Source organism: Cohnella faecalis, assembly GCF_003570905.1.
Classification (GTDB): Bacteria; Bacillota; Bacilli; order Paenibacillales; family Paenibacillaceae; genus Cohnella; species Cohnella faecalis.
In genome coordinates, this window is record NZ_QXJM01000049.1 from 1 (window position 1) to 57,671 (window position 57,671).

Sequence of the window (57,671 nt, forward strand, 5' to 3'; positions counted from 1 at the left end):
TTGGAGCGTTCAGCCTCTTTTGGACGGTGGCACCTCTCCGATTGGCGGATGACTTCGGAATGAGCCAGCAAGGCATTGCGTGGTTTGCTTTAGCGGGAGTGGGAGGCGCAATAGCGGCGCCGATTGCCGGAAGATTAGCGGATAAAGGCTGGAGCGGGTTTTTGACCGGGCTGGCTATGATTGTTGCCGTCTTGTCCTTTTTGTTGACCTATCTTTTCAAGGTCATTCGACAACGTCTCTCGCGCTGCTCGTTATTGCCGCTATTACGCTGGATATGGCCGTATCGGAAATCTGGTGCTCGGACAGCGTGCGATTTACTCTTTGGGAGTGAAGCAAGAGGTCGTCTGAACGGGCTTTTCATGTCCATCTTTTTCATTGGCGGAGCCATCGGGTCGTCTTTGGGCGGTTGGTCCTATGCCCATGGCGGCTGGAGTCTCGCTTCTCTAATTGGAATTGTTATGCCGCTTGCAGCTTTGCTTTATTTTTTCACCGAAAAAAAGAAGGTTTGATTTTTCGAACTTTGGGAGGCAGCGTTAAGCAGGCGTGTTTTGTGCTGAGGTAATGATTTAATTTCTTTTATGGGGATGTGCCGGCAATAATTAGCATTAATGTGAGGGAGCGCTCGATTGCACTTTTGGCCGAATGTACGGTACCTCGTCCCACTGTTGCGCGCTCGACTGCACTTCCCGCCGAATGTACGTTACCTCGTCCTACTGTTGCGCGCTCGACTACACTTCCCGCCGAATGTACGGTACCTCATCCCACTGTTGCGCGCTCGACCGTACTTCCCGCCGAATGTACGGTACCTCGTCCCACTGATGCGCGCTCGACCGCACTTCTCGCCGAATGTACGGTACCTCATCCCACTGATGCGCGCTCGACCGCACTTTTGGCCGAATGTACGGTACCTCATCCCACTGATGCGCGTTCGATCACACTTTCGGCCGAATGTACGGTACCTCGTCCCACTGATGCGCTCTCGACCACACATCCCGCCGAATGTATGGTACCTCGTCCCACTGTTGCGCGCTCGATCGCACTTTTGGCCGAATGTACGGTACCTCGTCCCACTGTTGCGCTCTCGACCGCACTTCTCGCCGAATATATGGTACCTCGTCCCACTGTTGCGCTCTCGACTACACTTCCGCCGAATGTACGGTACCTCGTCCCACTGCTGCACTCTCGATTGCACTTTTGGCCGAATGTACGGTACCTCGTCCCACTGTTGCGCTCTCGATTGCACTTTTGGTCGAATGTACGGTACCTCATCCCACTGTTGTGCTCTCGATCGCACTTTTGGCCGAATGTACGGTACCTCGTCCCACTGTTGTGCTCTCGATCGGACTTCCCGCCGAATGTATGGTACCTCGTCCCACTATTGCGCTCTCGACCGTACTTCCCGCCGAATGTACGTTACCTCGTCCCACTGTGTGTGCTCTCGATTGGACTTCCCGCCGAATGTATGGTACCTCGTCCCACTGTTGCGCGCTCGACTGCACTTCCCGCCGAATGTACGGTACCTCATCCCACTGTTGCGCGCTCGACTGCACTTCCCGCCGAATGTATGGTACCTCGTCCCACTGTTGCGCGCTTGACCGCACTATAAAGGGTCTTTACAGACCTTCCGGGACGGGGACAGCCTCGGCTCTGACCCCCCTCCATTTTCCAAACCCATACTTTAGTATCTTTATGCCATCCATGAACTGCACATATACTAATTGCAAACGAAGACACGGAGGAAGCTTATGAGAGCAATGGTATGCACCAAATACGGATCGCCCGAAGTTCTTCAGCTCAAAGAGGTGGAAAAACCGACGCCCAAGGACAAGGAAGTATCCATCCGAATATACGCGACAACGGTGACGGCGGGCGACTGCCGAATTCGCGGCATGAATCCGCCTCCGATGTTCAAGCTCCCTATGAGAATCGTGCTGGGCTTCAGAAAACCCAAAAAAGAAATTCTCGGAATTGAATTGGCCGGTGAAGTCGAAGAGGTTGGCAAAGAGGTGACCCGATTTCGCAAAGGCGACCTGATTTTCGGATCAACCGGATTTGGATTCGGCACTTATGCCGAATACATTTGTCTGTCGGAAGATACGGCGCTGGCAATCAAACCGGCCAATATGACCTATGAGGAAGCCGCAGCCCTTCCTGTCGGGGGAGTCACGGCCTTGCATTTTCTTAGGAAAGCAAATATCCGAAGCGGACAAAAAGTGCTCATTTACGGCGCCTCCGGAAGCGTAGGTACTTATGCGGTACAGCTCGCCAAGCACTTCGGAGCGGAAGTGACCGGAATATGCAGCACCGCGAACGTAGAATTGGCAAGATCGCTGGGAGCCGACAAAGTCATCGATTACACGAAAGAGGACTTCTCTCGAAACGGCGAAACTTACGATATTATTTTTGACACTGTGGCAAAAGCTCATTTTCAGCTTGCAAAAAATCGTTGAAGAAGCAAGGCTTCTATCTCTTGGCCGTTATGGAGCTGTCGCACGTTGTTCGAGGGTTGTGGATGTCAATGACGAGCGGCAAAAAAGTCATATCCGGGGCGTCCAACGAGAGATCGGAAGATTTGGTTTTCCTCGCAGAGCTTATGGAGGCGGGAAAAATAAAGCCGGTTATCGATAGGCGCTATCCGCTGGAGCAAATTCCCGAGGCTCACAGCTACGTGGACAGAGGGCATAAGAAGGGGAATGTCGTCATCACGGTGGAGCATCGCAACAAAATTTAACCATTTTCAACTATACAATTGACACTGGATATTATTGTATAGTATATTCACTCCAATACTTATTGTAATAATTACGATTATGACAACGGTTATTGGAGGTTTTCGATGGCGCATCTTTTAATGATCGAAAGTTGGGTAGGAGCGAGCGGCAACCTGTTGCCGCCTCTCCTTCATTCGCTTGGACACACCTATACTTTCGTTACCCGCAAGCCCGAGCATTACCAAAGCGCGCACAGCACGGAGAAGCATCCGGTGGTACGGTATGCCGACTCGGTGCTCGTCGCGGAAACGAATGACAGCGCTGGCTTGATTAAGCTTCTGCAGCCGTATCGTTTTGACGGAGTCATTACGGTCTGCGATTACTACATCGAGATCGCGAGAGAGGTAGCCAAAGCCTTTAGCCTCCCTTGTCCTTTTCCGGATGAAGTGAAAACCGTACGGCAAAAGCATCTCATGCGCCAAGCGCTTGACCGGGCTGGTCTTGCCAACCCGAGCTATCGTCTCGCGCATAGCCTGCCCGAAGCGGAAGAAGCGGCTGCTGCGATCGGCTATCCGTTAGTGTTAAAGCCGGTTGATCTGGCATCCAGCGCATTTGTTAGCCTCATTCGCAATGAGAAGGAATTGCAAGACGGTTACGAGGCTCTGGAAGCTTTTCCGCTTAACTTCCGAGATCAGGAAAGAGACTGCACTTATCTCCTTGAGGAATATATGAGCGGAGAGGAGGTTAGCGTAGAGAGCGTCTCTTATTATGGCGAGACCGCCGTGCTGGGCGTTACGGACAAATCCGTTACGGGGACTCCTTATTTCATCGAAAACGGTCACATGTTCCCGGCAAAGCTGAGCGATGAAGCACGCACCGAGGTTACGCAATTTGTCCGGGACGCGCTGAAAGCCGTCGGCTTTGATCATGGCATTGCCATACGGAAGTGAAGCTTACCGCGGAGGGTCCCCGGATCGTCGAAATCAATCCAAGAACGGCCGGAAATTATATTGTGAGCTTATCCAACGAGTTACGTGTGTCGATTTGCTCCAAGCGTTTGTCGAACTTTCCTTAGGCAAAAAACCAACTATCGCAACAAAGGACGACGGTATGGCCAGCGCGGCGGTTATGTTTCTCGTTCCCCCCGCAAAGCGGTACCCTTGCCCGCATTCAGGGGCTTGAATCGCTCGAGTCATACGGGAGAAGCGCCGTGCTGACCCGGGGATGTTGGGGACGATCTTCGTCTTGATTCGCAACAAAAAAGGTGAGGGGACGTCGCTTCAAACCGATTTTTGCGAAAAGGACGACGCCGGTGAGAACGATTATTAACTAAGAGAGTTGTTCTTTTTGCCTTGCAATTTCGTTTGATCTCGGGGTTGTTTGTATTATATTGAACATAAGATAGCGCTATCTCATTCGCTATTCAGGAACCGAATCTGGGAGGTTATTGAATAATGGCTAAATTCACTTATGTAGATAAAGACACCTGTATCGCATGCGGCGCTTGCGGCGCGACCGCTCCCGACATTTACGACTATGACGACGAAGGTTGGCCGAGGTCATTTTCGGATCCGACGGCAATCACGGCAACACCGAAATTCCGGAAGATCTCTACGACGATTTGCAAGATGCATCGGACGGCTGCCCGACGGATTCGATCCAAATCGCGGACGCGCCTTTCAATAAGTAAGTAAGATCGGATTCGGAGAACCCTTTCGTAGGCCACAAGGCCTATGGAAGGGTTCTTTTTTGTCATCCTTTATGACTCCCGTCATTTTTCGTCATTTTTTTCCTATAATGCAACAAAATTTACGGGTCGTGCGGTATAATGTAAGGGGTCTGGAATGATTTTCATAGGGCGGGATAACCATTGCGGGATCGAATAAAAAGGATAGCCATTTTACTTAACGTCGTATTGCTGCTTGCTGTCGGCATCGTCTATGCGAACGGCCTCTTGAAGCCGATCGATTATCTCTTTTTCGATTACAACATGAAGAAAGCCGCGGATCACAACCCTCACGAAAGCATTATCGTAGTCGGAATAGACGAAGACTCTCTCGCTGAGCTTGGTCGATTTCCATGGGATCGAGCGGTATATCCGCCATTCCTCGATGCGATGAACCAGCCGGAGAACGAGCCGAAGGCTATCGTGTTCGATATTTTGTTCAACGAGGCTTCGGAGGACGAAGCCAGCGATGACGCCTTGGCGGAATCTTTCTCTCAGTATTCGAACATCGTTTTGCCGGTCATTGGAATTACGGAAGGCGACGTATTCGGTACGACCGTCGTTCGCCGGCACGAGCTGCTAACGGCTTATCAGCTGTCCAAGCCACTGAAAAAGTTCGCCGACCATACGCATCTGGCGAACATTAACCGCGTCATCAGCGACGACGGCGTCATCCGCCAGACTTGGCTGAAGATCAAGACGGAGGACGGCACCGTCATTCCATCGCTCGGCTATGAAGCCGCCAAGATGTACGGGGCGGATTTGAGCAAATACGACGACATGACCGATCCGGGCAAAAAAATCGCCAAAAACACGATCACCATCGACTATCAGCTGTCAACAGCAGATTTTATGACGATTCCCTTCATCAGCGTGTTGAACGGGGAAATCGATCCGACCGTCTTCAAGGACGCCATCGTGCTCGTCGGATTCACTTCTGTCGGCGTTGGCGACGAGAGCGGTCAAGATAGCGGCATTACACCAATCGAGAAAAATATGAAGCTCGTCTACACACACGCCAACATCGTCAACCAATTGTTGAAGGGATCCGAAGTTAACTACACTCCCAAATGGATCGAAATGCTGCTTGCCTTCACGCTTTTCTTGTTTTTCATCTGGCTGCCGTGGAGAACGAAAAACGTCGTCTCCTTCCTCGTCTTCGCAGCGTCATTAACCGCTGTCTACTTCGCGCAATTCGTTCTTTACGAATCCCAAGCAACTTCCATGAGCATCGCCAACATCGCTCTAGCCGCCATTTTGGCTTATTTGGCCAACCTGTCGCTGAAAGCTTATTCCGAGAGCGTTCAGAAGAGCTTCGTAACCCGCCAATTCGGACGATACATATCGAAGGACCTGGTCAAGCAAATCGTCGACCAGAATATCGACATCGAACTCGGCGGCGATTTGAAGGAAATTACGATTCTATTCCTTGATATTCGCGGGTTTACGCCGCTGTCGGAGAAGCTGACGCCTCCGGAGTTAGTCGATACGCTCAACACGATGTTCAACATGATCACGGAAACGACGCTGCGCAACGAAGGCACAATAGACAAATTCATCGGCGATGCCGCCATGATTTTGTTCGGAGCGCCTTTGGAGTTGAAAAACCACGAGCGGATGGCAGTCAAAACTGCCTACGAGATTCAGCAAGGCATGAACAAAATCCGCGACAACATTATAGAGAAGTACGGCGTGGAAGTGAACGTCGGAATTGGCATTCACACGGGCAAAGTCGTCGTCGGCAATATCGGTTCTTATCTTCGGGTGGATTACACGGCCATCGGAGACAATGTCAATATCGCGGCGAGGATCGAATCGCAGACGAAGAAGGGACAGGTTCACGTCTCGGAGCAAGTCTATGAAAAGGTGAAAGAGCATTTCCTTTTCGACGAAGGCGAGGACCGGATGTTCAAAGGCAAATCCCACCCGATCAGGGTCTATGAAGTGCTTGGCGTAACGGATTAACACGAACGAAAGGAGCGGTGATTCGTGTCGAAAAAAAGCAGTTTGACGTTCATGGCGTTCTTGCTTGTCGCGATTCCTTTTTTAGGAGTATTTGCCCGCGATACTTACGCTGCGACATCGAGAGTCGGCATTATTAAAGAGCTGACCGGAACCGTCGAGGTGAAAAAGTCGGGCGGCACGAAGCAGTTCAAAGCTTACAAGAAGATGAGTCTGAACGAAGGAGATGTTCTGACCGTCGGTCCGAAGAGCTCGGCCGTTCTGCAGTTTTCGAACGGTTCGTCCGAGGACGATCGGGTTACGGCCGGCGCAGGTTCCACGCTGACGTTCTCGAAGCTGACCGATCGAGGCGGCACAACGACCAAGATCAGCCTGCTGAGCGGAACGACCTGGTCCGAAATCAAATCGATCAAGAGCAAGGACGACGCCTTCACGATCGAGACGCCGACGGCGATCATGGGCGTCCGCGGCACGCATTTGTTTGCGACCGTCGACCCGCTGTCGGGAAGCACGCTGACGATGGTGGCATCGGGGTTCGCTAACGTCGCCAAAAAGACGAACGGTTCCGCCCGGCCAAACGGCGGAAATCCGACGACAACGATCTATCCGACGCAGCAAATTATCGTCGACGTTCAAGGATCTTCGCAGGAAATGGACGACTCGGTTACTTTTCTGGATGTCGATGAAATTATCAACCATGCGTCTCCAGAAGTGATCGAGCAATTTATCAGAAATAAAGCCCAGATCGATAAGGAAAACGAAGAGCTCATCAAGAAGAAAAAAGCGGATCTGGAAAGCTTGCTCAATCGGACGCCGGGCTTGAATGTAGGCTCTCCCGAAGAGCTCGACAAGCTCATGAAAAATGTGAGCAACCTGATCGGCGCGCTTGCCAAGGATGCCATCGATAAAGGCAAGTTGACAGCTGCGGATATCGAACGTCTTGCCAAGGAAGCCGGCACATCGATCGATTTACGGAATACGGAGCTGGAGCTTTCCAAGCTGGAGCAGGACAAGCTTAACAAAGAGAAAGAAAAGCTCGCCGAGCTTCAGAAGAAGAAGCAGGAAGAAGCCAAAAAAGAGAAAGAAAAGCTGAACGAACAAGTTCAAGCGGCGCTGGAAGCGCAGCGGCGGGCGCAGGAAGCGGCGAATAAAGCCGCCGAAAGCGAAATAAAAAAGAAAGCGCTGGAGGAGTACGAGCGCCAGCTTTCGGAGCTTGAGAAGAAGCGGCTGGAGCAAGACAGGCAAACGAACGGGGAAGTCGTGCCTTCTCCGACGACAGGAACGGGCAGCGGTACGGGGAACGGCGGTTCATCGGCTTTCTACGGGATCAAGTACAATATTATAGGCAGCGGAACGGCCAACGAGTGGGTCAAAGCTCTTCCTTTCGGAGCGCTGCAGTCCGACTATTCGCTTGAAGTGCCTTTCGGTGCCATTTACGCAGTCGTATCGCCGCGTTTGAACGCGACGACGACCGTGTCGACCGTTCGTTACTCGGAAGACGGCGGCGAAAGCGAAATGTCTTACTATGCGACTTTTGACGAGACGATGGGCGGCTACATTGTTCCTCTTATATTCGAACATACCTATATTGCCATTTCGGGGATAAAAGCGGACAATTCGTCCGTCTTCGTCGGAGTAGCCCTTACGAAACGCGATCAGCCGGAGGGGCTGGCATCGTCTAGTCAACAATACAATGAGCTCAGCGGATCGGGAATCACTTGGAACCCGTTCGAGTGGGAATACGGGTACGGAGGCATTTTCGGAGCAAGGGTGCCGTCGGAGAGCACCGACTTGAAGTGGACCTTGCAGCTCACCGGAGGCGCGGTCAAGGCGGTCGTTAAACAAATTACGTATTCCGGTTCGGAAACGGAAGTGCTTTCTCCGGTAACGATGATGTCAAACGTTGAGACACTTTTCACGATTTCAAGCAAATACGATTATTTCCTGGTCGAATTATTCGACGCGAATAATCACCAAGTCGGACATCCGATCATCTATTGGCTCATTGACGACGATATCGTATTCGGGGAGGATGACCATCCTTTCGATTTGAAGGACAGCTCCGGGAATGCGGTAGACTATCGACTCGGCAATTCGGAAAGCCGGGGTTTCCAAGCTAGAGTGGATGCATCCGTCAACGAGCTTCGATTCTATTCGGCGGAAGGCACCGATTTAACGCTGGAGAAGGCCATCGTGTTCGAAGAATCCGACTACAATTCGGACGAGTATTACCCGAATAATGCGGGAGTCATTACGGTCCCGCTGACGAACGAATCGACGAGCCTAATGGTCGAGATGAAAGATATTGGCGGCGGCTCTCATTATTATGATCTGATCGTACATCGCTACGATCTTCCTCAAGGAGTTGCCGATTGGCATTTGATAGACGATCTGGACGAGGAAATGATCTGGGAACAGGCCCGAAATCTTCCGTCAGGATCGCCGAAGCGCTTCGTCGCATCGGTAAGCGGCGACTCTAGCTGGACAGATCTTCATTTCGATCCGACGAGTGGAAGCGAGCTGAAGCTTTACGACTCTTACGGCGAGCTTGTCAAGACGTTCACGGCAGAGGAACCGGAGTACAGGGTTGAATTCAACGGCAACGGCTATTATCGGTTCAAGCTAATGAATGGAACGAAGGCAACGGAATTCGTTATCGAAAGAGGATTCGTTTCTTCTCAGTTGGACGAGAATGAATTTTTGATAAACCAGGCTGGCAATGAGCGGGTTACCATTCCTACCTATAATTACGAAGGAGACGATTTCGAGAAAGGTTTTGCCGTTGTAACGGACGATATCGCAAATCCGATCATGTTCGCGCTCGACTCCGACTTCGGCGATATCGAGCTTCGAACGGATAACTCTGCGGTTCACATTTCGGAACCGGACGGAGACGGCTATCGAACCTTGAATTTCTCCGAGCCTGGCACTTACGATGTGTCGGTAGAGGTACACAGTCCGCTCGACTATTCGGACGCAACAAAATATTTGCTAACCGTTTATTATGGCAGCGTACCGGCCGCTATCGATCTGACGCCGTCCCAGATTGCCTATGCGGGCGGCACCGTGAATTCGGTAACCTATCTTGGAAGCTACACCTACCAGATCAACATGACGCAGGGACTAACCCAGAACCCGTTCGTTGACTTGACTCTTTCATTTAGCGGGACGATTAAAGGCTTTTCTTCCGATGACGGGATGACGGCATCGCAAGCGGGAGCTGCCTATATTTTGTATGGCGTACAAGCCGGCGCCTCCAAATCTATTTACCTTACGGTAGAGAATGGAACCGGACATCGAATTACCTATGTACTCATTTTCCAAGTCGGCTTCCCGTTGTAGAAAAAAAGTAGGAGAAGGAGAATTGATTCCATGAGCAGCAGAAACAAACGCAATTTGCTAACCGTGTTGGGACTCACGCTGTCACTGTCGCTTCCCTCCGTCGTTTCGGCCGCTCCGGCCGACGGCTGGCTCAAGTCCGCTTCCTTGTTCGAGATTCGTACCCTTGCCGGCCAATCCGAATGGGGGCACGCCAACGGAGCGGCTTCCGCCTCGACGTTTTTCCACCCGCGTTCTTTGCTGGAGCTGAGCGATGGGCGAGTTGTCGTCAGCGATTCCGGCAACAACATGATCCGGGTTGTCAAAGCGGGTCAAGTATCGACCTTGACGGGGTTATACATCGGAGACGATTCGGCGGGGCTTCCGCTCGGTTCGAATAAGGACGGCCAATCGTCCGAAGCGGGATTTAATTTGCCGATGGGAGTTGCGGCGGACGGTCAAGGTGCGATCTACGTCGCCGATTCAGGCAACCATTCGATCCGCAAGATCGCCAAAGACGGCACGGTGACGACGCTGGCCGGCAACGGCAATATCGGCCAGACGGACGGCAAAGGCGCGAACGCTGCCTTTTACAGCCCATCCGATGTCGCGGTCGATGCCCAAGGCAACGTTTATGTCGCGGACACGCTTAACAACGTTATTCGAAAAATTTCGCCCGACGGAACGGTATCCACAGTCACGGCCACGTTCACTCGTCCGATCGAATATTTTCCCGGAGCCGTCGAATATGCGGGAGACTTTGCGGACGGTCCGATCGCGACGGCTCGGTTCAACGAGCCGAGCGGTCTTGCCATCGACGCCAAAGGCAACTTGTACGTCAGCGACCGAGGCAATCAACGCATCCGATATATCGATTTTGGAACCGGTAAGGTTACGACGGTGGCCGGGGGCGGAAGCTATGCGGCTCAAGCTCCTTATATCGAGGGCGATTACGTGGACGGAGCGGCAGGCACCGCACGGTTCAACGCACCCGAAGGCATCGCGATCGCTCAGGACGGCACTCTGATCGTCGCAGACAGCTTGAATCATGCCGTTCGGCTCATCCGCAACGGTCAAGTTACGACACTGACCGGCGTAGCGACCGAGTTCGGTCAAGCGGACGGCGTGCCAGGCTCCGCGCAATTCAATCATCCGACGGACGTAGCCGTCTTATCGGACGGTCGTCTCGCTATTTCCGACGAATACGGCAACAAGCTGCGCGTTCTTCAGCCTTACTCGAAGCCGGCGAACTTTGCTGCAGGCAAGACGGTCCAACTATTGCTCGACGGCAAGCTGCTGAAGCCGGAGGTCGCGCCTCGGTTGAAGGACGGCTCGGTTCTTATCCCTCTGCGCAGCTTGGGAGAGTCATTGGGCTATACGTTCACATGGGATCCGAAGACTTCAACGGCGGTCATGTCCAAGGGCAGCGTATCCTACAGCATCACGAAAGGCTCCAAGAACGTAACGAAAACGACGGTTGGAACGGCATCGACCGACAATCAGAAGCTGGTGCTGAACGGAACGCCGATTACGGCTAACGACCGGTTTCTCGTTCCGGTTCGCTTCTTTGCAACCGAGAGCGGCTACGATATTCAGTGGGACGCACAAGCCAACGCAGTCATTATCCGCAGCAAATCTCTATAAGTTCCCGTTTTAACATTTTGCCCCGTTTATACCTTATCTACTATACAGATCGGGAGAGCGGGGCTTTTCCATGAAGGAGCCCTAATATGAAAATACGAAAATTGCTGATGTTAAGCTTAGCTTCACTGCTGCTTGCTTTGCCGGTTCTGGGGTTGTTCGCGGACGATACCTTCGCGGCCACTTCCCGCGTAGCGATCATCAAGGAACTGAAAGGAACCGTTCAGGTAAAAAAATCAGGCGGCTCCAAGCAATTCAAAGCGTTCGCGAAGATGAGCCTGAACGAAGGGGACATCCTGAGTACGGGCAGCGGCGGCTCAGCCGTGCTTCAATTCGCGAACGGCACGTCCGAGGACGATAAAATGACGGTGTCCGCCAATACGACTCTGACGTTCTCCAAGCTGTCGGATCGCAAAGGAACCCGCACCAAAGTGAGCATGCTGAGCGGTTCGGCATGGGTCGACGTCAAATCGATTTCTTCGAAGAACGACGAATTTACGCTTGAGACGCCAACCGCGATCATGGGCGTACGCGGTACGCACTTGTACACGTACGTAGATCCGGTAACCGGCAACTCCCGACTCGCGGTAGGAGCCGGCGTCGTTCGCGTATCGACGCCCGACAATTCCTCCGAGTACCGGGACATCGTTCCGACCCAGGACGTTCTGGCTACTCAGGACGATGACGGCAACGGCAAAATTACGATCGCTCCTATCGATTTGCAGAGATTGCTGTCTCAGTCCGACAGCGCTGTCGTCGATGCGATTCTCCAATCGGCAGCCGAGATTGCCAAAGAAAATGAACAATTGATGCAAAAGTATTTGGAAGAAATCAATTCCGGTTCTGCTACAGAAGAAGAGCGCCATAAGCGCAATATCGAAAACTTGCTCGGAGCAATCGTCGATCAGGCGTTGACGTCCGGTCTTATTTCGAAAGAAAGGGTCGATAAGCTTATTTCCGACGCTCAGCAAGGCTCGGGCGTTACGATAGACTTGTCGAAGAAGGAATTGGATTTTTCGGAACAAGAGAAGCGCGAGCAGGAATTATTCCGTCAGAAGCAAGCTCAGGCATTAGCAGAGGCGGAAAAGAAAAAGCAGCAAGAGCTTGCTGAATTGCAGAAGAAGATGCAGGACGAACTAAAGAAGCTTCAAGAGCAGCGGAAAGCGGCCGAAGAAGCGAATAAAAAAGCGGAAGAAGCGAAGCGGAAGCAAGCCGAGGAGCTTTATAAGAAGCAGCTTGACGAAGCCGCGAAAAAGAAATTCGAAGAGGAGCAAGCTAAAAACGAGGGCAATACAGGCTCAACGTCCTCCGGCAGCGGAAGCTCGGGCGGAAGCTCGCAAGCGCCTAAATCCCAAAATGCCGATTTGAGCGGGCTGTCTCTATCGAATGGCGCCAATATAAGTTTTGCAGCAAGCACGACCAACTATGAGGCAAATGTGCTTAAAAACGTCGTATCCGTATCCGTTACGCCGACGACCGCACATAGTAAAGCGACTATCAAAGTTAACGGCACCAACGTAACGTCGGGCGCATCTGCCGCGATTGCATTGGGAGCATCCGGAACGACCAAATCGATTGACGTGGTCGTAACCGCCGAAGATGGAACGACGACGCGCACTTATCATATTTCCGTCTATCGAAGCTTGATCAGCGCGGTAACTCTTCCTACCAATCTAGGAATCCAGTTCGATCCGGCAAAATCCAGCTATTACATCCCTGCCGTGTCCGAAACGACCGCGAGTATTCCGATGACCTTCGGCAGTCTCACCGATTCGGTGAAAGTACAGTTGTGGGTATGGGAGAACGGCGGCTATGTTCTAAAAGAAGAGTATATGCCCGGACAGTCCTTTAACGTTACATTGAATCCGGGAAATAACGATATCGAGATTCGAATCGTTCCTTACGGTTCTTTGGGTGGAGCGGCGTACACTCAAGTTGCTTCCCTCAGCTTGAATTCGCTGTTGGGAGTGGTTGAGACTGCTCCTGTCGGATCGTCCCAGACGTACAAATTCCAAGTTTGGAAAAAGTCCGGTACGGAATCGGGATTGCTGTACGGCATCGATCTGTGGAAGGGAGCGGCTTCGTATCCCGTTGCGAAAACCGTCGGTTCGGCGACGGAATGGAATACGACCGTCCCTGGCGAGCTCTTCGCAGCGGAAGCGAAGTTCTTCCCTGCGGAGCCGACGGATATTATCGTCGTGAACAACGTTTCGTACAAGTACGGACAGTCGGTTCCTCTGTCGTTTCCGAACAGCACGACGGTTGCTTTTGTTTTGAAAAGCCAGTCGGGCGAAACTAAAGGAACGTTTAGTCTGGTCGTTAATAAAACTCCGATATTGAGCGGGGAGAATGCGATTACGGCGTTCAGCCTGCCCGGCCAAATCGGCACTTCGGTCATCGATTCGGCTGAACATACGGTAGCGGTCAAATTGCCGCACGGATCAAGCCTAATCGATCTGCAAGCGTCATTCACTCTGTCCGTAGGAGCGACGGCCAAGGTAAACGATTTGCTGCAAGCGAGCGGATCGACAGCAAACAATTTTTCAAGCTCGGTAACTTACGTTGTAACCGCAGCGAACGGAAATGTTCAAAACTGGACCGTCACGGTAACGGTAGCGCCGAGCGGGGAGAATGCGATCACGGCGTTCAGCTTGCCTGGCCAAATCGGGACTTCGGTCATCGATTCGGCTGAACATACGGTAGCGGTCAAATTGCCGCACGGATCAAGCCTAATCGATCTGCAAGCGTCATTCACTCTGTCCGTAGGAGCGAAGGCCAAGGTAAACGATTTGCTGCAAGCGAGCGGATCGACAGCAAACAATTTTTCAAGCTCGGTAACCTACGTTGTAACCGCAGCGAACGGAAATGTTCAAAACTGGACCGTTACGGTAACGGTAGCACCGAGCGGGGAGAATGCGATTACGGCGTTCAGCTTGCCCGGCCAAATCGGCACTTCGGTCATCGATTCGGCTGAACATACGGTAGCGGTCAAATTGCCGCACGGATCAAGCCTAATCGATCTGCAAGCGTCATTCACTCTGTCCGTAGGAGCGAAGGCCAAGGTAAACGATTTGCTGCAAGCGAGCGGATCGACAGCAAACAATTTTTCAAGCTCGGTAACCTACGTTGTAACCGCAGCGAACGGAAATGTTCAAAACTGGACCGTTACGGTAACGGTAGCGCCGAGCGGGGAGAACGCGATCATGGCGTTCAGCTTGCCTGAGCAAACGGGGCCTGCGGTCATCGATCCGGTCGCGCATACAGTAGCGATTCAAGTTGCGCATGGAACGAACGTGACCAACCTAAAAGCGACATTCGCTCTGTCGTCGGAAGCGACAGCCAAAGTCGGCAGTACGACGCAAGTGAGCGGGACGACGCTGAACAGCTTTACAAGTCCCGTTACTTACCAGGTAATTGCTGCTAACGGTAATGAACAGAACTGGACGGTTACGGTAACGGTAGCACCGAGCGGGGAGAACGCGATCACGGCGTTCAGCTTGACTGAGCAAACGGGGCCAGCGGTTATCGATCCGGTCGCGCATACGGTAGCGATTCAAGTGGCGCATGGAACAAACGTGACCAGCCTAAAGGCGACATTCGCCCTGTCGTCGGAAGCGACAGCCAAAGTCGGCAGTACGACGCAAGTGAGCGGGACGACGCTGAATAGCTTTACAAGTCCCGTTACTTACAAGGTAATTGCTGCTAACGGTAGCGAACAGAACTGGACGGTTACGGTAACGGTAGCGCCGAGCGGGGAGAATGCGATCACGGCGTTCAGCTTGACTGAGCAAACCGGACCTGCGGACATCGATCCGGTCGCACATACAGTAGCGATTCAAGTGGCGCATGGAACGAACGTGACCAACCTAAAGGCGACATTCGCCCTGTCTTCAGGAGCGACGGCCAAAGTAGGCGGTACGCTGCAAGAAAGCGGCTTGACGCTTAACAGCTTTACAAGTCCCGTTACTTACAAGGTAATTGCTGCTAACGGTAGCGAACAGAACTGGACGGTTACGGTAACGGTAGCGCCGAGCGGCGAGAATGCGATCACGGCGTTCAGCTTGTCTGAGCAAACGGGGCCAGCGGTTATCGATCCGGTCGCGCATACGGTAGCGATTCAAGTGGCGCATGGAACAAACGTGACCAGCCTAAAAGCGACATTCGCCCTGTCGTCGGAAGCGACAGCCAAAGTCGGCAGTACGACGCAAGTGAGCGGGACGACGCTGAACAGCTTTACAAGTCCCGTTACTTACAAGGTAACTGCTGCTAACGGTAGCGAACAGAACTGGACCGTCACGGTAACGGTAGCACCGAGCGGGGAGAACGCGATTACGGCGTTCAGCTTGTCTGAGCAAACCGGGCCAGCGGTTATCGACCCGATTGCGCATACGGTAACGATTCAAGTTGCGCAAGGAACAAGCCTGATCGGCCTAATTCCGACATTCACCCTGTCTACGGGAGCGACGGCCAAAGTAGGCGGTACGCTGCAAGAAAGCGGCTTGACGTCGAACAATTTTACAAATTCCGTTACATACACGGTAACCGCCGAGAATGAAACGGTTCAAAACTGGGTTGTTACGGTAACGAGCCAACTTTCCGACGGAATAACGCAGTTTACTTTGGAGAACGCTCAAGGAATTTTGCCGTTGAAATGGTTGTACTCGTCGTCCGAATGGGAAGACATCATTACAACCGAGTACTCGACCGTCGTGAATGAAACCGATACGTCCGTCCAGTTGGAGGTTGCGTTCAGCGGTGCCGTTACCTCGGCTTCTGTAAGCAACAGCAACGGGGAGGAGATTCATGACTACGACAACAGCGAAGGACCGATTTCCTTTAATCTGGAGCAGTTGCTTGATCAGGAATCGCCATACACCGAGCTATATATCGAGTACTCCTACGATGGTCTTTCCTATGAAGTCAAACTGACGGTGCTTCGCGGAGATGCGCCGGAGGAAGAACTGTCCATTTACGATCCGGGTATGAACTATTCGGAATTTACTCTCCTTCCTACTAACCGGACAGGAGATCGAGACTTTGTAGGATATGTACCGACGGAAACTGCCGGCTATTCGATTGCGTTCTCTCCGTTAACGGAGTCTGACGAAAACTACGTAACGATGTATAGGGTTGTTGGAGAGAGCCGTACGGAATTAAGCATGGAATCGTTCGGATTCGAGGGCATTCCTTATAATGAACAAGGATGGTTCGATTTCGTCATCGAGGTATGGGACAAATCCCGACAGCAGTCCAGGGAATATCGTTTGAGCGTCTATAGAGGCGCTGACATTCCTTCGGAATTCGCCGGCATCGCCTTCGAGGGTCCGGCCGGGAATACTCATCTTGGCGTTTACTACGCCAATCCGACCGTCTGGTTCGCGGAAACCGCTGCGGGAGATCAAGAGTATGCCATGTTCAAAGTCGGAACGCCGCTTCCGAACGGAGTTGCCGTTCAATCCGTTAAAATTTGGATCGACGGGGAAGCTTCGGAGCCGGGTACGGAGAGCGGATACTATAAGATCCCTATCGAAAACGGCGCAGTTGTCGTCTTTCAAGCAACCAACGGCCGTTCTTTCGCTTACCGGATCGAAGCGATTCCTTCCTTTGCGCCGGAGCTAATGAATGTGAAAGCGATGACCCCAAGCTTCGGAGATTTATCCACCGTCGAGTTTAATGTAGCCGGCGAAGGAACCCTAGTTGTACCTGAACAATACAGCTCCATTCGGTTGCGGCCGTATTTGGTCAATGATCTGAGTTCGGTTCAAGTCACCGTCGACGGTCAAACGGTAAAATACGGATATGGCTCCAGAAATAGCGTGCTGGTGTCGGTGGAAGATGGCAAAGAAATTGAAATCGTTCTTTATTCGCCTTCCGGTGCGCTCTCTCGGACTTACAAGCTCACTCTCAACCCGCCTCTAAGCGGGGAGAACGATTTTGAATCGTTCGGGTTTCTCGGAACGGCTGCTGACGGCGTAATCGATCCCGTTAACCATACGGTCAACGTAACGTTGCCGTACAATGCCGAAGTGACCGCGCTGGTTGCGAAGTTCGTATTGTCCGCGAACGCTGCGGCTACGATTGATGGAATTGCGCAAGCCAGCGGATCGACGTCCAATGATTTCACCGATCCGGTAGCCTATCGGATTACGGCGGAAAATGGAGACTTTCAAGTATGGACGGTAACGGTACAACGTGAGCAGTCAAGCAATGCGAACTTGGCAAGCTTGGCCTTCTCTAACGATCTTTCCATTCCACCGCCTTACTTTGAGGAAGTGATAAACCTTACCGCCAGAGTCGATTACGGAACGAAATATCTAACCATATACGCGACTACGGAAGATCCGTTATCGACGATTACGGCGTCGGGATATCCGTTTTCCGGCGGACAGGCTACGGTTCCGCTAACAGCAGTCGGCGCACCGGGCAATATCATCCCGATTACCGTAACGGCACAGTCGGGAGCGACCAAAACCTATCAAGTCAAATTCATTCGCGATAACACGGCTTTGCAAGGCGTGCAAGTGAATGGCTCCTCCGTGGAGGAGTTTAACAGCGACGTCACGACGAACTTCTTCCTGGGCAATATTCTCGCCCGTCCGGACGGTAAGCTGGAGGTTAAGTCAGTTTATGATACTTCTGCAGCAAAAATCGTGTATAAGGTGAAATCTTCGTCTTCCGAGGATTGGACGGAAATCGTTTCGACGTCCGGAACTTCGCTGCTTCCGGTAGCTCCGGGAATGAACGATTTGAAAATTATCGTAAAAGCTGCGGACGGCGCTGCCATTCAAACCGTCTACGAATTTTCGGTCAATATCACGACGGCTGAAGATGCTCTTCCCGAGGAATTCGACCAGCTGAACTTCGTAGTTAACGGAGTGGATGTGCCTTTGACGCCCGTATTCGACCATACGGTATACGGTTATCGAGTAGTTAGATTCGCTGCCGAAATCGCGGCGATTCCGTCAACTTTGGCTCTTCATGCCGTTACTAATGCCTCTCTCAGCGAAGTGAGTATCAATGACGAGAGTCTCTACTGGTCAGAGCCGGGCAGTCAAGAAGACTATTCTTTGTCGGCAAGCTCGGATGGCTACTACCTCTATCAGTTGAATTACGTTTCCAGTGAGACGAACACAATCGTCGAACTGGCTTTGCTGGTCGGAGATCACCCGTTGCCGGAAGACGAGCCGACGAACGTGTCGAACATCTGGATTAGAGCGATGGATAATTACTTTTACCCGGATGAGCAATCTGGCGAAATCGAGTTGCCTAACAGCGTAAGCTCCGGAGAACTGACCTTAGGTACCGAATTCGATTACAATTATGCCGAGGTCACGCTGAACGGCAACCTCGTCGAGGAGATTTACGGCAATACGTACGAGCTTAGCGGCCTGCTTCCCGGCTGGAACCAACTGACCGTTCGCGTATTCGTACCTACGGGAACGTTCTACGAAGACCATGTATACTGGATTTGGAGAAACCCTGTGTTAACGGTTAAAAATGCCAGCGACGAGGAAGTCGGTTCGTTCGAGTTGACCCGTTGGGGACAGGAATACAGCATCTTCGTTCCGAACGGATTGACAAATTATTCGATCGGAGCATTCAATCCCAACGTTTGGACCTTGAACGGCTCCCCGCTTGAAGGGGAGACAATTCCTGTAACGGTGTCGGACGGCAAGGGCGAATTGGAATTGGGGTACGAGGGCTACGGACGGGACGCTCTGCCGATTACGCTCAGGCTGCTGGAGCTTCCGGAGCATGTTGCCGGATGGACTTCGAGCGCGGGCTACGGATTTCAATCTCTTGCCTGGAATCGGAACGGCGTCGGATTTTTCGCCGTTTCTCAAGAATACAGCACCCGGATCAATTTGAGCCTGGAAAGCGGGTATTCGTGGACATTGGCTCCGACGGTCGATTATGCTGGCTATAGCAGCAATATATATGGACTGGATAACGGCGGATACCAGATTTACCTGCATCCCGGCATGCAGCAATACAATTTGACGATAACGGGACCCGATAATTACAGCGAGAGCTACACACTGTCGCTAGTATACTCCGATGAGCCGATCATTAGCTTTATTAACGGCAGCGAACCGACAACGGTATCGGGCATCAGCTTTGGAGACGCGACCTATTTCGTCTTGCCGGAATCCGCCAGCGATGTTTACTATCATGCTTTAGCTAATGACACGCACTCGGGAATCACCTCAGGACCGCTGGATACGTTCCCTGCATTTGTCGCCAACGATACTTCCTTCACGGATTCCGCCGGCAGGCACTTCTACAGGCATCCTACTTACGTATACCGAGGCTTGCCTGATGAACTGAAAATCCAGGTGACGGCTGCGGACGATGCGAATCACGAGCTTGAGACCTACTCTCACAATAGCGGTTACGGATCGGTCGTTAACGGTTATTGGAGAGAGAACGAGGAGATGCATCCCGTAAGCAACGTAATGACTTCGATTGCTTTCGACAGCGCCAGCACAATCGAGCTGTACAATGAAGACGGAAGTTCGGTGCTCGATATCGCCATTACAGAGATCGATGCCGAGACGAACGTCCTTCGTCTGGAACGCTTCGTATCCATGGGTGCGGAGTACAATTATTTCGTCAAAATTACCGACACCAACGGAAACAGCATGGTGTACAACCTGAAAATTTATCAATCCGGCCTGTAAGGATTGAACACGGAGCGTCCGACTCTTCAACCGTCAAAAGCGAAAGCTTGGTTGAGGATCGGGCGTTTTTTTGTCGTTCTTGACCTATTGCTCGGAAGCGAAAATGCCGAAATAAATAGGTAAGAGACAGGTAGAGCAATCGCAGGAGGCCGGAATGAACAAAGAAAAGCAAATTGAGCTGCAAATCCAGCAGTTTTACGATAACGTTCCGAATGTGGACGACGACATGCCTCTCAAAGAGTATTTGCTTAAGCACGAGGATAGCCGGATGGCTTGGTATTTGCTCGGGAAGCAGTATGAAGCGAAAGGAGAAGATGCGAAGGCGCTCTACTGCTTCGGGCAATCCGGCGATATTTACGAAGCGTTCGAAGGGAAGCCGAATCCGGGAATACGGGCCGAGGCACCGAAAAAGGACAAAGGGAACCGCGCAGGCTGGATCGTTGCCGCAGGCATTCTGCTGTTGCTCATAGGAGTCGGCATTCCTATTATGAAGGAAATTATGGCTCAGAAGCAGGAAGAAGCAAAATCGGCGAAGCCGACGATTGCCGATTCGGCATCCGGCGGGTTGCCGGAAAAGACGCCTGAAGCAAGCTTGCCACTTGAAGCAAGCGGCGGCTTGGGAGAAAAAGGAACCACTCCGACCGCCGGAGGAGGCTCCGACCCCGGATTGATCGCCGCAGCGGCGTACCCCGATGGTGACGGTCAGCAGGCGCTCGGACAGTTGCTCACTCATAATCCGGACGCAAGCCCGCTTCTGCTTGTGAGCTCTCCCACTCTCGGACGCTATTACGATTGGCTGAAGGGAGGCTCCCCGATCGCATCCGTCACGGGCAGCTCGCAATCCAAAGCCGCTGCCGTGAATTGGTACGATTCGAAGTGGTGCAATTGCCAGCCCGGCGAGGCGTCCGGCGCCCAAGCTTCCATCCCTGCGGCATGGAAGCCGCTGCAAGAGGAGAAGCTGGCGCTTGTATCCGCTCTGGCAAGCTATAAGCAGCAATACGGCAAGCTGCCCGGCTCCGCCGCCGCTTTGAACGGCGATTATCCGAACAACCGGATAGCCGGCTGGTCCGAAGAGATGTCCGGATGGCTGAAGGAGCTGACCGCGGAGAAGCCGATCGACGGGAAACGGGACGAAACGGTCGGCGTAGGTTGGCCCGTCTCGTTCTCTTCACCGGAGTCGGCTGCGGGACAAGCGACTCCGGCGGGAGCTTGGCGGCCTTTTACCGAGCAGCCTCTTGAAATTATAGTGGACAAAACCAGGCACCGCCTCGCGGTCGTCAGCGGAGACGTACTCATTCGCAACTACGAGGTCGGACTTGGAGGGAAGCGAACCCCGGAAGGGCCGTTCGTCATCTCGGAAAAGGTTCGCAATCCGAACGGTCGGACCGACGGCGCATTCGGAAGCCGGGGGATGACGTTGTCCGATACGAGATACGGCATTCACGGCACGGACGAGCCCGACAGTATCGGCAAGGACGAATCGCTCGGCTGCATCCGTATGAAAAAAGCCGATCTCGAGGAACTGTTCGATCTTGTCCCGCTTGGAACGAAGGTCACCATCTCGAAGGGTGGACTGCCCGTCGAGGTTCGCATTCCCGAGCAACGTTTCCGTCTCCCGCAAGAGAAGAACGAGACGAACCCGAACAAAGTATACGACTGGCTGGATTAACCATTCGGAAGCTCTCTTGTTGCCGGCAAGAGAGCTTTTTTATCGAAAAAAATCGGAAATTGTTGTAAGATGAAAGGAAATACATAAGAAGAATCAACGATTGAGCGGAGGAAAGCCCGTTGAAGTCCCGTCGCAAGCATCGAAGCTTCACGGCCGAGCTTTTGGGCTGGATTGTTCTGCTGGTCGTGCTGCCGGTCGGCTTGTTTTTAGCTTACTTTTATGTGAGTAGCACCGATAATACGAAGAGGATGGAAGAGGAGAAGGCCCGGCTAACGAATCGCTCGGCACAGAAGTCGATTGAAAGCTTGGGCGATTCGATATTGGGCGTGACGGTGACGAACGGTTATTGGGAGCAAAGCAGGCAAGCGCTGCTGAACGATGACAAGGAGTGGCTGCAGATCAACATCGGGGACATGCCCTCCATCGTACCGAATATCGACTTTGCCGCCGCAGCCGATCTCAATGGCGATGTTCTCGTTCAATCCGGCGATATCGCAGAGCTTAAGGTTCATATCGGCTTTCCTTTTTTACTGGACAAGCTTCGTTCCTCGCCTACCTTTACGGGGGTGTTGGATACTTCCAGGGGGCTTGCTCTAATTGCGGCGTCCATCGTGACGGACGAGACGGGCAAAGAGCCGACCGCCGGCTATCTCGTAACGGGAAGATTGCTGGAAGACGCCGATCTGCGAAAGGTGCAGGACACGCTTCAAGCGGACGTCTCCGTCTTGCTTAACTCCGGGCAATTTCTCACTTCCGACAGCAGCTCCGAACGAAGCGGCATGCAGGCAATGCCTGAGAAAGCTTCGATCCCAAAGACGACCTTTCAGCTTCAGCGGATCGAAGGCTCTTACCAATCGCTCATGACCGAGCCGTTCTTGGACATGGCCGGCCATGTCATCGGAGCTATTCGTACGCAGAGCGTGTCGGTTTCCTCCGCTCAAGCGGCCGATAACGTTCGCACGCTGTCGTTGTACGCAATCGGAATTTTGATGCTGCTGATCGTTCTCGTCGTCTACTTGCTCCGCCGGCGAATCGTTTTGCCGTTAAGGCATTTCACGGCTTCGTTGGAAGAAGTAGCGGCAGGACGCAAGCTGGAAAAAATGCCGAAGCAAGTGCTGCAGGCGGATGCGGAGATTGTGGAAGCGATCCAGCAAATCGCGGACTGGAATCAATTGCTGGAGCGAACCGTTCGCAACCGGACGGCCGATATTCGGACGCTGCTCGATCATACGCGTCACGGTATCTTGTCCGTCGGGCCCGAACTGAAGGTTAAGGAAGAATACAGCGTGGAATGCGTTCGTCTGTTTGAAGGCGAGCCCGGCGGTTTGCCTATTGCCGAGCTGTTGTATCCGCACGACGAACAGGAAGCTTCGCTCATGCAAGCGATACTGTCCGATTATTTCGCCGAGCGCGATGAGTTCAAGCGGGATATGATCTTTTCCTTGCTGCCGGACGAAATGAGAATCAACGGCCGCACGGTCAAAGCGGAATATATTCCTCTCAGCGAGGAAGAGAGCGCGGACGGATCCGGCGAATCCGTCATGCTTCTGTTAACGGATTTGACGGAAACCCGGGATCTCGAATCGAAGATGCAGCAAGAAAGGCGAGTGCTGGAGATGGTCGTCCAGTCGGTCACCCATCCGGAGGATTACGCCAACATCGTTCGGGATTTCGAAAGCTTCCGCCATACCGAAATAAGGGAGCTGATGGCCTCGGACGCGGAATCTCCTCAAGAGAAAGCGATGAGGATTTACCGAATGGTTCACACGTTCAAAGGAAGCTTCGGCTTCCTGCGATTCGTACATATTATTCCGAGGCTTCACGAGCTTGAGACGGATTTGCTCCGACTGATGGACAACGATAGCCTCAGCTTAATCGAGCTGACGAATTTTTTGCGCGGACAACGCCTGGAGGATTGGCTCCAAGACGATATGGAAGTGCTTCGTTCCGTGCTCGGTCCCGCCTACGAACAGCTTCTGCTTGAGCATGGCGTCAAGCTGGACAAGGAGCAATGGTCGGAAATAGAAAGCATGCTCGACCAAACGTTGCAGCAGCAAGATGACCGGATCTGGCTGGAGAAATTCCGGACGTGGCGGTACAAGAAAGCGGAGACGCTATTCCGGCCATACTCCTCTTATTTGCAAGAGATGGCGGAGCGGAATGGCATTTTGCTCCATCCCGTCGAGCTCAAAGGCGGAGAAATTCCCGTCGATCCCGAGCATCTGTACGGATTCGCAAGATCGTTCGTCCACGTTGTCCGCAACGCCGTCGTTCACGGTATCGAGCCTCCGGACGAACGGGCCGCGCAAGGCAAGGACGAGTACGGAACCGTCTCCTTTTCGGTGGAACGCGTGGACGGCAACCTCCTCATTACGTTTGAAGACGACGGCAGGGGGATCGACGCGGACGCGCTAATTCGCAAAGCCAGGCAGCAAGGGCTTGAAACCGAAGAACTGACGGAGGAGGAGGCTCTCGGTCTTATTTTCGAAGAGAAGCTTTCCACCTCCCAGCAGGTGACGGAGTGGAGCGGACGGGGCGTCGGATTGTCCGTCGTCAAGGAAGAGGTTGAGCAATTGGGCGGAACGATTGAGATTCGCACGAAAATCGGAGCCGGCACATCGTTCGTTTTTACGCTGCCGGAAGGTTCATGGGGAGGGGACGATCGGATTGGAGCCTAATTACGAAGCGGGTGACCCGGATTTATTCCCAGGCTTGCTTTCCTCGGCGGAACAATACCTGGGCACGCTCGGTATCGGCGAGTTAAAGCGGATTTCAACGGAGCAGGGAAGTGACGGCCTTCCATTGGAGGACGTCACCGCGTTCATACAAGTAAGCGGAAGCTTGCAAGGAGGCTTTCTGTTCTCCGCCGATCACAGCCTGTCGCGCGAGCTGGCCAGGAAGTTCATGATCGAAGAGATTACCGATCTCGAGGCCGCCCAATATGCGGTAGAGACGGTCGCGGAAGTGGCGAACGTCATTACGGCCGCATCCTTGAACTCTAGGGAGGAGACCGGAATTTATCTAGGCAATCCGCTTATGATTCTATCTCGCGATATGGGCGTAAGGGCAGGCCGCTACGAGACTCAAGCTTACGAGACGCCTAGCGGCCGCTGCCGTTTCTTCTACATTCCGAAGATGGAGAAGGCGGAGCTCGCGAGCATTGTCACCGTCTGAGACTATACTAGCTAGCTTTTGGAGGGAACTTGACCGTGGCAAAAATAATGATAGTAGACGACTCGGGCGTCATGCGGAAAAATATTCGCACGATATTGGAACGCGGTAATCACGATGTCGTCATGGAAGTGTCCGATGGACGCGAGGTGCTGCAAAATTATATTTACTACAACCCCGATATCGTAACGATGGATATCAGCATGCCCGGTATGGACGGAATCGAGGCGCTTCAAGGGTTGCTGAAGGTGTTCCCCGGAGCCAAAGTCATTATGATCAGCGCGATGGGGCAAAAAGCGCAAGTGTTGGAAGCGATTCGGTACGGCGCGAAATCGTATCTCGTCAAGCCGATCGAAGCGCAGAAGCTGCTCTCAACGGTAACGAACGTTATCAATTTGGACCATTAGACGGCGAAAAAGGGCTTGTCAGCCATAACGGCGCGACAAACCCTTTTATCTTAGCTTGCATGTTCGGTTGATTAGATGTTCAAGGCGAGAAGCGTCGCGAGAGCTCCGACGACAACGACGAATGCTGCCCCGATCCAGATGAGCGCCTTCTTGTTCACTTCTTCTTTGTGCGGGGCGCGGGACGTGATAGGCGGTTTCTTCTTGGCAGTGCTCATTCCAATCAACCTTTCCGTGAGATAGTCATTTTATATCCCAATTGTAATCGTTTTCGCAACAAAACGCCAGATGGCCAATCCCCTCGAAAACACAGTGAAAAGGTAGCTTTCCGGGCCGTTCGCCCTTTTCTTTTCGCTTCGAAAAGGCTACACTGATACGCGAGTGGTTTTCTACGAAAGGATGTCGTATTCATTGCTCTACAAAATAGCGAAGCCGTTCCTGTTTCGGATGGATCCCGAAGCGGCGCATCATCTCATTATAGACGGAATGGGAGGAGCGGCAAAAGTTCCCGGCATAAAGCCTTTGCTGTCCGCCGCATGGGGCGTGAAGGCGACGCCGGATCTGGAGGTCGATTTGTTCGGTCTTCATTTTTCCCACCCGATCGGTCTTGCGGCCGGACTGGACAAAAACGCGAAAGCGGTCGCCGGTTTGTCCAGCACAGGCTTATCGTTCCTCGAAGTCGGAACCGTAACGCCGAAGGGCCAGCAAGGCAACGAGCAGCCGCGTCTATTCCGTTTGCCGCCGGACGAGGCTCTTATTAACCGGATGGGCTTCAACAACGAGGGAGCGGACGCGATGGCGGACCGTCTTGGCAAGCTGGGGCGGCGCCGAATCCCGCTCGCGGTCAATATCGGCAAAAACAAGGCGACGCCGAACGAGAATGCCGCGGACGATTATCGAGCCTGCTTGCAGAAGCTCTATCCGCACGGCGACTTTTTTGTCGTTAACATCAGCTCGCCCAATACGCCGGATTTGCGCGCTCTTCAGCACGGCGACGAATTGAGAACGCTGCTCGACGCCGTTAACGACGAGATGGAGAAGCAGGCGCAACGGCATGGCGGTTTGCCGAAGCCGATTCTCGTCAAGATCGCGCCGGACAACACGGACGAACAGCTTGCCTACATGGCGGACGCCATCGTGCAGAGCGGAATGTCGGGGATTATAGCGACGAATACGACGATCGGACGAGACGGCTTGACGCACGGCAACAAAGCCGAAACCGGCGGCTTGAGCGGACGTCCGCTCACGAACCGTTCGACGGAGGTAATCCGCGCCGTTTATTCTCTTACGAAAGGCAAGCTGCCTATTATCGGCTCCGGGGGAATTTTTACGGCGGACGACGCGTACGATAAAATCCGCGCAGGCGCAAGCCTCGTGGAAGTGTATACCGCGCTCATCTACAAAGGCCCGGGTGTCGTGAAGGAGATTCATACAGGCTTGCGCGAAAGATTGAAGCGGGACGGCTTCTCCCGGATTACTCAAGCGGTAGGCGCAGACCACCGCGCTTAATCGCCGACGCCGTCCGGCGTTTCCGCGCGCAGATGCAGCCTTCCGAAAGCCATACGATAGTAAGGAGGTGGAGCAGGCATGGACGGAAGAGATTGGGGAAAGTTTCTGCTGCCGTATCAACAAGCGGTCGAGGAGCTGAAGGTCAAGCTGAAGTCGCTCCGCTCCGAGTTGAAAGCTCGCGATGAATACGCGCCGATCGAGTTCGTTACGGGCAGGGTGAAACGGATTTCGAGCATACTCGAAAAAGCGAGGAAGATGGCCGTACGCTCGACAAGCTGGAAACGGGCATCGAGGATATCGCGGGCATTCGGATCATGTGCCAGTTCGTAGACGACATTCACCGGGTCGCGGACCTTATCCGCAACCGGAAAGATATGCGGCTCGTCTATGAAAAAGATTATATAACGAATTACAAAGACAGCGGTTATCGCAGCTACCACCTCATCGTCGAATACCCGGTGCAGACTTCTCTTGGCTCCAAGCCGGTGCTGGCGGAAATCCAAATTCGGACTCTCGCGATGAACTTCTGGGCGACAATCGAGCATTCCTTGAATTACAAATACCGGGAGCAGCTTCCCGATCATGTCCGCGAGCGGCTGCGCAAGGCAGCCGAAGGGGCGTTCCAGCTAGATAACGAGATGTCCAGCATCCGGCAGGAGATCGTCGATTCGCAGCAGGAATTCGAGGAAAGCGCCGGAATCGTCCGCAAAGTGATGAATCATATTCAGGAGCTTTATTTTCATCGCAAAATCCGCGAGGCGGCTAACTTCCAGCTTCGGTTCAACGAGCTGTGGGAGCAGGAAGATATTCGCGGCTTGAAGGAATTGTCGGCCGAAATTCAAGCGGCTATCGACCGTGCGGGCAAAGGCGGAGCGTCTTAATATGGCGGGCGTTGGCCGAAATGCGAACGGCTTGGCGGGAATCCGAAGCGATTCCCGCTTTTTGGCGTTCATCGGACACTTCAACGGAGACCGCGATTACTTCGAATGCCATGAGGTCATGGAGGAATTATGGCTTGAGGAAGGAAGGCATCGTTTGCTCCAAGGACTGCTTCAAGCGGCCGTCGGCTTGCATCATTGGGATAACGGCAACTTATCCGGGGCGGCCAAGCTGATGATCGGCTCGCTGGGCAAGCTTGAATTCTACGAGACTGAAGTGCTTGGACTAGATCTGGGAGCTCTTCGCAGAGAGCTAGCCCAATCGCTGGAGGAGCTGTCCCGGAGTCCTTACGACGCTCCTTTTCGCGCATTCGAGTTGGTTTTGACCGAGGAAGGGCTCGCTCTTGCAGTCGAACGATGGTTGAAAGAGAACCGATCTTCGGACAAGGGGAACGACTAGCTTTCGAATCCTTCGATTCCATAAGATCGACCGGTAAGGTATGATGAAAGTATTTCGTATCGATGCGAAAGCAAGCTGGACATTGAGACGGTAAACGGAGAGACTATCGATGGCACTTAAGCTACCTGCTCTTTTCATTACGGAAATGAATCGTCTTCTGGAAGAAGAAGCGGACGAGTTTTTCGCTACATACAACGAGCCGAAGCATTCCGGACTAAGGGCCAACGGTCTTAAGCTAACCGGCGAAGCTTTGCGCGATCTGTCTCCGCTGGTAGGTCCCTCGGAAATTCCGTGGGCGGACGGAGGGTATTATACGTCGGAGGAAATTCGTCCGGGCAAGCACTTGTACTATCATTTGGGTCTTTATTACATTCAAGAGCCCAGCGCGATGCTTCCGGCGGAGCTGCTCGGCGTTCGTCCCGGCGATCGGGTTCTCGATCTTTGCGCGGCTCCCGGAGGCAAGACGACGCAGCTGGCGGCCAAGCTGCAAGGGCAAGGCGTTCTCGTGACGAACGATAATGCGGCGGAAAGGACGAAGGCGCTGGCGAAAAACGTCGAGCTGGCCGGTATCCGCAACGCCGTCGTCTTGAACGAAGAGCCCGGACGGATCGCCGACGCTTTCGGAGCCTGGTTCGATCGCGTGCTCGTGGACGCGCCGTGCTCGGGAGAAGGAATGTTCCGCAAGGATGAGGATATGATCGGTCAATGGGAACGGCATTCGGTGGAGCGCTGCTCGCGGATGCAGGATGCCATTTTGTTGGACGCAGCCCGCTTGGTTGCACCGGGAGGCAGGCTGGTGTACTCCACCTGCACATTTTCTCCCCGTGAAAACGAAGGGACGATTGCGAAGTTTCTTGCCGCGCGTCCGGACTTTTTCGTCGTTTCGACGGATTTGCCCGCTTCGTTCGGGTTCGCTCCCGGCCGACCCGATTGGTTGAACGACGAAGAGAAAGCGGGGCTGGACGAGCCGACGATCGCCTCTTTGGCCGGAACCGTCAGAGTCTGGCCTCACCGAAGCCGAGGCGAGGGGCATTTCGCCGCTCTCCTTGAGCGCAGGCCGGGAGATCAGGCGAACCAAGCATGCTCGGCAACTTTGGCAACGGACGGGGCCTCGATTGCTTCTGCAGCCTATACGGCTGCGGGCACTTTGCCACCCTCCGTCCTGAACGAAAGGGATAATGGGACGAAGGACCAAAAGGCATCTAACGGTTTCCTGAACGAAAGGGATAATGGGACGGACCGCCGAAAGAGAGGAGCGGCCCCTTACCAGGCAGCCCGCCAAAAGCCGGCCCCCAATCACCGCAAGGAAGCCAAGCATCCTGTCCGAGTCGACGAAACGGAGGACGTGCTGAACAAGTTCGAAGAATTCGTCAAAGTCCATTTGAACGAAGGACGTCAATTGCCAGTCTTTCAACAGTCTGGGCGATTGCTCGTTCGAGGGGCAAGCATCTATCTTGTTCCCGCGGAAGTCCCCGTTTTGTCCGGCATGAACGTCGTTCGTCCCGGATGGCTTCTCGGCTCCGCCACGAAGCACCGTTTCGAGCCTTCGCAGGCTTGGGCGATGGGGCTAACTAGCCGGGACGCGGTTCGTTCGCTTAGGCTCTCGTCCAGCCATCCCGACAGCCTGCGATATTTGAAGGGAGAGACGCTGCAGCCAGCGGAGGCGGACATCGTTGGACCGGATGGCATAACGCCAGTCGGAGGCAAAGGATGGACGCTTGTCTGCATCGACGGTTTTCCCGCCGGTTGGGGACGATACGACGGAACGCTACTGAAAAACGAAAGGCTCCCCGGCTGGCGCTGGGTATAGAGCGAACAGGGAAGAAGGCGGCATAAACCGATGAAATCGACGATTCGATTAGATAAAATGCTAGGCAATCTCGGATACGGCACAAGAAGCGGCATCAAGAGCCTCGTACGACAAGGAGCCGTATCCGTGAACGGTCTCATGGCGAAAGATCCGGGGATGCAGATCGATCCGCAAGCCGATACAGTCGTACTCGACGGAGAGACGATACGTTATCGGGACACCGTCTACGTCATGCTTCATAAGCCGGCAGGCGTCGTATCCGCCACCGAGGATAAGCGCGACCGGACGGTGCTCGATCTGATCGACGACGAGGATATAACGGTATTCGTCCCATTTCCCGTAGGCCGGCTCGACAAAGACACGGAAGGGCTATTGCTGCTTACGAACGACGGGAAGCTGTCGCACGAGCTGCTCTCTCCTCGCAAGCACGTACCGAAGACGTACCGGGCTCTCGTCGCGGGACAAGTCGCTGAAGCGGATGTCAAAGCTTTCGCCAAGGGGGTGACTCTGGACGACGAGTACGTCACCTTGCCCGCGCAGTTGTCCGTGCTCGAAGTCGTCGCCGGCGGAGCCGAGCCGACGCAGCCGTCTATGATCTACGCCTTTAGTCGGGCGGCTGACATACCGGAAGACGCAGCGAATTTAAGCTGGATAGAGCTCGTTATTCACGAAGGCAAATTTCATCAAGTGAAGCGAATGTTCGAAGCCGTCGGAAAAAAGGTGCTTTATTTGCGCAGAGAATCGATGGGCCCGCTGCATTTGGACGAGTCTCTCGCTCCGGGACAATGGCGGGAGCTTGCGGAAGACGAGCTTGAGAGCTTGCGTAATTTTAGGAAAGACGGGTAGAGAAATGGCATATTCCATCATTGCACTCGACATCGACGGTACTCTTCTGAACGACGATCACAAGCTGACGCCGCGAGTGATCGCAGCTGTTCGAAGCGCGGCCGAGCAAGGCGCTGAAATTGTTCTGTGTACGGGACGCGGCTCTTCCAGCGCGCTGCCCGTCTTGAACGAGCTCGGAATGCAAGGAACGATGATTACCCATAACGGTTCATCGATCGTCGACAGCGCGACTCGCTCCGTCATTTACGAAATGGCGATCGAGCCCGAATTGGCGAACCGTTACCAGAGCTATTTGCGGGAGCGCCAAATCCATTTTGATATGAATACTTCCTTCGAGCTATACGTCGACAGCCTTCCGGAAGACATCGCGGCTATGTACGAGAGATTCCACGTTCTTCCCGTCGTTCGTTCGCCGGAAGACGCGCTTCCCGCAGGCACGGTCAAATTATCCGTCTATGCGCCGTCTAGCGTGCTGGACGAGCTTGAACGCGACTGGACGGATTGGGCGCACGATTTGCAGACGATTCGAAGCGGGGATTTTTTCATCGATATTCAGCACCCCCATGCGACCAAGGGCAAAGCACTCGAACGGCTGGCAGCTATGAGAGGAGTTGCGCGCGAACGTATTTTGGCGATTGGGAATTATTATAACGATATCGGGATGCTTTCTTTTGCGGGCTTCGGAATCGCGATGGACAATTCCCCGGCGGAAGTGAAAGCGGAAGCCGACGAAGCGACCGCGTCGAACAACGAGGATGGCGTAGCGCTGGCGCTGGAGCGCCATGTTTTAAGCAACGGCTAGGTTTGACAGCTGCCGAACACAAAAAAAAAGCAAGCCGGCCGGCTGCCGGGCTTGCTTCGCGTTCTATCGGGGGTTCTGACGCCCCCGATCCCCTGTTACGAATTAATAAAAGCCAGTGCGCAGAATGATTACGAGCAGAATGAACAAGACCAGCACGAAGGCTGCGGAAGATCCATAACCGCCGACAACACCGGACATGCGAATTCCTCCTTCATGATTGAGGTGTGGGTTCCGAGACAGGTTCGCCGTCGCCTTCGCGATGCTGCGATCCGTGCTTCGGTCTACACTTATACTATGATGAATATCGCTAGCCGACTGGACATTTATCCCGATTCTGCGATTTTGGGTAGGAGCGGAATATAATAAATAAACGGCTCGTTAGGCCGGCGATCGACGTGCAGGATGCGAAATAGGCAAAAAGAAAAGCGTTCGCGTTATTTGCGAACGCCTTTGCCGCCGCTTGGCGAGGCGATTAGACTTTGCCCCGTGCGAGACGAAATGGTCGCGTAATCGGTCACCCGGTTTTTGCCGGACGTTTTGCTGTGGTACATCGCTTGGTCGGCTTGCTTCAAGAGTGTCTCGCCGTAACCGGGGACCGTCGAATCGTCGGGATCCGATAAGGAAAAGCCGACGCTGATCGTGACGATGCTTTCCTTCTCCGTCCGCAATCGGATCGACTCGGCCGTCTGGAAGACCGTTTGCGTCGGCCCGTTCACGAATGCGACCAGTTCCTCGCCGCCGTAGCGGCCGGAAAGACCGATTCCGTCCGTCTCTTCCATGAGTATAGCGGCAACCTGCTTAAGGACTCCGTCGGCTTTATGGTGCCCTTGCGTGTCGTTCAGACGCTTGAAGTTGTCGATGTCGCAGAAGATAACGCCGACCGGCTTGCCGGAACGGAGCGCTCGATCCAATTGCCCGGAGAAAAACCTCCGGTTATACAAATTCGTCAGCCCGTCCGTAATCGACGATCGGTAAGCCGTCTGCAGAAGCTCGACCACTCTTTCGAACAGGACCATGAACAACAATACGTAGTAAAAAACGGGAAGCAAGCCCGACAGCGTATCCAGCGCCGCGGAATCCGGCTCCCAGTAGCCGATTGCGATTTCGGAAAGCTGAGCGGCGAAGGCGACAATCAAGCTTGCCGCGTATTTGAATCGTTGACCGACATGGGGCGCCAACATGAGAGCGAACAGCGGGGAGAGAACCAACAGGTACCCGTCCAAAGCGGGGGTGCGGGACATGGCGGCTTCCAGCGTATAGTCCTGCGAGGAGCTTCCCGGCAGCAAGCCGGCAATCGCTATCATAACTCCGAAGACGAGAAGGCCGTAGAACCAAAGCTTCGTTCGGGAACGTTTTTTGTGATAGAGCTCGAAAACGGCAAAATTGATGACGATAAATGCGAACACTTGCAGCAGCTTCCCTACAAATGCGAGGATGGTTGATACCGGAACGAGTCCTACGGACAAGGCGAGTTGGAGCGAATGATGAACGAGTATGAAGCCGAGCGAGACGAGCAGCGAACGGAATGCGGCTCGGCGATTGCGGGCGTAAAGTCGAAAAGACATGAACAGCATCAGGCCGCGATGACGACCGAAGTGGAAGAGGAGAACAGGAGACCGGGATTTTGCAAGGCTAATGCATCGAAGTTCATACGCGGCTCCTTTGATTGAATTGAGCGCCGAAGAACGAATCGGCGATCGCTTCCGGCATAACCGTCTTGCGGCGGCTGTTTACAGAAACATACGTTCTACTATATCATAAATGTGTCAGGCCGAGAAGGTCGTGAGGCAGAGGAGGAATCGCCCGTGAACATTTTACAGGCGTTGTTTTTCCCCCGGAGCAACCGGGCGGAGTCTCTTCCATGGTGCCTTATATCGTAGAGCGGTTTCGCAAAATAGGCTGGGAGATGGAGATGTTCTCCTTGCCGAAGCGAATACGCAACAAAGGGCAGGAAGAAATTGAATTCGATACGTTCGATTGGCGGCCCTATGCGGGGAACCTCGTCGTGGAGCGATATATTCAGACTTACAAGGATTATTTGTGGTGGACCAAGCTTAGGCTCAAGGAGCAGAAATACGATCTGATCCATGCGCATCATCCGATCGCGGCGTTGGCGATGAGCCGGGTTTTCCCGGATATTCCGGTCGTTATGACGGTCCACTCCAGCTTCGAGAGAGAGCTCATGCTTAACGGTCGCATTGAAGCCGGCGGCGCCGAGGAGAAATTTTTAACTTCCATTTACAGAGAGCTTGAGCAACGAACGTCCCGGCTGACGACGGTTTCTCATTCTTTCGCGGCCTATATGGGAGCGTTCCTCGATCATCCCGAACGGATCCAGGTTATCCCTAACGGCTACGACGAAAAGCGCTTCAAACCGATTTCCCACGATAACGAGGTTGCGCAGCTCGTAACGGTATGCCGCCTCGTGCCGGCCAAAGGATTGGATATCTTGCTCCAAGGGTGTGCGGAGCTGCGCAAGCGTAACCGTCCGTTCGTGCTCCACATGATCGGGGATGGTCCGATCAGGGAAGAGCTGGAGACGATGGCTCAGAAGCTGGGCATCTATGACGATACGATTTTTTACGGCTACATGCTTCATCCGGAGGAACTGCTTCCGTTCTTCGACGTGTTCGTCCTTCCGTCACGGGCGGAATCGTTCGGCTCCGTGTTTGCGGAAGCCGCGTTATGCTTGCTTGCGCTTGTCGGAACCAATGTAGGAGGCATTGCCGAGCAAATCGAGAACGGAGTGAACGGACTGCTAGTCCCTCCGGAAGATCCGGTCGCTCTCGCCGACGCTCTGGAGACGTTCATCACGGATCCCCATTTTCGATACGAAATGGCTCGCGCGGCTTCGAACAAAGCAAAAAAGACGTACTCTCTTAACCGGGTCATCGGCGAGTTGAAGCGCAATTATCTTTCTCTGACCGAAGGCTTGGACGAAGGCGAGTCCGTAGAAGAAACCGAAGAAAGCTGACCGGATAGGGAGGACGCGAAAAATGGGAACTCCGGGAGTGTCCTTTACGTTCATTCATGCGGCGGACCTTCATCTCGACAGTCCTTTCCGGGGCTTGGACAGAGCGGACGGCGCCGTAAGAGATCGACTGCGGGAATCGACGTTCGCAGCGCTCCGACGGTTGACGGCTTTAGCCAAGCGGGAAAAAGCGGATTTCGTCGTGCTTGCGGGGGATCTCTACGACGCGTCGGACCGTTCCTTGAAAGCACAATTGCGGCTTCAACGGGAGCTTGAGGAGCTTACGAGAGAGGGAATCGGAATATTCGTCGTCCACGGCAACCACGATCCGGAGAGCGGCCGTCAGGCGAAGCTTGCTCTGCCTGAAGGCGTTCATGTCTTCGGATCGGATGAGGTGGAATGCTTTCCCGCTTTCAGAAGAGATGGGCGTCTTGCCGCCCATGTATATGGCATTTCTTATCCGACGCCGAGCGTGTCGGATAATTTGGCGCTCCGCTTTCGGAAACGGGAAGGAGCGCCGTTTCATTTGGCGCTGCTTCACGGCAACGTCGACGGCCAGCCCGGTCACGACAATTACGCGCCATGCAAGCTTAGCGAACTGACGGCCGCGGGATTCGACTACTGGGCGCTCGGACACGTACACGACCGCCGGACGGTTCATGAATATCCGCATGTTGTCTACCCCGGCAATCTGCAAGGACGCAGCATACGCGAGACAGGCCGAAAGGAGCCTATGTCGTCCGCGTGTCGGATGCGGGACGAATCGAAATGACGTTCGCCGACTTGGCTGACGTCGTCTGGCAGGAAGCGGACGTTTCTATTGCCGGAGCATACGGCGAGCAGGAGCTGAAGGATAGATTGGCGGAAGCGGCGGAGAAAGCTCGGGCGCAAGCGCGAGGCCGTCCGTCCGTCGTCAGGTTTCGATTGCTCGGAAGCGGTCCGCTGCACGAGGAGCTTTTGTCGGAATCGCTGGCGGACGATTGGGTTCGGGAGCTGAGGGAATGGCTCGGCTCTCCGGAAGACCGCGAGGATTGGATATGGGCGGAATCGATGAAGATTCGCACATCCGGAACGGGCGACGAGCTCGCCGATCTCCCGGAAGAGGATGGTTTTATCGGGGAGCTGGTGCGAACGGGGCGCTCGGCGGCAGAGTCGCCGGATGAGTCGAAGCGGCTTCTCGACGAAGCTATGGAAGCTCTTAGGCACCAGCCGAAGATTCGGCAATGGGTGGCCGGAAGGACGGACGCCGATCGGGAAGAACTGGTGAGCCGGGCGTTAAGCCGAGCCCTCGCGCTGCTGATTCGGGAGGATCAACGATAATATGAACGAGGCATGACGGCGCGCTTGGCCGTCACGGGGAGAGACGGAGGAGAGAACGGATGCAAATTCGCGAGCTGCAGGTGGACGGATACGGGGCGCTGCATGGAATAAGCTGCGCGTTCGATGCTCCCGTTACCGTTCTATACGGTCCCAACGAAGCCGGAAAAAGCACGCTGCTTCGCTTTATCAGGAGCATGCTGTACGGTTTTCCTACCCGAAAGGAGCCGGTCGAACGAGGCGAGCCCGTCGGCGGGGGCCGGCACGGGGGCCGGCTTCTTTTGCTTTCTTCGTCGGGGCGGGAGCTGACTCTCGAAAGGCATTCCGATGGATCGACGGGTAACGGAGGAAGAAAAAACGGCACTTCCGGCTTTGCGATTCGGGACGGTTCGGGTGTGTTCCTGCCGATTTCCCAGAGCGAGTGGGAGCGATCCGAGCTTGGAGGAGTATCCGAGCGATTGTATCGGCAGCTGTTCTCGGTTTCTCTGGACGAGCTTCACGAGCTGCGAACGCTTCAGGGCGAAGAGGTCGGCAATTATTTGTATCACGCCGGCGTAATGGGAGGCAGGGCTCTGACGGAAGCCCGGCGAACGCTGGCTGCCGAGATGGACAAGCTGTTCAAGCCCAAGGGGACGACTCCGGAGATGAATAAGCTGTTGGCGTTAATAAAGGAGACCGAGTCTTCTATTCGCCAGCGGAGAAACGATGTTCATTACTATAACGAGACGGTAGATGCGCTGACCGAAACGGAGAGCAGGCTGACTCTGGCAGATCGTTCGTTGCCGGAGTTGAAAGCGCAGGCCGCGGACTCAGGCCGTGCCTTGGAGCTTCGCGAATGGTGGCTGAAAGGACTGGCCGCTGAGAGGGAAGAGGCCGAATGCGCCGCGCAATTGAGCGATCCGCTTGCCGACCCGCTGCCTGAGGATGCCGCTGTCGTCTGGGCGGTTCTCGTCAATGAGCGGGAAGCTGCAACGGATCGGCTTGAACAGGCGAAGCGCGTTCTTGACGAGAAAGCTCGGGCGCGAGCTCGCTTGAGCTGGGATGAAGGAATGGTTGACGCGGCTGCGGAGCTGGAACGGCTGGATTCGTTAAGGGAGACGACCGTATCCAGACGGGAAGAGCTTGCGAGCTTGCTGGTCGAGGCGCGTGCTGCAAATGAGCAAATCGACGATTGGCTGGCCCGGATATCTCCGCATTGGACGGAGAAGGAGCTTCAAGTCTTCTCCGGGACGACGGCTGAGCGAGAGCAAGCAAGGCGAATGCAGCAAGCTTGGGGAGAGGCGGACCGGGCGCTCGAGAGACTCGATGCCGAGGCGAGGCGGCTGGAACGGCAAAAAGAGGCTTGGCTTATTCAGCGGCGGGACGATTTTTTGGATTCTGAGGTGACCGCTCGTAGTATGTCGGAGCTCGGGAGCGAGAATCGGTCAAGCGTGATTTTCAAGCCTGCCGATAAAGCATCGCTGCTTCAGGAATGGCTTGGCCTTGAGGAACAGTTGCGTCTGCTGGAACGAGCGCGAGCAACCGCTCACGCTCAGCAAGCTTCGGCGTTGCAAGCCAGTAGGCGATCGGTTCGCGGAAGAAACGATAATCGAGCGGCGGGAGGAGGCTTGCTGCTCGCGCTAAGCGGTGTAACGGCCGCTGCGGCTTTCATTGTGTTAGCGGTTAATGGGCTCACGCCTATTTCCTACGGGATAGCGGGAGTGTTGTTGTTTGCCGCCGTAGCGACTGCATCTGCGACAGCCCTAATGCGGAGGAGAGAAGCACGTGCCGTTCGTACAGGCTCACGACAAGGGGTGGATTCCGCTCAGACGGAGTCCAATCAGGCCGTGCAGGCGCAAATGCAGCTGGTGTCGGATAGGATTCGGAGATTGGTTGCGAATGCTGATTCGGGAGCGGCGGTTTTTTCGGCGGGCGGGAAGGATTACGAGTTGTCGGTGCGTAACTTGGACGATGCGGGCTGGTCGGTTTTTCGCGAAATTGCCTATGCCCGAATGGATGAGCTCGAGCGGGAAGAACGGGCTAACGAGAAGGAACGCGAACGCGTTCGGCGCCTTGGCGAATTCGACCGCGAAGCCGAAGCGATTCATCGCGAGCTTGGCCGGATGGACGCGGAACGCGACCGTCTCCATATGCAATGGCGAGAGTGGCTGGAGCAACGCAAGCTTCCGGCCGAGCTTGTGCCTGAAGGGATGCCGGAGCTGTTCGGTTTGGCGGAGCAAGCTCAGACGCTGCAAAGACGGAAGGAGCGGCTCCAGGAGCGGGCAGAGCAGCTGCGTGCTGCGATTGCCGATTTTGAACGTGCAGCCGGTTCATTGCTTGAGCAGTTTCCTGCTCCGGCTCGCTCTCCGGCGACGCTGCCCTGACGGTCGCTTGGGCATATCGCGAGGCGCGGAAGCATGTCGCCGTTCGAGAAGAGGCGGAACGCGCCGATGTCCGTATCCTCGATGCGGAAGAAGCCGCCGAAGCGTCCCGCCGGCTGCTGGAGATCAAAGAGGCTGCCGTGACGAAAGCTGTGCGTAACGCAGGGGAAAGCAACGCGGACGGATATGAACGGCGGTTGCGCTTGGACGAACGCAGAAGAGCGCTCCGCCGCGAACGCGGTGAAATCTCGCTTCGCTTGCAAGCAGGACGCTCGGAAGAGGAAACGGCTGCTTTGCTTCGGCTTCTCGAGACTCATGACGAAGCGGCTTTGATCGATATAAGCGTCGAAAGCCGGAATCGGCTGTCCGCGTCAGAAGCGGAGAGAACGGAGCTTCTCGAGCGCCGGGGACGCTTGACGCAAGAGCTGGAACGATTGCGCTCGGAAGCCGAAGAGAAGTCGGGAGCACAGTCGCTTCGGGAGCAGGAAAGCCGTTTGGAGCGTTTGACGGAGCAGTATGCCGTTCTAGCTCTAAGCGAGACGCTGCTTCGACGAACGAAGGCTGTGTTCGAGCAGGAAAAACAGCCGGAGGTGCTGCAAACGGCTTCCGCCTATTTCGGGCAAATGACGGGTGGAATTTATCGGAGAGTTATCGCCCCCGGCGATTCCAACACCTTGCTTGCGGAGACGTCCGATCGTCGTACGATCGATAGCATTTTTTTAAGCCGAGGAACACAAGAGCAGCTCTATTTGGCAATGCGACTGGCTCTGGCCGACGCTGCCTCCAGAGTTCATCCGCTCCCGTTGCTTCTGGACGACTTGTTCGTCCATTTCGATGAAGCCCGATTGCGAAATACGATTCCAGTCATAGGCGACATCGCGAAAAAAAGGCAGGTTATTCTTTTTACATGCCATCGCCATATCGCGGAATCGTTCGAACGAGAGCTTGCCGATTCAAGCATCGTACGGCTAAATGGCGGAACCGTGCGTCCCGCGAGTGCTGCATCGGTGTAGCTGTGGTATGTTCGCAGTCGCTCTTCCGTCCAACCGTCCGAGATAGTAACCGAGAGTGCCTTATTTCGGCGCTCTTCCGTCCAACCGTCCGAGATAGCAACCGAGAGTGCCTTATTCCGGCGCTCTTCCGTCAATCCGCCGTATATAGTAACCGAGAGTGCCTTATTCCGGCGCTCTTCCGTCAATCCGCCGTATATAGTAACCGAGAGTGCCTTATTCCGGCGCTCTTCCGTCCAATCGTCCGAGATAGTAACCGAGAGTGTCTTATTCCGGCGCTCTTCCGTCCAATCGTCCGAGATAGTAACCGAGAGTGCCTTATTCCGGCGCTCTCCCGTCCAACTGTCCGAGATAGTAACCGAGAGTGCCTTATTCCGGCGCTCTCCCGTCAATCCGCCGTATATAGTAACCGAGAGTGCCTTATTCCGGCGCTCTCCCGTCAACCCGCCGTATATAGTAACCGAGAGTGCCTTATTCCGGCGCTCTCCCGTCAACCCGCCGTATATAGTAACCGAGAGTGCCTTATTCCGGCGCTCTTCCGTCCAATCGTCCGAGATAGTAACCGAGAGTGCCTTATTCCGGCGCTCTTCCGTCAATCCGCCGTATATAGTAACCGAGAGTACCTTATTCCGGCGCTATTCCGTCCAATCGTCCGAGATAGTAACCGAGAGTGCCTTATTCCGGTGCTTTCCCGTCAATCCGCCGTATATAGTAACCGAGAGTGCCTTATTCCGGCGCTCTTCCGTCCAACCATCCGAGATAGTAACCGAGAGTGCCTTATTCCGGCGCTCTTCCGTCCAATCGTCCGAGATAGTAACCGAGAGTGTCTTATTTCGGCGCTCTCCCGTCAATCCGCCGTATATAGTAACCGAGAGTACCTTATTTCGGCGCTCTTCCGTCCAACCGTCCGAGATAGTAACCGAGAGTGCCTTATTCCGGCGCTCTTCCGTCAATCCGCCGTATATAGTAACGAGAGTGCCTTATTCCGGCGCTCTTCCGGTAGCGTCAAGAAGTTTGTGTAGTAGGTTTTTCCATCGGATGATGGACATGATTTTAGGTTTTAGAGTTGGCGGAGAGCGCAGCTCAAGCGAAGGCGCGGGAGATTGGTTTTTGTGGCGCTACTCCTCGGATGTTATCTTGTCCGAATATCGTGCCTCAAACATCTCGGTTAACCTCTTCTTCACTTCAGGATCTGCAAACCCACGTATGGCGCGACTTTCGTTACGTTCGTTGTAGTCGATTGCTTGCAAGTAAACGATCTTCTCTGCCGCATCCATGTTCGTTAAACTATTCATCGGCTTGAGTCTCTTGCGGATTTCCTTATTCATCCGCTCGATTGGGTTGGAAGTGTAAATGGCTTCCTTGATGAGGCTGGGAAATTTGTAAAAGGTCAGCAACGTAGGCAGTTGCTCCTTCCAAAGTTCCATCTCTTTTGGATACAATTTGCCCCACTTTGCGTAAACCGTGTCGAAGGCTGCTAATGCAAGATCTTTGTCCTCAGCCGTGTAAACCGTTTTGATATCCTCGATAACTTCCGTTCGATGTTGCACCCGGATTTTTGGGAAAGTAGCACGGACTTTGTGCACCACACAATGCTGCACGTCGGCTTTCGGGTAAGTCTCGCGGAAGGCTGCTTCAAGCCCTGTCAGGCCGTCAAACACGCCGAGCAGCACGTCTGTCGCCCCGCGTTTATAAAGATCTTTGAGTACTTCCCGCCAGCCATTTGAACTCTCTTGGCCGCCAATGTAGAAGCCAAGGATTTGCCGGTGACCATCTTCGTCGATCCCCATCGCAAAGTAAACGACTTCGCCACTTACGGTGCCGCGTTTGAGTTTGACGTAAAGACCGTCGAGATAAATAACTGAGTAACGTTTCTTTAGCGGGCGCTGCAGCCAGATTTGAATGTCCTCCAACACTGTCGCTGTAATATTACTGACGGTCGTAGGCGAATATTGGCTACCAAACATGCTTTCAATGAAACGGGCGACGTCTCGTGTGCCCATACCGCTTTTGTACATCTGAATAACAGCTTCCTCTAGCCAACCATCTCGGCGCTGATACGGCTCGAATACGCTGGTTTGGAATTGGCCATTACGGTCACGTGGTACCTGGAGATCTTCAATGTGACCATACTTCGTGTGGAGGGTGCGCGTGTAATAACCGTTCCGGCTATTACGCTGATGTTCTTCCTGCTCCTCCAACATGTGTTTGATTTCAGCTCGCATGATCGTCTCAATGTTCTGTTTCACAAACTGTGTGACAAGATTTTCAAATAGATCGTTAAGCATGTTTTCGGGTATAGTAGTCATCGAGTAGGGCTCCTTCTTGGTGGCGTCGTAACCCCGAGAATACCCTACTTTTTTTTGTTTTGGTAAGACTCCAAAACATGGTACACAAACAATTTTACGTCATCGCTCTTCCGTCAATCCGCCGTATATAGTAACCGAGAGTGCCTTATTCCGGCGCTCTTCCGTCCAATCGTCCGAGATAGTAACCGAGAGTGTCTTATTTCGGCGCTCTCCCGTCAATCCGCCGTATATAGTAACCGAGAGTACCTTATTTCGGCGCTCTTCCGTCCAACCGTCCGAGATAGTAACTGAGAGTGCCTTATTCCGACGCTCTTCCGTCAATCCGCCGTATGTAGAAACCGAGGTTGCTCAGTGAACGAAACTCCCGAAGCATCAGGACGGTTCATTGAACTCATAGCTTCGGCTTAAGCGCGCGGTCGCGGGATATGAGAAACAGCCAGCCCAAGCTGAATAATCCGAAGGTGGGATACAGCGTCGACAGCAGCGTGCCGAATCCGAATTGTCCGATGACGAAGCAGAAGCTGAGCAGGGCGGCGGTAATGATCCATGGCGCAAGCCCGGTGCGGGAATTCAACTGAAGCGTCAATCCGTAGGTGTCCGCCACGAGCGTCGTGAAAATTTCCATGAAAATGAGCAGCACGAAAATCCAATGAATCCACGGGCCCAATTCTCTCGCGATGCCGCCCATTGGAATATCGAATTGGGAAATGCCCGGCATACGGGCTGACAGAGTCATATGGCCTGAGAGCAGCAGGATGCCTATTCCGATGCCGCCCAGCCATGCTCCGCGGCGCAACGTTCTAGCGTCGCCGATCGCGGTGCCTAACGGAACGAGAACGGCCTGCGACATGGCCAAATTAAATGCGGCGTACAGGAATGGAGACAATCCGGCGGCCCACGGCGATAAGTCGCTCGCGAGCGTCAACCAGCGATTGGCGCCGGGCTCTTGGAGAGTATCGTAGACGAGCAGCACGGTGAACGCCATCATGACCGGAACGACGATAGAGTTGATGACCATAATGCTCTCGATTCCATTGCGCAGGAGCAAAAAACAACCCGCGATCGTAATAAGGAGGCCGCTCTGATAGCCGAGATTGAGATGCTCTGAAAAAATCGTTCCCGCGCCGGCCAGCATGACCGCATTGACGCACAGCAAGACGATCAGCATGACGTGGCTTATGAGTCTTCCGGCGTGATCACCGAACAAGTGCTTATTCAAGTCTTCATAGGATCTCGCTTTCAAATCAGCTGCAAGCAGCATGACCTTCGCTCCGATCCATACGAAAAAAAACGTCGACAAAAGAATGAGCAGAGGCCCCCATTGACCGAACCGGGTAAAAAACTGCATCACTTCCTTGCCCGACGCGAAACCCGCACCGACGACCGTTCCGATGAACGTGAACGCGACTTGCGCGCTCCGAAGCCATGATTTCATAGATGAAGCCTCCCGCACCCGTCTTGTCCGTTCTACTTAACAGACTATGACGCGATCGGGACAGGCATGACTACACCTTGGGGAGATGAGGCTGCCGAATTATGACTCTATTCTTGTCCATTCTTGTATTCGCTATCGTTATCGTACTTGTAGTCGCCAGGCCAAAAGGGCTGAACGAAGCGGCGTTCGCACTTCCGGGAGCCGCAATCCTATTGCTGGCGGGAGCTATCGGATGGAACGACGTCTCGTCCATTTGGGCAATGGTCTGGAATGCGACGTTATCCCTCATCGGTATTATGGTGTTAACCGCGTTAATGGATCAGATCGGTTTTTTTCGCTGGGCGGCGCTCCATATCGTGAGGAAGTTCCACCGCAGGCGACTGCTGCTCTTAGGCGGATTAGCGGCGATGTCCGGCCTTATTGCGACTTTTTTTAATAATGACGGCGCTATTCTTATTATGATCCCGATCGTACTGGAAGCGACAGCTCTGCTCGGAATGGGGACCAAAGCGCGGATCGCGTTCCTGTTCACGGTCGGGCTCATGGCCGATACGGCTAGCGCGACGCTTGTCGTCAGCAATCTGACGAATATTCTGACTGCGGACTATTTCTCGATCTCATTCGGGAATATGCCCGGCGTATGGCGTTCCCCGGTTTGACGGCGGCCGCAGCGACCGTGATTGTCTGTGCGGCCGCGTTCGCCAAAACCGTAAAGAACGACGAAGCGAGCCAAGCGAACGAGAACGATAGTGCGGCTGAGTTTCCGGAGCCGGGCTCCCGAATTAGCCACGTAATGTTATTTCGCTTGTCTTGGATTATTTTAGCGCTCATTTTGCTAGGCTATGCCTTCTCGGAGACGTTAGGAATCCCGGTGTCGGTCATCGCTTGCGCAGGCGCAGCGGTGCTGTGGATCGCAGCAGCATTCTTCAAAGCTGCGAATTCTCGGGAATTGCTGCTGCGAACTCCATGGCTCATAGTCGCATTCGCTCTGGCGATGAATTTGATTGTCTATAGCCTCTATGTCCACGGAGCGACGGATTGGTTTGGCGAGCTGCTGGAGCCTGTCGCGCACGCGGGCACGGCGGCATCGGTGTTCGGCTCGGGGCTGCTGTTCTCGCTGTTGGCTGCATGCATGAACAATTTGCCGGCTGTTCTCGTTGCATCTCTGTCCATTGAGCATGTGCAAGGATCGGATATGTTGCCGTTCGCCAGCTTATTGGGCATGTCCGTCGGGGCGAAGCTGACTCCCATCGGCTCGCTTGCCACGCTGCTATGGCTTGGGCTGCTGAGAAGTGGAGGCATCCGAATGACGTGGGGCCATTATTTGCGGCTGGGTCTGCCGTTGACGGCCGCGGTGCTGCTTCTATCGTTGGCGGCACTCTGGCTGCAAACCGTCCTGTTCCAATAAAGCGACAAAGCCCATCTCTGCCGTTGAGCAGACTGAGATGGGCATTGCACATACGCGGTCATGCATCGGCTATAAGTTTAATAGATATAACCGTACGGGAATCGGGATCCAAATCAAGCTTCAGAGAGCCTCCCGCGATTTCGGCCGTCAATACGTTGGAGCGTTGCGGTACGTCGAGCCCAAGCGCATGAGCGGCTTTTTTCGCCGTCGTTCCCAGCTGCAGTCCCTGAATGCCGGTCGCGATCTCGGAAGAAGTCACTTCCACGTAGACAATACGGTGATCGTGGCCAAAACCGACCGTGATTCCATCGTACTCCCACATCTCGGTAGACGTCTTGTCGCCCGGCAAAGTGAACGATTCGGCAGGCAAGCCCAGCTTCTTTGTCACGGAAGCTTCCGTCTCGCTGAGCCGGATGGCAGCCAGCTCCGGGTCGGAGGATGAAAAGGAGCGGCCTTCCTCTTCGGCGGGCTTCTTCAAGTCGGGCGAAGCGTTCGCCGCGCCGACTCCGGCCGAGCTCGGGCTTGGCTCTGCGATCGTTTCGCCGGTTGGAGACGAAGCGGGCGACTCGGATGGCTCATCTTCAATCAAGGTTATCGTAGACGGAGAAGACACAGGCTCATCCGTCGCAGCTTGAGCGGATGAGGGAACGGTAGTGTCCTCCGATGGTGGTGTTGTCCTCGATTCGGGCTTCTGGCTGCAAGAGGCAAGCATGAGGCCGAGCAAAACGGCGCATCCCGCAATTCGAAGCGTATTCAAGTAATGCGGCATCGCATCGTCGTCCCCTTTCATTGGAATATCAGAAAACATAAGTGTTCAAACTCCTTATGCTCATCTGATACCGGAGCAAAGCTTCTTCGACTTCCAGAGGACGTCAAAGGCGTTTTTGCTTGCATATACTAGTAGGACAAGCCAAAAAGGGCAAAAGTTGCGCGGTTTCTTGGAAATGTTGGAAAATAGGTACTTTTGTCGCATTATGCGGTCGGGAATAGGGACATTTGTTCCATAAGAATGACATGCGTTAGAACCTATAAACGGCGTATCCTCATCTTGCGCGTGGTGTGCGGATATGGTACGTTAAACGGAAAAGACGAAGCAACAGTGGAGGGAAGCATGGATATCCTTAAGGAAAGGATTTTGAAGGAAGCCAGCGTCATCAACAACGACGTGCTGAAGCTGGATTCGCTTCTCAATCACGGCGTCGATCCGAAGCTGACGATGGAAATGGGCAAGGAATTTGCCAGAAGGTTCGCGGATTCCAAAGCGACCAAGGTTATTACGGTGGAGTCGTCGGGCATACCCGTGGCGTTCGCGACGGCACTGGAGCTCGGAGTGCCTCTTGTATTCGCAAGACGCAAAAAAACGCTGCTGGGAGAGCCGGATGCCTATTGCGAGCGGGTGCCTTCTTTTACAAAAGGGATCGTGACGGATTTGCTCGTCTCCCGGCACTTGCTGAGCAGCGACGACACCTTGCTGTTCATCGATGACATTATCGCCAACGGGGACGCGGCGCGCGGACTTATTAAGATCATCGAGCAATCGGGCGCGCAATTGGCCGGTATCGGCATCGTGCTTGAGAAGTCGTTCCAAGCCGGAGGCCGGGCGCTGAGAGAGCTTGGGCTTCACGTGGAGACGCTCGTACGCATTCGATCGCTGGAAGGCAACGTTATTACTTTCGAGGATTGACCGCAAGCGGGAACGATTTCCTGAGAGAAAAGGGGGCATACGCCCTTTCCTTGGGAGCTATCATTCACGTATAATAGGTGTTAACTTGCAGAGGGGAGGCGAGCAGCTATGGGGAACATTCAAATTTCCGATGATTTTTTCGCAAAAAAGCTGGAAGAAGCCAAAGTTCATTTTGAACGCGCGCTCGACTGCAAACACACGGAGTTCGACGATTTGTACCCTTATATGATCGAGCATCCGCAATTTTTCTGGTACAAAAGGTACGTCGCGTGGTCCGAGCTGCTCACAACCGTCAAGCTGAGCGAGGAGCTGGGCATCGACTGGACGTCGAGCTTCACGGAGCGGCAAGCGGAATACGTCCGCAAACGGGTGATGTCTAGCACGGTGCTGGATTTCTGGTACGAGACCAACGATACGAGAGAGCACGTCGGCTGACGCATGCAGGCGAGCTGCGATAGGGGACCCGCTGAAGACGATCGAGTCGGAGCGGGTCTTTCGATTTATTTTCAAGGAGGGCGAGACCCGTGATTAGTGAGGAAATGCTGGACAAGTATCGGGTGGAGGGAACGAAGGTAAGAGTCATTAGAGACGCGCTCGTCCAGAATGACGTCGTCGGCATCGTCGTCGCGTGGGACGACGAGTTTTTCCTCGTTCGCCGTCCGAACCGCCGTGTCGTGAAGCTGGGACGCGGGTATAAGCTGCAGCCGGCCGACGAGCCAAGACCGGAGTCTGAGGCGATATTGCCTGAAAATTAGAACTTTGAGCATAAGCTTGACTTCGATTTGGTGCGCATGCTATTATAAGTTTCGTGATTGCGACAGGGAATGCGAAACGACGCGGCAACGCGCCGAAACACAAACCGGAATCGCGCACATTATGCGGTCGTGGCGGAATTGGCAGACGCGCTAGATTCAGGTTCTAGTGGTGTAACAGCCGTGGAGGTTCGAGTCCTCTCGACCGCACCACCTCATCAACAATAAGTTTCTGATCTGCTTTTTTGCAGGTTAGAAGCTTTTTTTATTTATTTAAATGTTTAGGTCGTTGATCATTTTCTATGCGGAAAAATGTTGGGGTACATTCCAAGTGGGCTGTCCCCGCCAATCGCCGAAAGTAGGGTACCTCGTCCCACTGTTGAGCGCCTGCCCCCGCCAATCACCGAAAGTATGGTGCCTCATCCTACTGTTGAGCATCTGCCCCCGCCAATCGCCGAAAGTATGGTACCTCGTCCCACTGTTGAGCGCCTGCCCCTGCTAATCGCCGAAAGTATGGTACCTCGTCCCACTGTTGAGCGCCTGCCCCTGCTAATCGCCGAAAGTAGGGTACCTCGTCCCACTGTTGAGCGCCTGCTCCCGCCAATCGCCGAAAGTATGGTACCTCGTCCCACTGTTGAGCGCCTGCTCCCGCCAATCGCCGAAAGTATGGTGCCTCATCCTACTGTTGAGCATCTGCCCCCGCCAATCGCCTAAAGTATGGTACCTCGTCCCACTGTTTGGTTAGCCAACAGTTGGGTTGAGAGGAGCCTAAAGAAGATGAACAGCAAGCAGTCATGAGACAAAAAGAAGCAAAAGGGAAAAATTTACGATATGATAGAATTGATCTTATTTAACTGAAACATGCGAAGGAGACTGCGTCATGTCGGAGGATCGGAACAAAAAATATGTGTTGAAACACAAGCATATTCAAGTGGCCGAGCTTGAGCTTGACGAAGCAACTGGAGTTATCGCTGCTATCGGCCTCGTTTACGATGAACGTCATGTGCCTGTCGGCGTACCTGTTAAAAAAGGACGCATCGATCGTGCCGCGCTGAATGAGTGGTGGCGGGGCCGATCTATCCCGACCAGTCGGGATGGAATCAAAGAAGCCTTGATCGAATTGAATGTGCCGACAACACAAAAGCTGCTGGACAAAAGTCTGGGGCTTAGCCTGTCCGATCAGTATTGGATCAGCCCAGAAGACGTTCATGCAGACTGGATGCAGCTCAATTTCTTCGACAACGCTTTCTCCGAAGATGTGGGAAATATATTGCTCGGAAGAGATTCATCATCCGGCAAGGAACTAAGCCTGATGTCACCGGACAATACATCGGATGGCTGGTTAAAAAAGAAGTGGACGATCATGGACGGGAAACGCTGCCTCGTTAAAAGCGGAAGCGGAACGGTTCAGCAAGAGCCATATAATGAAGTGTTGGCCAGCCGGTTAATGGATCGGCTCGGGATTCCACATGTGACCTATTCGCTGCTAACGCAGGACGAGTATCCGTACAGCGTGTGCGAAAATTTCGTTACACCTCAGACTGAACTGGTGACGGCCTGGTATGTTATGCATACCCGCCAAAAGCCCAATCATGTTTCGGTTTATCAGCATTATCTCGACTGCTGCGAGATGCTCGGTATTTCCGGCATGACCGAAGCATTGAATCGCATGATTGTCGTTGATTTCCTCATTGCCAACGAGGACAGGCATCAGAACAACTTCGGTGTGATTCGAAACGCGGAGACGTTGGAATGGCTCGGAGCTGCTCCCATTTACGACAGCGGGTCCTCGCTTTGGTTTTCCAAGCCGTCGTCCCTGATTTCAGCATCGTCGAAGTTAACTTGCAAGCCATTCAAAAATGACCATATGGAGCAAATCAAACTGGTCACCTCGTTTGATTGGCTAGACTTGTCGGCGCTGCATGACATTGGCGATGAGTTTCAAGCCATTCTGGAGGGGTCGCTGTTCGTTGACGAGACCCGTCGGAAAGCTCTCTGTATAGCTCTGCGCAGTCGGGTGGATATGCTGGCTGAAATTATACGCACTAGATCGCTCCGCGTGTGGGTGGACGATAGAAGCACGGATGTGCGGGAGAACATTGCCTACAGCGGCTCGCAATCCAAAGATGATAGGGAACCGGAACGCTAAGCGGGCCGGTTGAAATATGCTGTAACATGGTGCAAAAGATTGGAGCGCCGTAGTTGCCGGCTACGAACGAAGCCTGATAGGGAGTGAAAAGATGCTCGGCAAAGAAATGGAGACCAGTCTTAGCAAATTTATGACAAAATTACTTCGGCATACTCCAGAGGAGTACGGCCTTATTTTAGACAGCTCGGATGGGTCGTGCTTGATGGATGAGCTGCTTTTCGTTATTCAATCTCAACCTAAATGGGCATGGGTAAAAGAAAATCATATTCGACAGGTTGTTAACCATTGTGAAAAACAGCGTTTCGAGATAGCGGGGCAACAAATTAAGGCAAGGTATGGCCACAGCCACAGTAAGGTTACATATGATCCCGGCATTCCGCCGTTGACTTTATTTCACGGTACCACCCGCAAGGCAGCGCCGATCATCTTAAAAGAAGGAATACATTCGATGAATAGGCAGTATGTACATCTGTCGGAAGGGACGCATTTCGCCTCGTTGGCCGGGAGCAGAAGAGGAGAGCTTGTTATTTTACGTATTGACACCGCTAAGGCGGCTCAATCGGGCGTAACATTTTTTTGTGCGGGCAACGAAGTATGGTTGGCTGAATCGATTCCTTCTTTGTGCTGCTCCATTTATACGGAATAGCAGCCTTTAACTCGATGATAAGATGAGAGACTGTCTGGCAACCGTTCACGTGAAGCAGCCTGTGTACCGGCGGCTTGAAAGCGATCGGCACACGGAGCAAGAGTCTCTCCGTGCAAGCAGCGCTACGCGCGAGAGGCTTTCTGCCGGATCTTCCCTACGAGCAGCAGCAGCAGCGGCAAACCGAACATATTCACGGGCAGCGCGAAGGGAACCCAGTAATTGAACAAATAATTGGCGGTCGCCTGTCCGACGGTCGTCGGGATCAGAGCGAACCGAGAATGATCGGCGCATTGATCCACGCCATATGCCTCCACTTTTTAATGCCCAGAAATTCGGCCGTTCCGTATGCGATCACGAACAAATAAATGGCAAGCTTAATGAATACGCTCGCCACCCAGATGACAATCGTGACCGGGTCGATGTTCTCGATGAATCCAAACAACGAAATTTTTCGTGCCATCTCGAAATACGGATACCACATCTTCGTGGACAGTTCCACACCAATCGTTGCTTGCGTTACCATGACGGAAATCAGGACGAAGAAGGCAGTAACCGCGACGGCCCCGTATACATACGGCGCTCCTTTGCTAGGCTGCCGAAGAAACGAAGCAAGCATCAAATATTCGACCGCATGTCCGAGGTAGGAAGCCGGAGGCAACGCCCCTTTAGCGATGCGGACTGCCCCGTTGTCGACGAATACGGGCAACAGGTGATGCAGGTTCACCTGATAGAGGCTGGCGGCGAATACGAGAACGACCATCAGCACGATGATGGGACCGAGCACCTCGCTGCACCGCGCGATATTGACGATCCCTCCCGTAACGGTCGCATAAGTGATGAGCAGAACCATGATCAGCATCAACGCCAGCTTGGGCGTCGTCGGCAAAATCATGACATGCAGCACATCGTTGAATTGGCGCAGAACGATCGGGGTAATCGTGTACCATTGAACGAAATAGACGACGATAACGACCGTTCCGACCCATTTTCCCAATATTGTCCGGCACAATTGAATCAAATGCTGTCCGGGGTGCAGAAGGGTCACTTTGGTCACTACGGCGGATACGAGCAGAATGGCCAATCCGGCCAACACAATGGACATCCACATGTCTTGCCGAGCGGCCTGCGCGCCTGGCGTCATAGTCATAATAAGCGTCATGCCGAGATCCATCGTTAAGATCATCCAAAATATTTGCCGTCCCGTAACGTTCATCGCCGATCGCCTCCCTCCGCCTTCTAACGCACTTCTTCGCTTTCGAGCGGACCTGGCGCTTCCGTTCTCCCCATCCGTTCGATCCTTATCCGGGCTTTCACGTCGACGCGAGCCTCCGGATAGCGATCATTCCATTGGCTTTTCAACTGCTTCCATACTTGCGGGTGCTGCTGGTGGAAGAGCGTACCGAAACCTAGCGCATCCGCTTTGAATTCGTGCTGCAGCTTGTCAATCATGCGTTCGATTGCGTTCTGGACTTCGTCCGAAAGCTCCGATTCCGCCCGAAGCAAATTGTTGGACTTGCTCAAATCCAGCGTGGAATCATTATTCGTAATTCGGGCGGTCGCATGGTAGAACACTTCAATCTGCGGCATTCCGTTCCGCCAGAAGGTCCGCACCCGCGAACCTCCTTTCAGAATCTCCGCGGACACGGTGCCTTTTGTTTTCGCGTGCTGCGATTCGACTTTAACCGTGACCATTAGGTTATGGGCTCCATCCATAATCATCTTGTAAGCTTTCAATTCGGCTCCCGACAAGTACCCGACCAGCATCGTGTCGCGGTAGATGGCGGCTTGATCGATCTGGAACGTATTCTCGTTCCCCGATCGGATCAGGCTGATTGCCCCTGTGACGGGCATTTTGCCTTCGATCGACAGATCGGCCATAAACTCGTCGATTTTCACGCCAACGGAAAAATCGCCGGACTGGATGTTTTTCATTCCGATGGCGGGAATGAATTCCATATGATACGGGGACGTCAAAACTTCTTTCGCGGTTGTGCCCTGAGTGGTCAGAATATAGCAGTTGTGACGGCTGTCGGGCAAACGGATGAGCACGTCCAGCGTTTGATCTATGCTATTCCTGGCATAGGTTTCACCGACGACGAACACGGCCCGGTGACCGAAAAAGAGTCTGCGCGACAATTGCTGCTGCAGCTTGCCGATAATTTCAAATCCGGCCTCGCCTTTTGCCGAAATCACTTCGACGGGTTTCTTTTCCTTCCCTCCCGATTGCAGGGTGCCCGGAATGCCGGTCGGGATGGCGATCTGAAGCGTGACTTCGATCTGTCCGTCCTCAGCCAGATCGACGCCGCTGGCCATGACGAGCGCAAGCTCGTCCATTTCCTTGCGGTCCCAGCAGCCGGAAAGCAGACATAGACAGACGGTCGATATGGCGATGATGAACGGTTTCCAGCCTGCTCTCATGGATTTTGCGCCTCCGGATCCTGCTGGACGAGCTGCCGCCGCTTTTGCATGATTCCCCATGGAGCCCGGAACAGGACATCCATAATGCCGGCCCGGTTGAACGGAGCGACAGGCCATAGGTAAGGAAAACCGAAGGAATGCAAATTCGCAAGATGGATCAGGAGCGCGATGATGCAGCCGCTTACCCCGTACAGCCCGAATGTGCCCGCACAAATGACCATCGGAAAACGTAAGATGCTGATCGCTTGACTCATGGCCGGCTGGGGGATGAGGAACGAAGCGATTCCCGTCAGCGAAACGACGATAATAATGGGAGCGGATATAATCCCCGCCTGAACGGCGGCTTGTCCGATGACGAGCGCGCCGACAATGCTGATCGTTTGGCCGACCGCGCGGGGCAGACGAACGCCCGCTTCGCGAAGCGCCTCGAACGTCACTTCCATGATCAACGTCTCGACCATCGTCGGGAATGGAACGATCTCTCTTGCAGTCGCCAGGCTCAGCGCCAGGCTGGTCGGTATCACTTCCTGGTGAAAGGTCGTAATCGCGACATAAATGGAGGGTGCGGCAATGGCAAAAAATGCAAACAAATACCGTAGCCACCGCAGCATCGTCGCAAAAATAAAGTTCATGTAGTAATCCTCGGTCGATTGGAAGCCGAACCAGAAGGTGACGGGCATGATCATGACCAGCGGCGTCCCGTTGACAAGAACCGCCACTTTTCCTTCCATCAGAGAACCCGAAGCGGAATCCGGCCTCTCGGTCGTATTGATAATCGGGAACGGAGAGTAGGGATGATCGCTGATCATTTCTTCGATATAGCCCGTTCCGAGCACGCTGGTCATCGGGATTTTGGACAGCCGTTTCTTGACGACCTCCACTACGTCTGAAGGGGCAAGCTTGTCCAAATAGACGACCGCCACTTCGGTACGGGTGACCGTTCCAACGGACATGCGCTCGATTTTGAGCTGCGGAGATTGGATCTGTTGGCGGAGCAAGGTCAGATTAATCTCGATTTTCTCGATGAACCCGACACGGGGCCCGCGTATGACCGCCTCCGTTTTCGGTTCTTCCAAAGCGCGGTGAAGCTGGTTCGGGATCATAACGGTCAAGGCTAGAGAATAGGACTCGAAAAACAGGGCAACGCCGCCGCCTACGATGCTCCTTGCGATCTCACTTATCGTTTCGGCAGTTTGCGGCTGATAGGTTGAATCCATGCGGTCTCGCAGCCATTCCAACAGCTTGGAACGGTCCTCCAGCCGGTCCGTATCCAAATTCATCAGAGGCTGAAGCAGCCCGCTGCTCCATTTGTCATCATCGATGAGCACGCTCAAGTAAACGGCCATGCAAGACACGGAGCCGGGGAGTTGAAGCCTGCGCACGATCAGATCGGAGCATCTGTCGAAGACGCTCCGAATGACCGCTTCATTGTCGTCAAGCGTCTCGGACAATGTCTGCACAGGCGCATTCGAATGTGCATCCGGCTGAGAATCGGTGAAGGGAGGAAGGCTCGTTTTTTTTCGCATGGAATCTCCGATAGCAGAAAAGTTTTACGAATACGATTCCCTTCTTTTACCAAGCTTATGCGCGAGGAAAGCCAGCCAAGCCAGCCTATTGGGCTGGCCTTCGCAAGGCGGCTAACGTTCCGTTCAGACGAGCATACTGGATGGAATAGGAAAAGAAGGAGAGGGGATCGAGTGTGAAAATGGTTTTGAAGGCGATTGTGCTGCTGCTTATTGTCGCGTTGTCGGGGGCGGTGCTCTATTGGTCCGTTTCGACGCCGGCAGGTTAGGAAAAATAGAGACAGACGAGCTTCTCGGACGTACGGGTCGCGAGCGCCTGGGTCGTCAAAGTCGGATTCGGGCCGCCGATTCCGTTGACGTGGACGCTGTTGTCTGCAATAAACAATCGCTTGACTTGATAAGCCTCGCAGTTCGTGTCCACCACATAGCCCATCCGCATCGTGCTTTCAAGGTGAAGCATAAAGCTGAAGGGCGTATCCGAACGAATGATCGTTTTGGCGCCGGCCGCCTTTAATGAATGGCAGGCATGCCGGGCCAGCCTGTCTCGTCGTTGCAGCGTTTTCGGACTGGGGGTGTAATAGACAACGGGAACCGGACCATTCTCGTCCTTAAGAATCGGATCGACCTCAACCCGGTTGCTGTACAACGTTTCATCATCCGTCAGGAGAAGATAGGTCATCGTTCGGGCATAATTCCGCATCAGCTCCTTCAGCGCCGAACCGACTACCCGGCCTCGAATATTCCATGGTTCTCCCGGTGCCGAAGGGTTCAATGCGCTATATCCCGCTTCGCTGAAGCCGTAAGTCAAGAACGACATGATTCCCGGACTGAGGCAGGAAACCTGAAAGATTCCGGTACCCGGAATGTCGACCCTTGCGCCCGAAGTATGACCGACGTAAGGATAGACAGCGGGTTCGCCCATAATTCGCATGAGATCCTGTTCGTCGAACACGCCGCCTACCCAGTCGAAGCAGTGATTCGTAAGCCCTCTCCCGACCCAGGAATTGAAGGGCAGACCGGAGTTGAGCCAAAGACGCGGAGTCTCGATGCAGCCGCCGCACAGGACGACCGATCTGGCTGTCAGCTCGTGAATCTCTCCGGTCCATGTATCCCGAAATTTGACGCCGGAGGCGCGCAGTCCTTCTTTAGGATCTTGCTCGGTCAATATCTGGATGGCGAAGGAATTGGGCCGGATCGCCACATTGCCGGTTTTGAGCGCGAGAGGGATATAGCTGACCAGCGTGCTTCGCTTGGCGATTTTGTCCATAGACGGTCCGGCCGTGCATCCGTTAACGCAATGCCCCTGCAAGGTGCAGCCTTCCATATTCCACAGTTGATCCATAGAGTAGCGGGTGTCCATCAAGTGCGGGTTTACCGGGAGGATCGCATTCGGATTCGGCCGATAACCCGGCGTTGTCACATTCAGCGTCGGAATAAGCGTCCAGCCGGCCTTTTTGACGCCGTAATAGAACAATTCCTCTTTGGGAGTCGTCGGCGAAAATTGTACGGGCAGAGTCGCTTCCACTTTCTCGTAATACGGTATCAGCTCGTTGTAACTGATCGGCCAGATGCCGTCGATCGCGGCGGGAAAAGCCCGCGGCGATTGCGACCAGTAATGCTGCGTCGTTCCTCCGACTCCCGCCGCCTGCCAAATATCGCCCTTTTGCCGCATGACCCGGTGCCATGGCGTACGTCGGCGGTCCGCGGGTCCGAAACGAAATGTGCCCGATACGACATCGTTCATGTTGTTCTCGTACATGTTGTAGATCCGTTTGTATATGCCCACATCCAGATCGTCGTAGCGGGAGCTCCACTCCCCGCCACGTTCGCTGTTCGGATGCTGCCATTGCTTGTTCCCGTAGAACGGGCCGGCTTCCAGCACCAGCACTTTCAGTCCCGATTCTCCGAGCTCCTTGGCTGCAACGGCGCCTCCGCCGCCGGAGCCGATTACGATTACATCGGCATCATACAATGAACGATTCGCCTCCTTCTCGCACAATCGTCAGCACATTTCCGCGAAACGCGCGATACCCTTTGGACACCCCCGGATAACCGGCTTGCTTCCAGCCGATCGGAAAGTACTCAAGCTTCCGCTCGGTTGGCGTTGCGAGCCGGGTAGTTCCGTATGCGGGCCATTCCGAGTAATTGCCGAACATCGTTTGCCGATTGAGGAAGTCCACGACGAATTTGACCAGTCCGCCGTCGTTGCGGTAAGGGGGCGGTAAAGTCCCGAGATCGACATGGAGGTTTTCAAGAAGAGCCAATGTGCGGATTCTGTCCTCGGGCGAGAGGGAGGCGAACGGTACGGAGTTTGGTCCGGCGTATTTCGCCTGTCCGGAGGCAACGAGCTGAATCGCTCCGGCGTTCATCAATCCGGCAGTCGGAGCTGCCAGCGGTATGACTTCCGGATAATAGCCGAGAACGAGCGTCAAGCTATTGTTCATCTCCCAGATCATATACTCGTGAACGGTTAACTGGACGGCGCCGATTGTCTGATCGGCTCCGAACACGGCCAATGCGGGCGTAGCCGGTACGATTGCGTCGACAAGCGCGCGAAACGTAACGTATGTGTACGAATCTACGGTTGTCGGATACATCGGAGATCGCCTCCTCGTGCGAAACCTTATCATTGGAGCTTATTGGGGAGAAGCTGTCCATTATGCGAGCTTTCGGTGCGGTGCGGATTGGAGTCGATAATGGCGGGGGCGTTCTAATTATCGAAAAAATAATTTCAGCACCTGTAAAAAACCGCGAAGACGTTGATGCTACGCGGTTTTTGAATTTTTCTAGCTCCGATCTTTCATTATTCTTTTATTCACTATCGTTAATATTGAAAGGATAAGCTACGTCAGCCAAAGGAGTTGGACGATTATGCCGCAAGCCGTCAAAGTTCGCAAAGCGGATGAGGAATCGACTCGCAGCCGTTCACATTCGCGGGAAGAATCCGAGCAGGAAGAGCAATCGGAGGAAGCCGAACAAAGCCCCGACAAAGCTGCCACTATGGAGAGATTGAAAGCCGAAGGGGCGGTTCGCGTTTTTCCGGGCATGGATGCGGGTCCGAAGCCGGAAGCGCCGGAAGCGACCGAAGCTCCTACCGCGCCTCAGGCAGCAACCGCGCCTTCCGCCGAAGTCGAAGCGTCCGAAGGCGAGTCCGAAGGGGTCGGAACAGGGATAAGCCAAGATTTTCACGATCGCGTTAAACGGGAGACGGATGCGGCTAACAACCCCAAATGGTACAATCTCCCCCAACATATAAGCAATGCCCGCCACGGCGAGTGGGATTTGTCCAAAAGCCGCGAGCGAAGCGGCAACCGCAAGCAGGACGTGAATCTTGAAGAGGATGTGCGGACGAACCAGATCGAAAAGCGGATTTTGCCGGGCAAGTTCGATATTAAGCAAAAGGCGAAGAACGCCGTAAACGACGTCATTCAAAACCCGGGACAGACGGCTGCAGGCATGATTCCGCTCGTCGGCAAAGGCATTCAGCAGAAGATGGCCGAGAAGTATGACGTGAAGGAACGGGATCTTATGAGGGGGATCGCGGCTACGTCGACCGACGAGTCGATCCAATCGAGCGCGGCTTCCCAAGCGAAAGCGCTTGGCACGAAAATTACCACCGGACGGGTCAAGGCGGGGATCGGCACCGTGACGGGGATTGCCGGCAATATCATTCCGGGTGCCGGCCAAGTCGCGGGTGCGGTTGGAACGGCCGCAGGCATGATCGGCGATATTGCTACTTCCGGCGCACAAACACAGGTCAAGAAGGCTCGAGCGCGCGAAGAAGCCCGCAGGGCGATGGGCAAAAAGGAGTTCGCGGGCTACGAGAACATCGATGAATTCATCGGACTGGAGCAACAACGACATGCTCTAGTCGACGCAGGCAAAGGGAAGGCAGGCGCAGCGGCTCCGGCTATAGACGGTCAGGATCAGGTCAAGCGACTGACAGCTCATGCGCGGGGAGAAACGGAGCATCACAAACACTACAAGAGGCGTGCGAAAGAAGTGGAACAGGAGAGGGCTGCAGCGGCCAAGCCCAAAGAAGAAGGAACAGGGCTTATGTCCAGAATGAAAAAGTTTTTCGGCCGTTCCTAGACGCTTCAT

Annotated in this window: 37 protein-coding genes, 1 tRNA gene and 5 pseudogenes; 31 read left to right on the forward strand and 12 right to left on the reverse strand. The window is 54.0% G+C overall.

The window, feature by feature from the left end; translation table 11 throughout:
• The 12 genes and pseudogenes from D3H35_RS27045 to D3H35_RS27105 form a co-directional block, all read left to right on the forward strand.
• A partial coding sequence (locus tag D3H35_RS27045) for an MFS transporter (RefSeq protein ID WP_325050171.1) occupies positions 1 to 509 on the forward strand: 509 nt, incomplete at its 5' end.
• 1,236 nt (positions 510 to 1,745) lie between these two features.
• Positions 1,746 to 2,731: pseudogene (locus tag D3H35_RS27050) on the forward strand (NAD(P)-dependent alcohol dehydrogenase).
• Between the two features lie 105 nt (positions 2,732 to 2,836).
• Positions 2,837 to 3,661, forward strand: coding sequence for an ATP-grasp domain-containing protein (locus D3H35_RS27060; RefSeq protein WP_199728621.1), 825 nt, complete (start codon positions 2,837 to 2,839; stop codon positions 3,659 to 3,661).
• A 504-nt stretch (positions 3,662 to 4,165) separates the two neighbouring features.
• Positions 4,166 to 4,401: pseudogene (locus D3H35_RS27065) on the forward strand (ferredoxin).
• Between the two features lie 180 nt (positions 4,402 to 4,581).
• Positions 4,582 to 6,402, forward strand: coding sequence for an adenylate/guanylate cyclase domain-containing protein (locus D3H35_RS27070; RefSeq protein WP_119152240.1), 1,821 nt, complete (start codon positions 4,582 to 4,584; stop codon positions 6,400 to 6,402).
• Between the two features lie 24 nt (positions 6,403 to 6,426).
• The gene (locus D3H35_RS27075; protein ID WP_119152241.1) at positions 6,427 to 9,741 is read left to right on the forward strand and encodes a FecR family protein; all 3,315 of its coding nucleotides are present in this window, start codon (positions 6,427 to 6,429) and stop codon (positions 9,739 to 9,741) included.
• 30 nt (positions 9,742 to 9,771) lie between these two features.
• Positions 9,772 to 11,361: a stalk domain-containing protein gene (locus D3H35_RS27080; RefSeq protein WP_119152242.1), complete on the forward strand. Its 1,590-nt coding sequence runs from the start codon at positions 9,772 to 9,774 to the stop codon at positions 11,359 to 11,361.
• Between the two features lie 86 nt (positions 11,362 to 11,447).
• On the forward strand, positions 11,448 to 20,039 hold the full coding sequence (locus D3H35_RS27085) for a cadherin-like beta sandwich domain-containing protein (RefSeq protein ID WP_119152243.1): 8,592 nt from the start codon (positions 11,448 to 11,450) through the stop codon (positions 20,037 to 20,039).
• 154 nt (positions 20,040 to 20,193) lie between these two features.
• Positions 20,194 to 21,708, forward strand: a complete 1,515-nt coding sequence (locus tag D3H35_RS27090; RefSeq protein ID WP_119152244.1) for a L,D-transpeptidase — start codon at positions 20,194 to 20,196, stop codon at positions 21,706 to 21,708.
• A gap of 119 nt (positions 21,709 to 21,827) precedes the next feature.
• Positions 21,828 to 24,386, forward strand: coding sequence for an ATP-binding protein (locus D3H35_RS27095; protein ID WP_119152245.1), 2,559 nt, complete (start codon positions 21,828 to 21,830; stop codon positions 24,384 to 24,386).
• Positions 24,376 to 24,882, forward strand: a complete 507-nt coding sequence (locus tag D3H35_RS27100; RefSeq protein ID WP_158594302.1) for a chemotaxis protein CheX — start codon at positions 24,376 to 24,378, stop codon at positions 24,880 to 24,882. The genes D3H35_RS27095 and D3H35_RS27100 overlap by 11 nt, the downstream gene beginning before the upstream one ends.
• Positions 24,883 to 24,917: 35 nt before the next feature.
• Positions 24,918 to 25,286 carry a response regulator gene (locus D3H35_RS27105; protein ID WP_199728622.1) on the forward strand — a complete coding sequence of 123 codons (369 nt, stop codon included), beginning with the start codon at positions 24,918 to 24,920 and terminating at the stop codon, positions 25,284 to 25,286.
• A 71-nt stretch (positions 25,287 to 25,357) separates the two neighbouring features.
• On the opposite strand, the gene D3H35_RS31505 is transcribed toward D3H35_RS27105, so the two are convergent.
• A complete protein-coding gene (locus tag D3H35_RS31505) occupies positions 25,358 to 25,501 on the reverse strand; it encodes a hypothetical protein (RefSeq protein ID WP_199728623.1) in 144 nt (47 codons plus the stop codon).
• 193 nt (positions 25,502 to 25,694) lie between these two features.
• Here D3H35_RS31505 and D3H35_RS27110 point away from each other — a divergent pair, with 193 nt between their 5' ends.
• From D3H35_RS27110 to D3H35_RS27135, 6 genes and pseudogenes are all read left to right on the forward strand, one after another.
• On the forward strand, positions 25,695 to 26,792 hold the full coding sequence (locus D3H35_RS27110) for a quinone-dependent dihydroorotate dehydrogenase (protein ID WP_199728624.1): 1,098 nt from the start codon (positions 25,695 to 25,697) through the stop codon (positions 26,790 to 26,792).
• A gap of 78 nt (positions 26,793 to 26,870) precedes the next feature.
• A pseudogene (locus tag D3H35_RS27115) lies at positions 26,871 to 27,673 on the forward strand (GTP pyrophosphokinase).
• A 1-nt stretch (position 27,674) separates the two neighbouring features.
• Positions 27,675 to 28,130, forward strand: coding sequence for a DUF309 domain-containing protein (locus D3H35_RS27120; RefSeq protein WP_119152247.1), 456 nt, complete (start codon positions 27,675 to 27,677; stop codon positions 28,128 to 28,130).
• Positions 28,131 to 28,239: 109 nt separating this feature from the next.
• Positions 28,240 to 29,940, forward strand: a complete 1,701-nt coding sequence (locus D3H35_RS27125) for an RsmB/NOP family class I SAM-dependent RNA methyltransferase (protein ID WP_119152248.1) — start codon at positions 28,240 to 28,242, stop codon at positions 29,938 to 29,940.
• A 30-nt stretch (positions 29,941 to 29,970) separates the two neighbouring features.
• Positions 29,971 to 30,786, forward strand: a complete 816-nt coding sequence (locus tag D3H35_RS27130; protein WP_119152249.1) for a pseudouridine synthase — start codon at positions 29,971 to 29,973, stop codon at positions 30,784 to 30,786.
• Between the two features lie 4 nt (positions 30,787 to 30,790).
• Entirely contained in the window at positions 30,791 to 31,588 is a 798-nt protein-coding gene (locus tag D3H35_RS27135) for a Cof-type HAD-IIB family hydrolase (protein WP_119152250.1), read from the forward strand.
• Positions 31,589 to 31,690: 102 nt separating this feature from the next.
• On the opposite strand, the gene D3H35_RS27140 is transcribed toward D3H35_RS27135, so the two are convergent.
• Positions 31,691 to 31,786 carry a YjcZ family sporulation protein gene (locus D3H35_RS27140; RefSeq protein WP_119152251.1) on the reverse strand — a complete coding sequence of 32 codons (96 nt, stop codon included), beginning with the start codon at positions 31,784 to 31,786 and terminating at the stop codon, positions 31,691 to 31,693.
• Positions 31,787 to 32,022: 236 nt separating this feature from the next.
• Positions 32,023 to 33,153: a GGDEF domain-containing protein gene (locus D3H35_RS27145; RefSeq protein ID WP_158594303.1), complete on the reverse strand. Its 1,131-nt coding sequence runs from the start codon at positions 33,151 to 33,153 to the stop codon at positions 32,023 to 32,025.
• 240 nt (positions 33,154 to 33,393) lie between these two features.
• Here D3H35_RS27145 and D3H35_RS27150 point away from each other — a divergent pair.
• The 5 genes and pseudogenes from D3H35_RS27150 (at position 33,394) to D3H35_RS27170 (ending at position 39,249) form a co-directional block, all read left to right on the forward strand.
• A pseudogene (locus D3H35_RS27150) lies at positions 33,394 to 34,562 on the forward strand (glycosyltransferase family 4 protein).
• Positions 34,563 to 34,584: 22 nt separating this feature from the next.
• Entirely contained in the window at positions 34,585 to 35,331 is a 747-nt protein-coding gene (locus D3H35_RS27155; protein ID WP_119152254.1) for a metallophosphoesterase family protein, read from the forward strand.
• Complete coding sequence (locus tag D3H35_RS27160) at positions 35,304 to 35,879, forward strand: hypothetical protein (RefSeq protein WP_119152255.1); 576 nt, start codon at positions 35,304 to 35,306, stop codon at positions 35,877 to 35,879. Before D3H35_RS27155 ends, D3H35_RS27160 begins: the two co-directional genes overlap by 28 nt.
• Before the next feature lie 59 nt (positions 35,880 to 35,938).
• Positions 35,939 to 38,239 (forward strand): AAA family ATPase, encoded by a 2,301-nt coding sequence (locus tag D3H35_RS27165; RefSeq protein WP_119152256.1) that lies wholly within the window; start codon positions 35,939 to 35,941, stop codon positions 38,237 to 38,239.
• Positions 38,240 to 38,376: 137 nt separating this feature from the next.
• Positions 38,377 to 39,249: an ATP-binding protein gene (locus D3H35_RS27170; RefSeq protein ID WP_119152257.1), complete on the forward strand. Its 873-nt coding sequence runs from the start codon at positions 38,377 to 38,379 to the stop codon at positions 39,247 to 39,249.
• Between the two features lie 1,115 nt (positions 39,250 to 40,364).
• Here the strand turns inward: D3H35_RS27170 and D3H35_RS27180 are convergent.
• Complete coding sequence (locus D3H35_RS27180; RefSeq protein ID WP_119152259.1) at positions 40,365 to 41,555, reverse strand: IS256 family transposase; 1,191 nt, start codon at positions 41,553 to 41,555, stop codon at positions 40,365 to 40,367.
• Positions 41,556 to 41,946: 391 nt separating this feature from the next.
• Positions 41,947 to 42,990, reverse strand: a complete 1,044-nt coding sequence (locus tag D3H35_RS27185; RefSeq protein WP_119152260.1) for a YkvI family membrane protein — start codon at positions 42,988 to 42,990, stop codon at positions 41,947 to 41,949.
• Between the two features lie 101 nt (positions 42,991 to 43,091).
• On the opposite strand from D3H35_RS27185, the pseudogene D3H35_RS33065 reads away from it, so the two are divergent.
• A pseudogene (locus tag D3H35_RS33065) lies at positions 43,092 to 44,398 on the forward strand (ArsB/NhaD family transporter).
• A gap of 58 nt (positions 44,399 to 44,456) precedes the next feature.
• Here D3H35_RS33065 and D3H35_RS27200 read toward each other — a convergent pair.
• A complete protein-coding gene (locus tag D3H35_RS27200; RefSeq protein WP_119152263.1) occupies positions 44,457 to 45,206 on the reverse strand; it encodes a hypothetical protein in 750 nt (249 codons plus the stop codon).
• 303 nt (positions 45,207 to 45,509) lie between these two features.
• Here D3H35_RS27200 and D3H35_RS27205 point away from each other — a divergent pair, with 303 nt between their 5' ends.
• The 6 genes from D3H35_RS27205 to D3H35_RS27230 all read left to right on the forward strand — a co-directional run bounded on the left by D3H35_RS27205 (position 45,510) and on the right by D3H35_RS27230 (position 49,629).
• Positions 45,510 to 46,082 (forward strand): xanthine phosphoribosyltransferase, encoded by a 573-nt coding sequence (locus D3H35_RS27205; RefSeq protein WP_119152264.1) that lies wholly within the window; start codon positions 45,510 to 45,512, stop codon positions 46,080 to 46,082.
• Positions 46,083 to 46,190: 108 nt separating this feature from the next.
• Entirely contained in the window at positions 46,191 to 46,517 is a 327-nt protein-coding gene (locus tag D3H35_RS27210; RefSeq protein ID WP_119152265.1) for a hypothetical protein, read from the forward strand.
• A gap of 89 nt (positions 46,518 to 46,606) precedes the next feature.
• Positions 46,607 to 46,837 (forward strand): hypothetical protein, encoded by a 231-nt coding sequence (locus D3H35_RS27215; protein WP_119152266.1) that lies wholly within the window; start codon positions 46,607 to 46,609, stop codon positions 46,835 to 46,837.
• 123 nt (positions 46,838 to 46,960) lie between these two features.
• Positions 46,961 to 47,047, forward strand: a tRNA-Leu gene (locus tag D3H35_RS27220).
• Between the two features lie 667 nt (positions 47,048 to 47,714).
• Entirely contained in the window at positions 47,715 to 48,983 is a 1,269-nt protein-coding gene (locus D3H35_RS27225) for a HipA domain-containing protein (protein WP_119152267.1), read from the forward strand.
• Positions 48,984 to 49,074: 91 nt separating this feature from the next.
• A complete protein-coding gene (locus tag D3H35_RS27230; protein WP_119152268.1) occupies positions 49,075 to 49,629 on the forward strand; it encodes an RNA 2'-phosphotransferase in 555 nt (184 codons plus the stop codon).
• A gap of 122 nt (positions 49,630 to 49,751) precedes the next feature.
• Here the strand turns inward: D3H35_RS27230 and D3H35_RS33070 are convergent, their stop codons facing one another.
• The 6 genes from D3H35_RS33070 to D3H35_RS27255 all read right to left on the reverse strand — a co-directional run bounded on the left by D3H35_RS33070 (position 49,752) and on the right by D3H35_RS27255 (position 56,167).
• On the reverse strand, positions 49,752 to 49,928 hold the full coding sequence (locus D3H35_RS33070) for a hypothetical protein (RefSeq protein WP_233568188.1): 177 nt from the start codon (positions 49,926 to 49,928) through the stop codon (positions 49,752 to 49,754).
• Positions 49,892 to 50,842, reverse strand: a complete 951-nt coding sequence (locus D3H35_RS27235) for a GerAB/ArcD/ProY family transporter (RefSeq protein WP_233568189.1) — start codon at positions 50,840 to 50,842, stop codon at positions 49,892 to 49,894. Before D3H35_RS27235 ends, D3H35_RS33070 begins: the two co-directional genes overlap by 37 nt.
• 23 nt (positions 50,843 to 50,865) lie before the next feature.
• The gene (locus D3H35_RS27240) at positions 50,866 to 52,047 is read right to left on the reverse strand and encodes a Ger(x)C family spore germination protein (RefSeq protein WP_158594305.1); all 1,182 of its coding nucleotides are present in this window, start codon (positions 52,045 to 52,047) and stop codon (positions 50,866 to 50,868) included.
• Positions 52,044 to 53,573: a spore germination protein gene (locus D3H35_RS27245; RefSeq protein ID WP_119152270.1), complete on the reverse strand. Its 1,530-nt coding sequence runs from the start codon at positions 53,571 to 53,573 to the stop codon at positions 52,044 to 52,046. The genes D3H35_RS27240 and D3H35_RS27245 overlap by 4 nt, the downstream gene beginning before the upstream one ends.
• Positions 53,574 to 53,835: 262 nt before the next feature.
• On the reverse strand, positions 53,836 to 55,542 hold the full coding sequence (locus D3H35_RS27250; RefSeq protein WP_119152271.1) for a GMC family oxidoreductase N-terminal domain-containing protein: 1,707 nt from the start codon (positions 55,540 to 55,542) through the stop codon (positions 53,836 to 53,838).
• On the reverse strand, positions 55,535 to 56,167 hold the full coding sequence (locus tag D3H35_RS27255) for a hypothetical protein (protein ID WP_119152272.1): 633 nt from the start codon (positions 56,165 to 56,167) through the stop codon (positions 55,535 to 55,537). The genes D3H35_RS27250 and D3H35_RS27255 overlap by 8 nt, the downstream gene beginning before the upstream one ends.
• 274 nt (positions 56,168 to 56,441) lie before the next feature.
• Here D3H35_RS27255 and D3H35_RS27260 point away from each other — a divergent pair, with 274 nt between their 5' ends.
• Positions 56,442 to 57,662, forward strand: coding sequence for a hypothetical protein (locus D3H35_RS27260; protein ID WP_119152273.1), 1,221 nt, complete (start codon positions 56,442 to 56,444; stop codon positions 57,660 to 57,662).
• Positions 57,663 to 57,671: the final 9 nt, after the last annotated feature.

What these genes read in the sequence shown, in the direction of transcription:
- D3H35_RS27230 (WP_119152268.1), top strand. Translation starts at nt 49,075, where the DNA reads ATGCTCGGCAAAGAAATGGAGACCAGTCTTAGCAAATTTATGACAAAA.
- D3H35_RS27245 (WP_119152270.1), bottom strand. Translation starts at nt 53,573, where the DNA reads ATGCGAAAAAAAACGAGCCTTCCTCCCTTCACCGATTCTCAGCCGGAT.
- D3H35_RS27200 (WP_119152263.1), bottom strand. Translation starts at nt 45,206, where the DNA reads ATGTTTTCTGATATTCCAATGAAAGGGGACGACGATGCGATGCCGCAT.
- D3H35_RS27145 (WP_158594303.1), bottom strand. Translation starts at nt 33,153, where the DNA reads ATGTCTTTTCGACTTTACGCCCGCAATCGCCGAGCCGCATTCCGTTCG.
- D3H35_RS27090 (WP_119152244.1), top strand. Translation starts at nt 20,194, where the DNA reads ATGAACAAAGAAAAGCAAATTGAGCTGCAAATCCAGCAGTTTTACGAT.
- D3H35_RS27185 (WP_119152260.1), bottom strand. Translation starts at nt 42,990, where the DNA reads ATGAAATCATGGCTTCGGAGCGCGCAAGTCGCGTTCACGTTCATCGGA.
- D3H35_RS27180 (WP_119152259.1), bottom strand. Translation starts at nt 41,555, where the DNA reads ATGACTACTATACCCGAAAACATGCTTAACGATCTATTTGAAAATCTT.
- D3H35_RS27125 (WP_119152248.1), top strand. Translation starts at nt 28,240, where the DNA reads ATGGCACTTAAGCTACCTGCTCTTTTCATTACGGAAATGAATCGTCTT.
- D3H35_RS27205 (WP_119152264.1), top strand. Translation starts at nt 45,510, where the DNA reads ATGGATATCCTTAAGGAAAGGATTTTGAAGGAAGCCAGCGTCATCAAC.
- D3H35_RS27235 (WP_233568189.1), bottom strand. Translation starts at nt 50,842, where the DNA reads ATGAACGTTACGGGACGGCAAATATTTTGGATGATCTTAACGATGGAT.
- D3H35_RS27260 (WP_119152273.1), top strand. Translation starts at nt 56,442, where the DNA reads ATGCCGCAAGCCGTCAAAGTTCGCAAAGCGGATGAGGAATCGACTCGC.
- D3H35_RS27165 (WP_119152256.1), top strand. Translation starts at nt 35,939, where the DNA reads ATGCAAATTCGCGAGCTGCAGGTGGACGGATACGGGGCGCTGCATGGA.
- D3H35_RS27080 (WP_119152242.1), top strand. Translation starts at nt 9,772, where the DNA reads ATGAGCAGCAGAAACAAACGCAATTTGCTAACCGTGTTGGGACTCACG.
- D3H35_RS27155 (WP_119152254.1), top strand. Translation starts at nt 34,585, where the DNA reads ATGGGAACTCCGGGAGTGTCCTTTACGTTCATTCATGCGGCGGACCTT.
- D3H35_RS27130 (WP_119152249.1), top strand. Translation starts at nt 29,971, where the DNA reads ATGAAATCGACGATTCGATTAGATAAAATGCTAGGCAATCTCGGATAC.
- D3H35_RS27085 (WP_119152243.1), top strand. Translation starts at nt 11,448, where the DNA reads ATGAAAATACGAAAATTGCTGATGTTAAGCTTAGCTTCACTGCTGCTT.
- D3H35_RS27240 (WP_158594305.1), bottom strand. Translation starts at nt 52,047, where the DNA reads ATGAGAGCAGGCTGGAAACCGTTCATCATCGCCATATCGACCGTCTGT.
- D3H35_RS27140 (WP_119152251.1), bottom strand. Translation starts at nt 31,786, where the DNA reads ATGTCCGGTGTTGTCGGCGGTTATGGATCTTCCGCAGCCTTCGTGCTG.
- D3H35_RS27135 (WP_119152250.1), top strand. Translation starts at nt 30,791, where the DNA reads ATGGCATATTCCATCATTGCACTCGACATCGACGGTACTCTTCTGAAC.
- D3H35_RS27225 (WP_119152267.1), top strand. Translation starts at nt 47,715, where the DNA reads ATGTCGGAGGATCGGAACAAAAAATATGTGTTGAAACACAAGCATATT.
- D3H35_RS31505 (WP_199728623.1), bottom strand. Translation starts at nt 25,501, where the DNA reads ATGAGCACTGCCAAGAAGAAACCGCCTATCACGTCCCGCGCCCCGCAC.
- D3H35_RS27060 (WP_199728621.1), top strand. Translation starts at nt 2,837, where the DNA reads ATGGCGCATCTTTTAATGATCGAAAGTTGGGTAGGAGCGAGCGGCAAC.
- D3H35_RS27255 (WP_119152272.1), bottom strand. Translation starts at nt 56,167, where the DNA reads ATGTATCCGACAACCGTAGATTCGTACACATACGTTACGTTTCGCGCG.
- D3H35_RS27210 (WP_119152265.1), top strand. Translation starts at nt 46,191, where the DNA reads ATGGGGAACATTCAAATTTCCGATGATTTTTTCGCAAAAAAGCTGGAA.
- D3H35_RS27120 (WP_119152247.1), top strand. Translation starts at nt 27,675, where the DNA reads ATGGCGGGCGTTGGCCGAAATGCGAACGGCTTGGCGGGAATCCGAAGC.